The sequence below is a fragment of the Streptomyces sp. NPDC102278 genome (assembly GCF_044766345.1).
Lineage (GTDB): Bacteria > Actinomycetota > Actinomycetes > Streptomycetales > Streptomycetaceae > Streptomyces.
In genome coordinates, this window is the sequence record NZ_JBIWLV010000002.1 from 854,729 (window position 1) to 909,470 (window position 54,742).

55 protein-coding genes (2 of these 55 cut by a window edge) are annotated in these 54,742 nt (G+C 73.1%); 25 read left to right on the top strand and 30 right to left on the bottom strand.

Features of this window, described 5'->3' with window-relative positions; genetic code table 11:
- Positions 1-442, bottom strand: partial view of an ATP-binding cassette domain-containing protein gene (locus tag ACIRO3_RS08670; protein WP_404133956.1) — the beginning only. Its footprint begins 500 nt before the window's first position; 442 of the gene's 942 nt are visible here — the first part of the coding sequence; it begins with the start codon at positions 440-442; its stop codon lies off the left edge, out of view.
- A gap of 108 nt (positions 443-550) precedes the next feature.
- On the opposite strand from ACIRO3_RS08670, the gene ACIRO3_RS08675 reads away from it, so the two are divergent.
- The 3 genes from ACIRO3_RS08675 (at position 551) to ACIRO3_RS08685 (ending at position 3,705) form a co-directional block, all read left to right on the top strand.
- Positions 551-1,726, top strand: coding sequence for a sensor histidine kinase (locus tag ACIRO3_RS08675; protein WP_404133958.1), 1,176 nt, complete (start codon positions 551-553; stop codon positions 1,724-1,726).
- Between the two features lie 4 nt (positions 1,727-1,730).
- Complete coding sequence (locus ACIRO3_RS08680) at positions 1,731-2,381, top strand: response regulator transcription factor (protein WP_361778455.1); 651 nt, start codon at positions 1,731-1,733, stop codon at positions 2,379-2,381.
- Between the two features lie 166 nt (positions 2,382-2,547).
- Positions 2,548-3,705, top strand: a complete 1,158-nt coding sequence (locus ACIRO3_RS08685; protein ID WP_361778452.1) for an ROK family transcriptional regulator — start codon at positions 2,548-2,550, stop codon at positions 3,703-3,705.
- Positions 3,706-4,508: 803 nt separating this feature from the next.
- Here the strand turns inward: ACIRO3_RS08685 and ACIRO3_RS08690 are convergent.
- Positions 4,509-5,267, bottom strand: a complete 759-nt coding sequence (locus ACIRO3_RS08690; RefSeq protein ID WP_361778449.1) for a GntR family transcriptional regulator — start codon at positions 5,265-5,267, stop codon at positions 4,509-4,511.
- Between the two features lie 353 nt (positions 5,268-5,620).
- Between ACIRO3_RS08690 and ACIRO3_RS08695 the strand changes: the two genes are divergently transcribed.
- The 4 genes from ACIRO3_RS08695 to ACIRO3_RS08710 all read left to right on the top strand — a co-directional run bounded on the left by ACIRO3_RS08695 (position 5,621) and on the right by ACIRO3_RS08710 (position 11,673).
- Positions 5,621-6,535, top strand: a complete 915-nt coding sequence (locus ACIRO3_RS08695) for an alpha/beta fold hydrolase (protein ID WP_404133963.1) — start codon at positions 5,621-5,623, stop codon at positions 6,533-6,535.
- Between the two features lie 106 nt (positions 6,536-6,641).
- Complete coding sequence (locus ACIRO3_RS08700) at positions 6,642-8,240, top strand: alkaline phosphatase D family protein (protein WP_404133965.1); 1,599 nt, start codon at positions 6,642-6,644, stop codon at positions 8,238-8,240.
- A gap of 120 nt (positions 8,241-8,360) precedes the next feature.
- Positions 8,361-9,821 (top strand): GNAT family N-acetyltransferase, encoded by a 1,461-nt coding sequence (locus ACIRO3_RS08705; protein ID WP_404133968.1) that lies wholly within the window; start codon positions 8,361-8,363, stop codon positions 9,819-9,821.
- 145 nt (positions 9,822-9,966) lie between these two features.
- Complete coding sequence (locus tag ACIRO3_RS08710; RefSeq protein ID WP_404133971.1) at positions 9,967-11,673, top strand: DUF885 domain-containing protein; 1,707 nt, start codon at positions 9,967-9,969, stop codon at positions 11,671-11,673.
- Positions 11,674-11,761: 88 nt separating this feature from the next.
- On the opposite strand, the gene ACIRO3_RS08715 is transcribed toward ACIRO3_RS08710, so the two are convergent.
- Positions 11,762-12,277, bottom strand: a complete 516-nt coding sequence (locus ACIRO3_RS08715; protein WP_404133974.1) for a rhodanese-like domain-containing protein — start codon at positions 12,275-12,277, stop codon at positions 11,762-11,764.
- Between the two features lie 94 nt (positions 12,278-12,371).
- Here ACIRO3_RS08715 and ACIRO3_RS08720 point away from each other — a divergent pair, with 94 nt between their 5' ends.
- Positions 12,372-12,818, top strand: coding sequence for an Lrp/AsnC family transcriptional regulator (locus ACIRO3_RS08720; protein ID WP_053683242.1), 447 nt, complete (start codon positions 12,372-12,374; stop codon positions 12,816-12,818).
- A 43-nt stretch (positions 12,819-12,861) separates the two neighbouring features.
- Here ACIRO3_RS08720 and ACIRO3_RS08725 read toward each other — a convergent pair whose 3' ends face one another.
- From ACIRO3_RS08725 to ACIRO3_RS08735, 3 genes are all read right to left on the bottom strand, one after another.
- Complete coding sequence (locus tag ACIRO3_RS08725) at positions 12,862-15,873, bottom strand: AAA family ATPase (RefSeq protein WP_404133978.1); 3,012 nt, start codon at positions 15,871-15,873, stop codon at positions 12,862-12,864.
- Positions 15,870-17,039, bottom strand: a complete 1,170-nt coding sequence (locus ACIRO3_RS08730) for an exonuclease SbcCD subunit D (protein WP_404133980.1) — start codon at positions 17,037-17,039, stop codon at positions 15,870-15,872. The genes ACIRO3_RS08725 and ACIRO3_RS08730 overlap by 4 nt, the downstream gene beginning before the upstream one ends.
- Before the next feature lie 94 nt (positions 17,040-17,133).
- Positions 17,134-17,760, bottom strand: coding sequence for a YigZ family protein (locus tag ACIRO3_RS08735; protein WP_404133983.1), 627 nt, complete (start codon positions 17,758-17,760; stop codon positions 17,134-17,136).
- A gap of 143 nt (positions 17,761-17,903) precedes the next feature.
- On the opposite strand from ACIRO3_RS08735, the gene ACIRO3_RS08740 reads away from it, so the two are divergent.
- Positions 17,904-18,308 carry a CoA-binding protein gene (locus ACIRO3_RS08740; RefSeq protein ID WP_361786919.1) on the top strand — a complete coding sequence of 135 codons (405 nt, stop codon included), beginning with the start codon at positions 17,904-17,906 and terminating at the stop codon, positions 18,306-18,308.
- Positions 18,309-18,366: 58 nt separating this feature from the next.
- On the opposite strand, the gene ACIRO3_RS08745 is transcribed toward ACIRO3_RS08740, so the two are convergent.
- Positions 18,367-18,945 carry a helix-turn-helix domain-containing protein gene (locus tag ACIRO3_RS08745; protein ID WP_361786922.1) on the bottom strand — a complete coding sequence of 193 codons (579 nt, stop codon included), beginning with the start codon at positions 18,943-18,945 and terminating at the stop codon, positions 18,367-18,369.
- Positions 18,946-19,055: 110 nt separating this feature from the next.
- Here ACIRO3_RS08745 and ACIRO3_RS08750 point away from each other — a divergent pair, with 110 nt between their 5' ends.
- Positions 19,056-19,922 (top strand): EamA family transporter, encoded by an 867-nt coding sequence (locus tag ACIRO3_RS08750; protein WP_404133986.1) that lies wholly within the window; start codon positions 19,056-19,058, stop codon positions 19,920-19,922.
- 6 nt (positions 19,923-19,928) lie between these two features.
- On the opposite strand, the gene ACIRO3_RS08755 is transcribed toward ACIRO3_RS08750, so the two are convergent.
- A complete protein-coding gene (locus ACIRO3_RS08755) occupies positions 19,929-20,693 on the bottom strand; it encodes an acyltransferase (protein ID WP_361786927.1) in 765 nt (254 codons plus the stop codon).
- A gap of 130 nt (positions 20,694-20,823) precedes the next feature.
- Here ACIRO3_RS08755 and ACIRO3_RS08760 point away from each other — a divergent pair, with 130 nt between their 5' ends.
- The gene (locus ACIRO3_RS08760; protein WP_361786930.1) at positions 20,824-21,369 is read left to right on the top strand and encodes a gamma carbonic anhydrase family protein; all 546 of its coding nucleotides are present in this window, start codon (positions 20,824-20,826) and stop codon (positions 21,367-21,369) included.
- A gap of 55 nt (positions 21,370-21,424) precedes the next feature.
- Here the strand turns inward: ACIRO3_RS08760 and ACIRO3_RS08765 are convergent, their stop codons facing one another.
- The 4 genes from ACIRO3_RS08765 to ACIRO3_RS08780 form a co-directional block, all read right to left on the bottom strand.
- The gene (locus tag ACIRO3_RS08765) at positions 21,425-22,192 is read right to left on the bottom strand and encodes a DedA family protein (RefSeq protein ID WP_404134158.1); all 768 of its coding nucleotides are present in this window, start codon (positions 22,190-22,192) and stop codon (positions 21,425-21,427) included.
- 58 nt (positions 22,193-22,250) lie between these two features.
- A complete protein-coding gene (locus tag ACIRO3_RS08770) occupies positions 22,251-24,752 on the bottom strand; it encodes a glycoside hydrolase family 3 C-terminal domain-containing protein (RefSeq protein WP_404133989.1) in 2,502 nt (833 codons plus the stop codon).
- A 117-nt stretch (positions 24,753-24,869) separates the two neighbouring features.
- Positions 24,870-25,070 (bottom strand): type II toxin-antitoxin system VapB family antitoxin, encoded by a 201-nt coding sequence (locus tag ACIRO3_RS08775; RefSeq protein WP_361786935.1) that lies wholly within the window; start codon positions 25,068-25,070, stop codon positions 24,870-24,872.
- A 169-nt stretch (positions 25,071-25,239) separates the two neighbouring features.
- Entirely contained in the window at positions 25,240-25,692 is a 453-nt protein-coding gene (locus ACIRO3_RS08780; protein ID WP_361786937.1) for a DUF4442 domain-containing protein, read from the bottom strand.
- A 96-nt stretch (positions 25,693-25,788) separates the two neighbouring features.
- On the opposite strand from ACIRO3_RS08780, the gene ACIRO3_RS08785 reads away from it, so the two are divergent.
- Together ACIRO3_RS08785 and ACIRO3_RS08790 are read left to right on the top strand one after the other, a co-directional pair.
- On the top strand, positions 25,789-26,814 hold the full coding sequence (locus ACIRO3_RS08785) for a hypothetical protein (RefSeq protein WP_404133992.1): 1,026 nt from the start codon (positions 25,789-25,791) through the stop codon (positions 26,812-26,814).
- 70 nt (positions 26,815-26,884) lie between these two features.
- Positions 26,885-28,192, top strand: coding sequence for an MFS transporter (locus ACIRO3_RS08790; RefSeq protein ID WP_404133994.1), 1,308 nt, complete (start codon positions 26,885-26,887; stop codon positions 28,190-28,192).
- 104 nt (positions 28,193-28,296) lie between these two features.
- Here ACIRO3_RS08790 and ACIRO3_RS08795 read toward each other — a convergent pair whose 3' ends face one another.
- The 3 genes from ACIRO3_RS08795 to tuf all read right to left on the bottom strand — a co-directional run bounded on the left by ACIRO3_RS08795 (position 28,297) and on the right by tuf (position 31,303).
- Positions 28,297-29,088 (bottom strand): spermidine synthase, encoded by a 792-nt coding sequence (locus ACIRO3_RS08795; protein ID WP_404134161.1) that lies wholly within the window; start codon positions 29,086-29,088, stop codon positions 28,297-28,299.
- 83 nt (positions 29,089-29,171) lie between these two features.
- The gene (locus tag ACIRO3_RS08800) at positions 29,172-30,020 is read right to left on the bottom strand and encodes a patatin-like phospholipase family protein (protein ID WP_404133997.1); all 849 of its coding nucleotides are present in this window, start codon (positions 30,018-30,020) and stop codon (positions 29,172-29,174) included.
- A 104-nt stretch (positions 30,021-30,124) separates the two neighbouring features.
- Positions 30,125-31,303 (bottom strand): elongation factor Tu, encoded by a 1,179-nt coding sequence (tuf, locus tag ACIRO3_RS08805; protein ID WP_404134000.1) that lies wholly within the window; start codon positions 31,301-31,303, stop codon positions 30,125-30,127.
- A gap of 615 nt (positions 31,304-31,918) precedes the next feature.
- Here tuf and ACIRO3_RS08810 point away from each other — a divergent pair.
- The 5 genes from ACIRO3_RS08810 to lnt all read left to right on the top strand — a co-directional run bounded on the left by ACIRO3_RS08810 (position 31,919) and on the right by lnt (position 36,025).
- On the top strand, positions 31,919-32,647 hold the full coding sequence (locus ACIRO3_RS08810; protein WP_404134002.1) for a TVP38/TMEM64 family protein: 729 nt from the start codon (positions 31,919-31,921) through the stop codon (positions 32,645-32,647).
- 48 nt (positions 32,648-32,695) lie between these two features.
- Positions 32,696-33,574 carry an undecaprenyl-diphosphate phosphatase gene (locus ACIRO3_RS08815; protein ID WP_361787267.1) on the top strand — a complete coding sequence of 293 codons (879 nt, stop codon included), beginning with the start codon at positions 32,696-32,698 and terminating at the stop codon, positions 33,572-33,574.
- A 138-nt stretch (positions 33,575-33,712) separates the two neighbouring features.
- The gene (locus tag ACIRO3_RS08820) at positions 33,713-33,889 is read left to right on the top strand and encodes a hypothetical protein (protein ID WP_361786540.1); all 177 of its coding nucleotides are present in this window, start codon (positions 33,713-33,715) and stop codon (positions 33,887-33,889) included.
- A gap of 69 nt (positions 33,890-33,958) precedes the next feature.
- Entirely contained in the window at positions 33,959-34,426 is a 468-nt protein-coding gene (locus tag ACIRO3_RS08825) for a nuclear transport factor 2 family protein (RefSeq protein WP_404134005.1), read from the top strand.
- 54 nt (positions 34,427-34,480) lie between these two features.
- The gene (gene lnt, locus ACIRO3_RS08830; protein WP_404134008.1) at positions 34,481-36,025 is read left to right on the top strand and encodes an apolipoprotein N-acyltransferase; all 1,545 of its coding nucleotides are present in this window, start codon (positions 34,481-34,483) and stop codon (positions 36,023-36,025) included.
- Here lnt and ACIRO3_RS08835 read toward each other — a convergent pair.
- On the bottom strand, positions 35,970-36,875 hold the full coding sequence (locus tag ACIRO3_RS08835; protein ID WP_361786531.1) for a Gfo/Idh/MocA family oxidoreductase: 906 nt from the start codon (positions 36,873-36,875) through the stop codon (positions 35,970-35,972). The genes lnt and ACIRO3_RS08835 overlap by 56 nt on opposite strands.
- A gap of 84 nt (positions 36,876-36,959) precedes the next feature.
- Here ACIRO3_RS08835 and ACIRO3_RS08840 point away from each other — a divergent pair, with 84 nt between their 5' ends.
- Positions 36,960-37,481: a DinB family protein gene (locus ACIRO3_RS08840; protein WP_404134010.1), complete on the top strand. Its 522-nt coding sequence runs from the start codon at positions 36,960-36,962 to the stop codon at positions 37,479-37,481.
- A gap of 132 nt (positions 37,482-37,613) precedes the next feature.
- The gene (locus ACIRO3_RS08845) at positions 37,614-38,174 is read left to right on the top strand and encodes a hypothetical protein (RefSeq protein WP_404134012.1); all 561 of its coding nucleotides are present in this window, start codon (positions 37,614-37,616) and stop codon (positions 38,172-38,174) included.
- A gap of 38 nt (positions 38,175-38,212) precedes the next feature.
- Here ACIRO3_RS08845 and ACIRO3_RS08850 read toward each other — a convergent pair whose 3' ends face one another.
- From ACIRO3_RS08850 to ACIRO3_RS08885, 8 genes are all read right to left on the bottom strand, one after another.
- Complete coding sequence (locus ACIRO3_RS08850; protein WP_404134015.1) at positions 38,213-38,761, bottom strand: hypothetical protein; 549 nt, start codon at positions 38,759-38,761, stop codon at positions 38,213-38,215.
- A gap of 97 nt (positions 38,762-38,858) precedes the next feature.
- Entirely contained in the window at positions 38,859-39,527 is a 669-nt protein-coding gene (locus tag ACIRO3_RS08855) for a uracil-DNA glycosylase (RefSeq protein ID WP_361786548.1), read from the bottom strand.
- A gap of 120 nt (positions 39,528-39,647) precedes the next feature.
- A complete protein-coding gene (locus tag ACIRO3_RS08860) occupies positions 39,648-41,231 on the bottom strand; it encodes an ABC transporter substrate-binding protein (protein ID WP_404134018.1) in 1,584 nt (527 codons plus the stop codon).
- 152 nt (positions 41,232-41,383) lie between these two features.
- Positions 41,384-42,145, bottom strand: coding sequence for an SDR family oxidoreductase (locus ACIRO3_RS08865; RefSeq protein ID WP_404134021.1), 762 nt, complete (start codon positions 42,143-42,145; stop codon positions 41,384-41,386).
- Positions 42,146-42,179: 34 nt separating this feature from the next.
- Positions 42,180-42,941 (bottom strand): 3-oxoacyl-ACP reductase FabG, encoded by a 762-nt coding sequence (fabG, locus tag ACIRO3_RS08870; protein ID WP_361786514.1) that lies wholly within the window; start codon positions 42,939-42,941, stop codon positions 42,180-42,182.
- A gap of 175 nt (positions 42,942-43,116) precedes the next feature.
- Complete coding sequence (locus tag ACIRO3_RS08875) at positions 43,117-43,500, bottom strand: DUF3037 domain-containing protein (protein ID WP_361786512.1); 384 nt, start codon at positions 43,498-43,500, stop codon at positions 43,117-43,119.
- Positions 43,497-44,369, bottom strand: coding sequence for a HipA family kinase (locus ACIRO3_RS08880; protein ID WP_404134024.1), 873 nt, complete (start codon positions 44,367-44,369; stop codon positions 43,497-43,499). Before ACIRO3_RS08880 ends, ACIRO3_RS08875 begins: the two co-directional genes overlap by 4 nt.
- A gap of 9 nt (positions 44,370-44,378) precedes the next feature.
- A complete protein-coding gene (locus ACIRO3_RS08885) occupies positions 44,379-45,002 on the bottom strand; it encodes a cysteine hydrolase (RefSeq protein WP_404134027.1) in 624 nt (207 codons plus the stop codon).
- 91 nt (positions 45,003-45,093) lie between these two features.
- On the opposite strand from ACIRO3_RS08885, the gene ACIRO3_RS08890 reads away from it, so the two are divergent.
- Complete coding sequence (locus tag ACIRO3_RS08890; RefSeq protein ID WP_361786545.1) at positions 45,094-45,552, top strand: pyridoxamine 5'-phosphate oxidase family protein; 459 nt, start codon at positions 45,094-45,096, stop codon at positions 45,550-45,552.
- Between the two features lie 28 nt (positions 45,553-45,580).
- Here the strand turns inward: ACIRO3_RS08890 and ACIRO3_RS08895 are convergent, their stop codons facing one another.
- Positions 45,581-46,480: a LysR substrate-binding domain-containing protein gene (locus tag ACIRO3_RS08895; protein ID WP_361786504.1), complete on the bottom strand. Its 900-nt coding sequence runs from the start codon at positions 46,478-46,480 to the stop codon at positions 45,581-45,583.
- A gap of 73 nt (positions 46,481-46,553) precedes the next feature.
- On the opposite strand from ACIRO3_RS08895, the gene ACIRO3_RS08900 reads away from it, so the two are divergent.
- Positions 46,554-47,636 (top strand): DMT family transporter, encoded by a 1,083-nt coding sequence (locus ACIRO3_RS08900; protein WP_404134030.1) that lies wholly within the window; start codon positions 46,554-46,556, stop codon positions 47,634-47,636.
- Between the two features lie 93 nt (positions 47,637-47,729).
- On the opposite strand, the gene ACIRO3_RS08905 is transcribed toward ACIRO3_RS08900, so the two are convergent.
- Complete coding sequence (locus ACIRO3_RS08905; protein WP_404134032.1) at positions 47,730-49,061, bottom strand: aminotransferase class I/II-fold pyridoxal phosphate-dependent enzyme; 1,332 nt, start codon at positions 49,059-49,061, stop codon at positions 47,730-47,732.
- A 37-nt stretch (positions 49,062-49,098) separates the two neighbouring features.
- Between ACIRO3_RS08905 and ACIRO3_RS08910 the strand changes: the two genes are divergently transcribed.
- Positions 49,099-49,815, top strand: coding sequence for a pyridoxamine 5'-phosphate oxidase family protein (locus ACIRO3_RS08910; RefSeq protein WP_404134035.1), 717 nt, complete (start codon positions 49,099-49,101; stop codon positions 49,813-49,815).
- Here ACIRO3_RS08910 and ACIRO3_RS08915 read toward each other — a convergent pair.
- Together ACIRO3_RS08915 and ACIRO3_RS08920 are read right to left on the bottom strand one after the other, a co-directional pair.
- Positions 49,797-50,753, bottom strand: coding sequence for an EamA family transporter (locus tag ACIRO3_RS08915; RefSeq protein WP_361786492.1), 957 nt, complete (start codon positions 50,751-50,753; stop codon positions 49,797-49,799). The two genes, ACIRO3_RS08910 and ACIRO3_RS08915, sit on opposite strands and share 19 nt — an antisense overlap.
- Before the next feature lie 163 nt (positions 50,754-50,916).
- Complete coding sequence (locus ACIRO3_RS08920; protein WP_366147807.1) at positions 50,917-51,873, bottom strand: EamA family transporter; 957 nt, start codon at positions 51,871-51,873, stop codon at positions 50,917-50,919.
- Between the two features lie 171 nt (positions 51,874-52,044).
- Here ACIRO3_RS08920 and ACIRO3_RS08925 point away from each other — a divergent pair, with 171 nt between their 5' ends.
- The gene (locus ACIRO3_RS08925; RefSeq protein ID WP_361786486.1) at positions 52,045-52,473 is read left to right on the top strand and encodes an SRPBCC family protein; all 429 of its coding nucleotides are present in this window, start codon (positions 52,045-52,047) and stop codon (positions 52,471-52,473) included.
- A 90-nt stretch (positions 52,474-52,563) separates the two neighbouring features.
- Here the strand turns inward: ACIRO3_RS08925 and ACIRO3_RS08930 are convergent, their stop codons facing one another.
- Positions 52,564-53,184, bottom strand: a complete 621-nt coding sequence (locus tag ACIRO3_RS08930; RefSeq protein ID WP_361786483.1) for a PadR family transcriptional regulator — start codon at positions 53,182-53,184, stop codon at positions 52,564-52,566.
- A 186-nt stretch (positions 53,185-53,370) separates the two neighbouring features.
- Between ACIRO3_RS08930 and ACIRO3_RS08935 the strand changes: the two genes are divergently transcribed.
- Entirely contained in the window at positions 53,371-54,189 is an 819-nt protein-coding gene (locus ACIRO3_RS08935) for a PhzF family phenazine biosynthesis protein (RefSeq protein ID WP_404134039.1), read from the top strand.
- Positions 54,190-54,224: 35 nt separating this feature from the next.
- Here ACIRO3_RS08935 and ACIRO3_RS08940 read toward each other — a convergent pair whose 3' ends face one another.
- On the bottom strand, positions 54,225-54,742 hold the 3' portion of the coding sequence (locus ACIRO3_RS08940; RefSeq protein WP_404134042.1) for a CPBP family intramembrane glutamic endopeptidase. 280 nt of this gene lie beyond the right edge of the window; the window shows 518 of its 798 coding nt (coding positions 281-798); the start codon falls outside the window, past its right edge — the gene reads right to left on this strand; the stop codon is at positions 54,225-54,227.

The window sequence follows — 54,742 nt, forward strand, 5'->3', positions numbered from 1 at the left end:
ACGCGGCGGCAACGCCCAGTCGCTGGCGCATGCCCAGGGAGAAGGTCTTGACCCGGCGCCGGGACACCGAGGCGATCCCGGCCTGTTCCAGCACCGCGTCCACCCGCGCCGCCGGGATGCCGTTGCTGACGGCGAGCGCGAGGAGGTGGTCACGGGCGGTGCGGCCTCCGTGGGCCGCCTGCGGATCGAGCAGGGCACCCACCCGGCGCAGCGGGTCTCGCAGGTCGGCGAACCGGCTCCCACCGATGGTGGCGGTGCCCGCCGTGGGTCGGTCGAGCCCTAGCAACAGGCGCATGGTCGTGGACTTCCCGGCCCCGTTGGGCCCGAGGAAGCCGGTGACCCGTCCGGGCAGGACGTCGAAGGTGAGGTGGTCCACGACACGTGTGGTGCCGTAGTCCTTGGTCAGTTCGCGGATCTCGATGCGGTTCGGTTCACGGTTCATGCCTCAAGATTCGCCGCCGGCCCCGCACGGTTTCCTCCCCCGAGCGAGGGTGGCGTCTCCCCCACGTGGGGGAGACGCTCGCGGCCTTCGCACTGTCACGATGAAGCCATGTACCGACTGCTCCGCGCACCGCTGCGACCGGTGACCTACTCCCGTTGGCTGCACTTGTGCGTACCGCTGCTTCTGCTCGCCATCTGGATGTTCGTCAACCCTCGTTGGCCGTGGATGCCGTTGTTGATCGTCATACCGTTCGGGTTCGTCCCGTGGGTGCGGCTGGCCGAGGGACTGCAGGCCCAGTTCCTGCTGACCCCGCATGACCGCGGCCGCACCGACAGCGTCATCGGGACCGCACCGTCGGCACGCTGGGGGGACCGGTGGCGGACCCTGTTGTGGCTGGAGACGCGCCTGGTGGTCGCGGGCGTCGCCATGTTCGCGACCGTCGTGCTGCCGGTGATGACGGTGGAGTTGGTCGCGACCGCACTCGGACAGCCGTTGACCGCGGATCCGGCCCTGCCGTTCACCCCGACGCGCTGGGCGGCGGCGCTGCTCGCCCCGGTGCCGTTGGTCGTACTCGTCGTCATCGTGGTGCTGCTCGGCGAGATGATCACCGCGATCGCCCGCCGGCTGCTGGGGCCTTCGGCGGCCGAACGGCTCTCCGCTCTGGAGGCCCGGACCGAGCAGTTGTTGGAGCGGACCCGCATCGCGAGGGAACTGCACGACTCCATCGGCCACGCCCTGACCGTGGCGGTCGTGCAGGCGGGGGCGGCGCGGGCCGCCGGCGACCCGGCATTCACCGACCGGGCTCTCAGCGCCATCGAGGAGACGGGAAGGGCCGCCCTGGAGGATCTGGAACGGGTGCTCCTGGTGTTGCGCGAGTCGGCGCAGCCGCCCTCCCAGCGGCCGACGTTGGCGGAGGCGGACCGGTTGCTGGAGTCGGCGCGGGCTTCGGGTGCGGCGGTGGACGCACGGCTGACCGGAGCACTGGAGAAGCTGCCCGGTCCGGTCACCCGGGAGGGGTACCGGATTCTGCAGGAAGCGCTGACCAATGTGCTGCGTCACTGCGGCCCCGTACCCGTCCGGGTGCGGGTCGAGATGGCCACCGGCCGGCTGGACCTGGAAGTGACGAACCCACTGCCGCAACGGCCCACCTTCACATCGGGCGGCGGAAGCGGGCTGCGCGGGATGCGGGAGCGGGCGGCGCTCCTCGGCGGGGAAGCCGAAACCGGTCCGTACGAGGGTGGTTGGAGAGTGTTCGCCCGACTTCCGCTGGACCGAATACGCTGATCGAATGCCGGTTACCGTACTGCTCGTCGATGACGAACCTCTGGTGCGCGCGGGTCTGCGCGCCGTCCTGGAAGCACAGTCCGACATCACGGTGGTGGGCGAGGCCGCCGACGGAGCCTCAGTGGTTCCGCTCGTCCGGCAGCTGCGACCGGACGTGGTGGCGATGGACGTGCGGATGCCGTTGTTGGACGGGATCGAGGCGACGCGGGCGGTTCTGCGGTCCGTGGACTCGCCGCCGAAGATCCTCGTGGTCACGACGTTCGAGAACGACGAGTACGTCTACCAGGCCCTGCGGGCCGGCGCTGACGGCTTCCTGCTGAAGCGGGCCCGGCCCTCGGAGATCGTGCACGCGGTCCGTCTCGTCGCGGAGGGAGAGACGCTGCTCTTCCCGGCCGCCGTGCGAGCCCTGGCCGCGGAATACGGAAATCACAAGGCGCGGGCGGTGTTGGAACGGGCCGCGCTGACCGAGCGAGAGGAGGCGGTGCTCCGGCTGATGGCCCGGGGCTTGACCAACGTGGAGATCGCGGCAGAGCTGATCGTCGGCACGGAGACCGTGAAGTCCCACGTCAGTGCGATCTTGGCGAAGCTGGGCGCACGCGATCGCACCCAGGCGGTCATCACGGCCTACGAGTCGGGATTCGTCGCCCCGGCCTGAGTGCCTGAGGGCCTTGCCCCGACCTGAGTGCCTGCCGTGCCTGAGGGCCTGAAGGGAGGGGCTGAAGGGAGGGGCTGATTCCGGCCGATGGGGGGCCGCTTCTCGCCGTTGTGGCGGGTGCGCAGTACGATCCGGCTGACAGGGCCGCTAGCTGGGAGGACACACGTTGGGGCAGCTGACCGGCGGGGACCCCTCTCTGCTCCGACGGATCAATTCGGCGGTGGTGTTGCGGGCGCTGCGCGCGGCCGAATCGCCGACCCTCACCGACCTCACACGGGTCACCGGGCTCTCCCGACCGACCGTGGAAGGAGTGGTGGAGGGGCTGATCGGCACGGGGCTCGTGGTGGAGGCCGAAGCAGAGGAAGGCGCACGGCGTCAGGGCCGGCCGGCCAGACGCTTCCGGTTCCGGACCGAGGCGGGACACCTGCTCGGCATCGAGATCGGCTCGCACCGGGTCGCCGTCCTGCTGTCCGGCCTCGACGGGCGGGTGATCGGCGCGGGCACCAAGGACGTCGCCGAGTCCGCGTCGGCTGACGAGCGCCTGGAACGTGTCCGCTCGGCGGTGGCCGATCTGCTGCGGCGCTCCTGTGTGCCGCGCGACTCTTTGCGAGCCGTCGGCGTGGGCAGCCCCGGAATCGTCGAGGCGGACGGGACGGTCCGCCTGGGGACCGCGCTGCCGGGATGGACCGGGCTGCCGCTCGGCGAGAGGTTGAGGCGCTCCTTCCGCTGCCCGGTGCAGGTGGAGAACGACGCCAACGCCGCGGCGGTCGCGGAGCACTGGAAGGGCGCGGCGCGGGACACCGACGACATGGTGTTCGTGATGGCGGGCCTCAGCCCGGGCGCCGGTTCGCTGATCGGCGGCCGACTGCACCGCGGCTACGGCGGGGCCGCCGGCGAGATCGGCGCGCTGCACCTGCTGGGGCGCGAGGTCACGCCGGAGAAGCTGCTGTCGACCACCGGTGAACCGCTGCACCCGTTGGACGAGCCGGCGGTGGCCGAGGTGTTCGCGATGGCCAGGCGGGGAGACGCCCGGGCGGTCGCCGCAGTGGAACGGTTCCTCCAGCGGCTGGTGCACGACGTGGCCGCGCTGGTCCTGGCGATGGATCCGGAACTGGTGGTGGTGGGTGGTTGGGCTGCCGGCCTGGACGGGGTCCTGGAGCCCTTGCGCCAGGAGCTGGAGCGGTACTGCCTGCGCCCGCCGCGGGTGGTGCTGTCGCTGCTCGGTGAAGCGGCGGTGGCCACGGGGGCGCTGCGGCTGGCATTGGACCACGTCGAGGAGGAGCTGTTCGCGGTGGAGAAGACGGTGACGGCCCGGCGCCGCTGACACCGGCGCCGCGAACCGCCGCCGGGTGGTCCGTACGGGGCATCCTCCGCCCGGGCCGGCCCCAACCGAGTGGCAGGGCGGTCGCATGGCCCCGTTGGCGACGGCACGGACTGTGACCACCGGGCCATGCCCGGCGTGCCGCCGGTTGTCCCGAGGCACCGGCAACGCCTCGGCAGCGGCGCCGCTCCCCGTAACGCCCGCGGCCGGTAGTGCCACCGCAGCCGGCAGGGCTGTCGCCGGCGAGTCGGCCCGAATGATTTCGCCGGGCATCCTGAAGCACCGGTAACGCCACCGCCGCGCCACCGCGAGTAGCGCCAGTAACAGCGCCGCTGCCCGCAGCACCACCCCGGCCCGGAGCCCCACCACAACCGGGAACAGCGCAGCCAGCCAGAGCCCTCGCCAGGACATCCGCCCAAAGGTGTCGCCGGGGCATCCGCAAACACCGGTCACGCCACCGCCGCGCCGCCGCCGCGAGTAGCGCCGGCAGCAGCGCCGCTGCCCGCAGCACCCCCCGGCCGGGAGCCCACCACAACCGGGAACAGCACAGCCGGCAAGGCTCTCGCCAGGACGTCCGACCAAAGGTGTCGCCGGGCATACCGAGGTACCGGTCACCCCACCGCAGCCCGTAGCGCCACCGCAGCCGGCAACGCCGGCGCCAGGGCGCCAGCCCGAAAGGTATCGCCGGGGGCGGCCGGATGTGCCGACGGCCCGGCGCGCTGGGCGTCGTGCGTCGAGTGTCGGGCGTCGGGCCGTCGTCGTGCGCTACCGGGGCGGTCCCGCCGTCCCGGGTGGATCCCTGCGGGTCAGGACGCGGCGCGGGTTTCGGTGATCTCGACTCCCGAGTCGCCGAAGGTCAGGCGGCAGGTGTCGGCGCGGTAGGTGGCCACCGCGACGGCGGCCGTCCCCGCGGCGGTGAAGTAGCGCGTGGTCACGAGCAGCACCGGGGCACCGGGGAGCCGGTCGAGTTCCTTGGCGTCGTCGGCGCGGGCGGAGCCGAGTTCCACGGAGCGGTCCTGGCCGTCGAGGACGAGCCGCTGGAGTTCGCGCATCACGGCGCGGGCGCGGGCGGGCCCGGCCGGGGCGTCGATGGCGGAGAGGCCGGGCACGGACTGGGCCGGTACGTACAGCAGCTCGGCGGCGAGGGCCTGGCCCTGGGTGACCCTGGTCCGGCGCACGGTGTGTACGGGCTGGTCGGCGGCGAAGTCGGGGCCGAGGAGTTTGAGGACGGCGGCCGGCGGTACGGCCTCGACCGCGTCCGTGGCCTCCCAGCCGTCGCCGCTCTCGCCGGGCCAGCTGTGGCCGGTGTCGCCGACTGCGACACCGACGCGCGGCGGGGCGACGGTGGTGCCGACGCCGCGCCGGCGCTGGAGGCGGCCTTCGAGTTCGAGCTGTTCGAGGGCCTGCCGCAGGGTGGCGCGGGCGACTCCGAAGCGTGCGGCCAGGTCGCGCTCGTTCGGCAGGATCTCGCCGACGGCGAAGTCCCGGTCGAGCGCTTCGCTGAGGACGGTCTTGAGGTGCCAGTACTTCGGCTCCGGCACCGATTCGAGCTGCGTGGTCCCCACCCTGACTCCTCCTGCAATCGATGCAATCGCCGTGTTCCAGCGGCAGTTCCGCACCGCAGTTCCGCGCCCTTGTTTATTAAAGGTTCCTGCACTATCCCTGCGACGATAGGACGGCGCATCACCTTGGTCAAGACCAATCCTCGCCTCTTTGTCGGGCAGATCGGGCATATGTAGCAACCCGTTCACGGGATGTTCGCGCTCCCGGATCGCGACCGCGCCGGCCACCACCGCGACCCCGCGTCTTCGGGGGAATCCAACGCCCGATCCCCGGCGGGGACTTGCCATCGGAAGCTACTGAGCGGTAGTCATTACTGACAGCCTGTCTCACACGCGTCCACCCGACGAGGAGCAGCATGACCGCCACGGTCTCGTTCACGATCGATTCGCCGCTCGGCCCCCGTCCCGCCACCGTCACCTACGAGCGCAAGGGCGCCGGCGAACCGCTCCTGCTGCTCCACGGCATCGGCCACCACCTCCAGGCCTGGCATCCGGTGATCGACATCCTGGCCGCCGCGCACGATGTCATCGCCGTCGACCTGCCGGGCTTCGGTGCCTCCGATCCGCTGCCCGCAGGCGTCCCCTACGACCTGGCCACCGTCGCCCCGGCCCTCGGCGCGCTCTGCGCGGCGCTGGGCGTAGAGCGTCCCCACGTCGCGGGAAACTCCCTCGGCGGGCTGCTCGCGCTCGAAATGGCGCGCACGCACCTCGTCCGGTCGGTGACCGCCCTGTCCCCCGCCGGTTTCTGGTCGCAGTCCGAGCGCCGGTACGCCTTCGCGGCCCTGCGCTCGATGCGCGTCGGCGCGAAGGCGCTGCCGCGGCCCACGCTGGAGCGGCTCTCGCGCAGCGGAGCCGGGCGGGCCGCGCTGACCGGGACCATCTACGCCCGCCCGGCCCGGCGTTCTCCCGAGGCCGTGGTGGCCGAGACCCTCGCCCTGCGCGACGCCACCGGCTTCGAGAAGACCCTGGCGGCCGGTGGGTCCGTTCTCTTCACCGACGACGTGCCGGGCCTGCCGGTCACCATCGCCTGGGGCGGCAACGACCGGCTCCTCCTGCGCCGGCAGGGCGTGCGCGCCAAGCGCCTCATCCCGGCCGCCCGGCTGGTGCGGCTTCCGGGTTGTGGGCACGTCCCGATGAACGACGACCCCGCCCTCGTCTCCCGGGTCATCCTGGACACGGCACGCGCGGCATCGAGCGGCGCGCCGGGCGTCGTGCCGGGCGCCACGGCGTGGGGCGGGGCGCGGCGAAGCGGGGCGCAGCAGGTCGGGTGAGCGGCCCGCGGCTGTTCATCCGCGGTTCGCGTGGACGACGCGGCCGGGCCGGTGTGCGGCGACACACTGGTTCGGCCCGCCCCCGCCGGCCCCTGGAGACGCACCGATGGCCCCCCTGCCGCACACCCGACGTTCGCTGCTCGGCGGTTCGCTCGCCGTTCCGGCCGGGCTCGTCCTGTCCGGCGCCTTCGCGGCGCCGGCGTTCGCCGCCCCGCGCCGGGCTCCCGCGCTCGCCCTCTCCGGCCGGCCGAACGCCCTGTGGGGCACCCAGTCCGGCGAGATCACCGCCCATTCGGCCACCGTGTGGACGCGCTCCGACCGGGCCGCGCGGATGTACGTGGAGACCTCCCCGAGCGAGGCGTTCCGGTACGGCGTGCGCCGCCACGGCGGCGCGTTCCTCGGCCCCGCCACCGACTTCACCGGCACCGTCACCCTGCGCGATCTGCCGCCCGGCCGGCAGATCCACTACCGGATCGTGCTCGCGGACCCCGCCGATCCCCGCCGGACCGGCGAGCCGGTGCGCGGCACGTTCCGCACCACGCCCGTCTCCCGCCGCCACGACGTGCGCTTCCTGTGGTCCGGTGACCTCGCGGGGCAGGGCTGGGGCATCAATCCCGAGGTCGGCGGCTATCGCGTCTTCGAGGAGATGCGGCTGCGGGACCCCGACTTCTTCCTCTTCAGCGGCGACACGATCTACGCCGACGGCCCCCTCCAGGCCGCCGTGCCCCGGCCCGACGGGACGGTCTGGCGCAACGTCACCAGCGAGGAGAAGTCCAAGGTCGCGGAGACCCTCGCGGAGTTCCGCGGGAACTTCCGCTACAACCTGCTGGATCGCAATCTCCGCGACTTCAACGCCCAGGTCCCGGTGCTGGCCCAGTGGGACGACCACGAGGTGCGCAACAACTGGTATCCGGGGCAGCGGATCGAGGATCCCCGGTACACCGTCAAGGACGTCGACACCCTCGCCGGTCGGGCCCGCCAGGCCTTCGGCGAGTACTTCCCGGTCACCGATCTGCGCGGTGGCGGCGCCGAGGGTCGGATGTACCGGGTGATGCGACACGGACCGTTGCTGGACGTGTTCGTCCTCGACATGCGGACCTACCGGAACCCCAATTCCCCGGACACCCAGACCGTCGACCCGATCGGCATCCTCGGTGCGGAACAGTTGGGGTGGCTCAAGCGCGAGCTCTCGCGTTCGCGCGCCACCTGGAAGGTGATCGCCGCGGACATGCCGTTGGGCATCGTCGTCCCCGACGGGGCCACCGATTTCGAGGCCGTCGCCCAGGGCGATCCGGGCGCCCCGCTCGGCCGAGAGCTCCAGATCGCCGAGCTCCTGCGTCACATCAAGCACCAGCGCATCACCGGCACCGTCTGGCTCACGGCCGACGTCCACTACACGGCCGCCAACCACTACGCGCCCGAGCGGGCGGCCTTCACGGACTTCGCGCCCTTCTGGGAGTTCGTCTCCGGCCCGGTCGGCGCGGGCGCCTTCCCGGCGGGCCGCCTCGACGCGACCTTCGGGGCGCGGACCGAGTACGTCCAATCGGCTTCGGTGGCCAACATGTCCCCGGCCGAGAACCCTCCGTACTACGGCGAGGTCGACATCGACGGGGACGGTGGGGAGCTCACCGTGCGTCTGCGGCAGCAGGGAGGTCGGGTGCTCTTCACCAAGACCCTCCGGCCGGGCCGCCTGGGGCAGTCGTGACCCCGCCGGAAACACCGATCGAAACACCCCGAAACACGGCAGACCGACCGGATCGACACTTAACCAGTCGGTCACAGATCGTTCGTGATCACGCAACACCCCTGCGCCACAGTGGTGTGCATGACTGACCGTAATGTTGCCTCCGCCCAGCGTCCCCACCGCCACCACTGGCGCCGTGACCTCGTCGAACTCGCCGCCCTCTTCTGCGCCGTAGCGGTCGCCGACGGCATCGCCAATCTCGTGGTGCACGGCCCCAGGGGCCCGATCCTGCTGGTCGCCTCGGCCATCGCGCTCCTGGTCACGGCCGCCTTCCACACCTGGTGGGCGCGCCGCCACAGTCATGCGCCCCCGCCGGGAAGCACCGCGCCCTCCGATCCGGTCGCGGCATCGCTCCCGCACGCCGCGCCCGCCCCGCAGGACCCGGCCGACTCACCCACCGACGCGAAGACGACGCCCGCCCTGTGGCGGATGCGCACGACGGTGCGTGACGAGCCCGGCAGCCTGGCCGCGATCTGCACCGCGCTCGCCCGGAGCGGCGTGGACATCCTGACGCTGCAGACCCACCCCCTGCCCGAGGGCGGCACGGTCGACGAGTTCCTGTTGCGCGCCCCGCAGCGGCTGCCCTCCGCGGACCTGACCCGCGCCATCGCCGGGGCCGGCGGGCACAGCACCTGGATCGAGCGCGCCGACGCCCACGACCTGGTCGACACCCCCACCCGGGTGCTCGGCCTCGCCACCCGCACCGCGCTGGACGCCGCCGAACTGCCGCTCGCCCTGCGCCAACTGCTCGGCCGCTGCACGATCCACTCGATCCCCGCCACCACGCTCTCCGGCCGCCCCAACGCCGGCGCGAACGCCCCCGTCGAGGGGGTCCTGGAGGCCACGGTGATGCGGCTGCGCGACCCGTCGGGCGGCGCGATCACCGTGGAGCGCCCCTACCTGCCCTTCACCCCGACCGAGTTCGCCCGCGCCCGGGCCCTGGTGGAACTCGACGCCCGGCTCGGGCCGCGCGTCCCGCGCAGCCAGGACGTACTGACCCTGCCCGAGGGCAACGAGATCACCGTGCGGCGGGCCGACGGCTCCGACGTGGCCGCCGCCCGCGCCATGCACGACCGTTGCTCCGAGCGCACGCTGAGCCTGCGCTACCACGGGCCGGTCGGCGACGCCGATCGCTACCTCGGCCACCTGCTGAGCCCCCGGTTCGGTCGCACGCTGGCCGCGACCACCGCCTCCGGCAAGCTCGTCGCCCTCGGCCACCTGCTGTGGGACGGCGACGAGACCGAGGTGGCGCTGCTCATCGAGGACGACTGGCAGCGCCGCGGCATCGGCTCCGAACTGTTGCGCCGCCTGCTGTCGATGGCCGTCGAGGCGGGCTGCGACAGCGTGTACGCCGTCACCCAGGCCTCCAACACCGGCATGGTCGCGGCCATGCGCGGCCTCGGGCTGCCCCTCGACTACCAGATCGAGGAGGGCACCCTGGTGATCACGGCCCGGCTGGACGCCTCCCGCGTCGACTCCCGGCCGACCCACGAGGTTCCGCGCGAGCAGCACGCGTACGAGGCCCGGCGGCCGCGGGGCTGACGACAGGGGATCGCGAGGGCCGTTCGCCGTGTGCGGGCGGCCCTCGGTCGTGTACGGGCCTCCCGGGAGCCCGCGGGCCGGGAGGCCCGCAGGCCGAGAGCGAACTCCGATGACGGGAGGACGTCTCACATACGAGGATGGCCGTATGTCAGAGACCCTCCACAGTGACCGCGCCCACCTGCTTCCCCGCCAGGTCGCCGACGCGTACGTCGACGACCTCATCGCCATCGACCCGATCACCGGGACCTACCTCGGCGTCGCCGAGAGTTCCCGCCGGCTCCCGGACTTCTCCCCCGCCGGTCGCGCGGCCGTCGCCGAGCTGGCTCGCACCACCCTCGATCGGTTGGACGCCGCCGAGCGGCTGCCCGGCGCCGACACCGACGCCGAGCGCCGCTGCGCCCGCCTGCTGCGCGAGCGCCTCACCGCCGAACTCGGGGTGTACGAGGCCGACGAGGACCTCCGCGCGGTCAGCAACCTCCACTCCCCCGCGCATTCCGTCCGCGAGATCTTCACCCTGACCCCCGCCGACACGGAGCAGGACTGGGCGGCGATCACCGAGCGGCTGCGGGCGGTCCCGGCCGCCTTCGCCGGCTACCGCGAGAGCCTGCGACTGGGCCTGGACCGGGGCCTGTACGGCGGTCCGCGCCCCACCGCCACCTTCATCGGCCAGCTCACCACCTGGGCCGGTGAGGGCGGCGACGGCGAGCGCGACTTCTTCGGGAAGTTCGCGGCGGACGGCCCGGAGTCCCTGCGCGCCGAGCTGGACGAGGCGGCCGCCGCCGCCACGGCCGCCGTCGTCGCGCTGCGCGACTGGATGAGCGAGGTGTACGCCCCCGCCGTCGCGGACGCCCCGGACACCGTGGGCCGCGAGCGCTACGCGCGCTGGTCGCGGTACTTCAACGGCACGGATCTGGACCTGGACGAGGCCTACGCCTACGGGTGGGCCGAGTACCACCGGCTGCTCGCCGAGATGAAGGCCGAGGCGGACAAGATCCTGCCCGGCTCGAACCCGTGGGACGCGCTGCGGCACCTGGACGAGCACGGCACGCACATCGAGGGCGTCGACGAGGTCCGTGCGTGGCTGCAGGGCCTCATGGACGAGGCCATCGAGAACCTCGACGGCACCCACTTCGAACTCGCCGAGCGGGTCAAGAAGGTGGAGTCGATGATCGCCCCGCCGGGTGGCGCGGCGGCTCCGTACTACACCAACCCGTCGGAGGACTTCTCCCGGCCGGGGCGCACCTGGTTGCCGACGATGGGCCAGACCCGCTTCCCGGTGTACGACCTGGTCTCCACCTGGTACCACGAGGGCGTTCCGGGTCACCACCTCCAGTTGGCGCAGTGGACGCACGTCGCGGACCAGCTCTCCCGCTACCAGGCGAGCGTCGGCCTGGTGAGCGCCAACGCCGAGGGCTGGGCCCTGTACGCCGAGCGGCTGATGGACGAGCTCGGCTACCTGAAGGACGCCGAGCAGCGGCTGGGTTACCTGGACTGCCAGATGATGCGCGCCGCGCGGGTCATCGTGGACATCGGCATGCACCTGGAGTTGGAGATCCCTGCGGACTCGCCGTTCCACCCGGGCGAACGGTGGACGGTGGAGCTGGCGCAGGAGTTCTTCGGCCTGCACAGCGGTCGGCCGGGGGACTTCGTGGAGAGCGAGCTGACCCGCTACCTGTCGATGCCGGGTCAGGCGATCGGCTACAAGCTGGGCGAGCGCGCGTGGCTGCTCGGCCGGGACAACGCCCGCGCCGCGCACGGCGAGTCCTTCGACCTGAAGGCGTGGCACATGGCGGCGCTGTCGCAGGGTTCGCTGGGGCTGGACGACCTGGTGGACGAGCTCTCGAAGCTCTGATCCCGGCCGGGGCCCACGGATGACGGCGGGCCGCTCACCCGCGCGAGGGTGAGCGGCCCGCCGTCGTGCGTGCGCGTGCGGGGCGGTGTCAGCAGCCGCAGTCGGCGGAGTCCGTGGGAGCGGTCAGCGGGTCGGCCCCGGGGCGCCGCCGGTTGCCCTCCCAGGTCTCGACCTCGAAGCCCTCGCGGATCCAGTACTCGATGCCGCCGAGCATCTCCTTGACCTGGAAGCCGAGTTCGGCGAGCGCCAGGGCGGAGCGGGTGGCCCCGTTGCAGCCGGGGCCCCAGCAGTAGGTGACCACCGGGACGTCCTTGTCCAGGAGCTTCTCGGCCTGCTCGGGGATGAGCGCGGTGGGCAGGTGGATCGCGCCGGGCACGTGGGCCTGGTCCCAGGACGGGGTGGAGCGGGAGTCGATCAGTTGGAAGCCGAGTTCGGCGCCCTCCTCGCGGTGGGCCCTGATCGCGCCGGCGACGTCGGAGACGTCCGCGTGGAAGGCGAGGCTCGCGGCGAAGTAGGCGGCCGCCGCGGCCGGGCTCGCCGGGGGGACCCGGAGCACGGGGTGGGGGGTGGCGGGGGTGGCCTCGGTGGTCCGTGTCGTCGTCATGGTCAGGAATCTATGGCCGCTCGATCCGCGTCGGAAGGCGGTTTCCCCGGCCTTCCCCTTGTACGGCCGGGGATTGTGCTGCTAGACCTGCGGGATGACCGACTATTCCCCCGACGCCACCGACTGGCGCATCCTGGCGGCCCTGCAAGAGAACGGACGGGCCGGTTTCGCCGAGCTCGCGCGGGCCGTGTCCATGTCCGCGAGCGCCGTCACCGAGCGGGTGCGCCGGCTGGAGGAGGCGGGCGTGATCACCGGGTACACGGCGGTGGTGGACCCGGAGAAGTTGGGCAAACCCGTGCTGGCCCTGGTCCGGCTGCGTTATCCGCACGGCAACTACAAGCCGTTCAACGATCTGTTGGAGGCGACGCCGGACATCCTGGAGGCCCACCACGTCACGGGCGACGACTGTTTCGTGCTCAAGGTGGCCGCGCGTTCCATGCGACACCTGGAGGAGATCACCGGCCGGATATCGGGGCTCGGGTCCGTCACCACGAGCATCGTGTACTCCTCCCCGCTGTCGCGTCGGCCGTTGAGTCCCTGAGGACCGCGCCCGCCGGCCCCGGTGACGGCGCCGCCGCCCCGGATCAGAGCCCGACCCCCGCCGTGCGGTGGCGCACGACCGAGCCGCCGCGCTGCTTGACGATCTCCAGCTGGGCCTGGACCCGGGACCGCAGATCGGCGACGTGGCTCACGATGCCGACGCTGCGGTCCCGCTCGCGCAGCGAGTCGAGCACGTCGAGCACCTCGTCCAGGGCCTGGTCGTCGAGGCTGCCGAACCCCTCGTCGATGAACAGGGTGTCGAGGCGCATGCCACCGGCCTCGTCGGTGACCACGTCGGCCAGCCCGAGGGCGAGCGCGAGCGAGGCGAAGAAGGTTTCGCCGCCGGACAGGGTGGCGGTGTCCCGCTCGACGCCGGTCCAGGCGTCCACCACGTGCAGCCCCAGGCCGGACCGCCCCCGGCCGCTCGCCTTCGCGTCGGAGTGGACGAGCGTGTAGCGACCGCCGGACATGCGCAGCAGCCGGACCGTCGCGGCCGCGGCGACCTGCTCCAGTCGGGCGGCCAGGACGTACGACTCCAACCGCATCTTGCGCTCGTTGTCGGCGGAGGTGCCCGCGGTGAGCCCGGCGAGCCGGGCCACCCGGTCGTAGGCCTCGCGCAGCGGGCCCAGGGCACGCAGTTCCTGCTCGGCCTGCCGGGAAAGCCGGTCCAGTTCGGCGCAGCGCACCCGGGCGGCGTCGACGGCGGAGCCGGCCGCGCGCAGCTTCGCGGCCGCCGCGTCCGCGTGCGCCTCGGCGGTGTGCGGGTCGGCGGGGGGCAGGGTCGCCGCCTCGGCGGTCTCGCTCTCGCCGCGGCGGTCGGCGAGCATGGCCTCCTCGGCCTGCCAGGAGTCCAGCCGGTGCTGGAGCGCGGTGCGTTCGTACTCCGGGAGTACGGCGTCGGCCGCCGCGTCGGTGGTGTCGAAGCCTGCCTTGAAGGCGGCGTCGGCGAGCTGGTCGTCGGCCTCCTTGAGGCGGGCGGCGGTGACCTCGGCGCGGCGCAGGGACGCGGCGGCGCCGGAGACCATCCGGACCCGGTCCTCCAGGATCCGGGCGCGGGCCGCGACGCTGGGCGCGTCGCCGCGTACGAGGACCAGTTCGGCTTCCAGGGAGGCCTGTTCCCGTTCGAGGGCCTCGCGGCGGGAGGCCCGCGCGGCGGCCCGGCGCTCGGCGTCGAGCCGGTCGGCGCTGCGCGCGGCGTGCTCCTGCTCGGCGCGGGCGAGGCGTTCGCGCGCGGCGTGCAGTGCGGCGGCGTCGGCGTGGGCGGCGGCGTGCCGGGAGCTCAGGTCGGCGCTCCGCGCGAGCAGTTCGGCGGTGGTGGCGTCCCCGGCCGCGGCGGCGGCCTCGGACTCGGCTTCCCGGACGGCGGCCAGTCGCCGCTCGACGGCGGCCCGGCGTTCCTCGGCCTGCTCGAAGCGGGCGTGGGCGGCGTCCTCGGCGGCCCGGTCCACGTGCCCGGGCGCGGGGCGCGCCGGCTCGGGGTGCTCCGCCGATCCGCACACCGTGCAGGGCTCCCCCGCCACCAGCGCCGCGGCGAGTTCGGCGGCGATCCCGCGCAGCCGGGACTCCTTCAGCTCCAGCCAGCGTTCCCGGGCGGCGGTGGACTCCTCGCGCACGGCGAGCAGGTCACCCGAGGCGGCTTCGGCGTCGGCGGCCAGGGCGTCCCGTCGCCGGGCGGCGCTCAGGTGCATCCGGGCCGGTTCCAGCTTGCCCGCGAGTTGTTCGGCGAGCGTGGCGGCCTGCTGGGCGGCGTCGGCGCGGGCGACCAGCGCGGTGCGGGTGGCTTCCCAGCGGGCGAGCCACTCGGCGGATTCCTGGTGCTGCTCGTCGGCGTCCCGGGACTCCCGGTCGAGGGTGGCGCGTTCGCGGCCGATCTCGGCGCTGCGCTGCTCGGCGCGTTGGGCGGCGCCGACCGCGCCGAGTTCCTCGCGGAGCCGCCGCTCCACGGCGGCGAGTTGTTCCGTACCCGCCTCGGCGAGGGCCGGGGGGAGTTCGGCGCGGGCGAGGGATTCGGCGCGGGCGGCGGTGAGGTGGGCGCCGGCCGCGGCTCCGCGCAGTTCCAGGGCGGGGGCGACCAGGGCGCCCCGACGGGCCCGGTCGAGCAGGGCCCGGACCCGCTCCCGTTCGGGCGCGGCCTCGGCGAGCAGGGCGGCCCGGCGGGTGGTCTCCGCGTGCCGGCGCTGGAGCCGGTCGAGTTCCCGGGCGTCCTCGGCGGCCCGCCGGGCGGCGGCGTACCGGCTCTCGACGGCGGCCAGTGCGTACTCCGTCACGGCGAGCCGTTCCCGGGCGGCGCAGCGTGCGACCGCCGCCCAGGCCCGGATCGCCTCGGCGAGGCCGGGGTCGCCGGGCTGGTGGCGGGGCAGCGGCCAGGCGCGCAGGTCGGCGCCGTCCCCGGCGGCCTGGGCGAGGCGTTGGGCGGTGTGGAGGACCCTTTCGTCACCGGCGCGCACCTTGGCCTCGGCGGCCCGGCGGCGTTCCGCGAGGAGCGTCTCGACGGCGGCGAAGCGGCGGGTGTCGAAGAGCCGCCCGAGCAGCCGGCCGCGGGCCTCGGCGCCCGCCCGCAGGAACTGGGCGAACTCCCCTTGCGGCAGCAGCACCACCTGGCAGAACTGGTCGCGGCTCATGCCGAGGAGTTGTTCGACCTCCTCGCCGATCTCCTGGTGGGAGCGGCTCAGCGCGGTCCAGTTCTCGCCGTCGTACTCGCGCAGCCAACTCTGCGCCTTGTCCTTGGTCGTGCCGGTGCCGCGCTTCTTCGGCCGGTCCTGTTCGGGCCGCCGGGTAATCTCCAGGCGGCGCCCGCCGGCGGTGAGTTCGAGGGTGACCTCGGTGGGGGTCTGGGGTGCCGCGTGGTCGCTGCGCAGGCTGGTTCCGGGGTTCTGGCGGACACCGGGCACGGAGGCGTAGAGGGCGTAGCAGACCGCGTCGAGCACGGAGGTCTTGCCCGCTCCGGTGGGGCCGTGCAGGAGGAAGACCCCGGCGCCGGAGAGGACGTCGAAGTCGATCTCCTGGGGTTCGGCGAAGGGGCCGAAGGCGGTGACCTTGAGCCGGTGCAGCCTCATCGGGCGCTCTCCTCGTGCCGGGCCTGGGCCCGTACGTCGTCGAAGGCGCCCTGGAGCACGGCCCGTTCGGCCTCGTCGGCGGAGCCTCCGCCGCGCACGTGGGCGACGAAGTCCTCGGCGATCTCCTGGTCGCTGCGGCCCTTGAGCCGTTGGGCGTAGGAGATCCCGCCGTCACCCTCGCGGCCCTCGGGATCGAAGGCGAGGCTGAGGGTGTGCGGGAAGCGGGCGGCGAGGCGGGCCATGGGGTCCTCGGGCCGGACGGGGTCGGTGAGGGTGGCCTCGATCCAGGAGTCCTCGTGCCGGATGAGGGCGGAGTCCGCGAGCAGGTCGTCCAGTCGCCCGCGGATCCGGGCGAGGGGGCGCGGGACGGGGGTGTCGATCCGTTCCGCGCTCACCAGGTCCCCGTCCTCGCCGAGGTCGATCAGCCACGTCGTCTTGCGGTGGTCGGCCTCGGAGAAGGAGTAGGCCAGCGGGGAACCCGAGTAGCGGACCCGTTCGTTGATCGTCTGGCAGCCGTGGAGGTGTCCGAGCGCGGCGTAGTCCACCCCGGCGAAGACGTCGGCGGGCACGGCCTCGACCCCTCCGACGGTGATGTCGCGCTCGCTGTCGCTGGCCGTCCCCCCGGTGACGAAGGCGTGGGAGAGGACGATCGAGCGGGTGCCGGGCGGCCGAGCGGCCAGGTCGGCCCGGATCCGGCGCATCGCCGCGCCCAGCACGGCCTCGTGACTGGCCCGATCCGCGCCCAGGGTGTCCTTCACCAGGGCCGGTTCGAGGTAGGGCAGCCCGTACAGGGCCACGTCGCCGTGCGCGTCCGACAGCACCACGGGGTCGGCGCAGCCCGCCGGGTCGGTCCGCAGGAAGATCCCGGCCCGGTCGATCAGTCCGGCGCCGACGCCCAGGCGACGGGCGGAGTCGTGGTTCCCGGAGATCATCACGGTCGGTACGCCGAGTTCGGCCAGCCGGTGCAGGGCCCGGTCGTACAGTTCGACGGCGGACAGGGGCGGCACCGCCCGGTCGTACACGTCGCCGGCCACGAGGACGGCGTCCACCTCGTGCTCCTCGACGGTCGCGACGAGGTGGTCGATGAAGGCGGCCTGGGCGCCGAGCATGTTCACGCGGTGGAAGGAGCGCCCGAGGTGCCAGTCGGAGGTGTGCAGGAACTTCACTCGCCGGCCCCGCCGCGCATGCCGTCTCCCCCTGGTCGCCTCTGGCCCTGTGCCCCTCTACGCTAACCCGTCACCGGGCCGTCGAAGGACGGGTTCAGGGCGCGTACGTCTCCCCGCCCAGGGTGAGGCTGGCGCTGCCCGCGGTGCTGTCGGCGAGCCAGGCCTCGAAAGCGGGCAGCTCGGCCTCGGGGACGGCGACCTCGATGTCCACCGCGGCTCCGTAGCGCAGGTCGACCACGGTGCGGCCGGTGGAGCGCAGGTCGTTCTGGGTCTTGCCGGCGCGTTGGTGGTCGACGGTGACGGTGGCCAGTCGGTAGCGCCGGCGGGTCACGGTACCGAGGGCGTCGAGCGCCTCGCCGACGACTCCGCCGTAGGCGCGGATGAGTCCGCCCGCGCCGAGTTTCACGCCGCCGTAGTAGCGGGTGACGACGGCGACCGCGTAACGGACGTCGCGTCGGGTGAGCATCTGGAGCATGGGGACGCCCGCGGTGCCGCCGGGCTCTCCGTCGTCGCTCGCCTTCTGGACGGAGGCGTCGGCGCCGATCACGTAGGCGTGGCAGTTGTGCGAGGCGGTGGGGTGCTCCTTGCGGATGCGCGCGATGAACTCCCGCGCCTCCTGCTCGGTCGCGGCGGGCGCGAGCGAGCACAGGAACCGCGAGCGGTTGATCTCGGTCTCGTGCACGCCCTCGCGGGCCACCGTCACGTACTGGTCTGCCGTCACCGTTCCACCCTAATCCGTGGCCAAAGGTCCTTTCGGCCCTCCGCAGGTCCGGGAATCGCACACGCGTCCCGACGGTTGATCGACGTGCGGGTCGGCAGCGGGCCGGGCCGCGCGCAGCACCGGAGCAGCAGGAGGCGGCACACGTGTACGGCGACCCGGCGACCATCCGCAAGATCCTCACCGAACTCGGTGACACCTGGGCCGTGGTGGGCCTGTCCAACAACGAGGACCGGGCCGCATACGGGGTGGCCCGTGTGCTCCAGCGGTTCGGCAAGCGCGTGATCCCCGTGCACCCCAAGGCGGAGACGGTGCACGGCGAGCAGGGCTACGCCTCGCTCGGCGAGATCCCGTTCGAGGTGGACGTGGTGGACGTCTTCGTCAACAGCGCCCTCGCCGGCGCGGTGGCGGACGAGGCCGTGGCCGTCGGGGCGCGGGCCGTCTGGTTCCAGCTGGGCGTGGTGGACGAGGAGGCCTTCGCCCGCACCCGGGAGGCCGGCGTGGACATGGTCATGGACCGCTGCCCGGCGATCGAGATCCCGGCACTCTGACCGCCCCGACGGGCCGCACCGATTCGCTTCACGCCGTCCGTGACTCGAAGGCACGCCCTCACGGCCCGGTCACCGGCGGGATCGAGACGGCCATGGTCATCTCCATGGGTTCGGTCCCGTCGTTGCGGTAGGTGTGCGGGACGTTCCCCTCGAAGGAGACGGCTCCGCCCGCGGGCACCGCGTACGCCTCCCCGTCGACGAGGAGGGTGAGGGTGCCCGCCGTGACGTGGAGCATCTCCAGGGTGCCCGAGGGGTGGGGGTCGGATTCGGTGCCCTCGCCGGGTTCCAGCAGGTAGGTCCACACCTCCAGGGGGCCGCGTCGGTCGTCGCCGAGCAGCATGGTGGCGCCGCTGCCGCCTTCGGTGGACCACATCCGTACGCCCTGTCCCGGAAGCACCACCTGCACCTGTGGGCTTCGGTCGCGGTCGAGCAGGGTCGTGATGCTGACGCCGAGGGCGTCGGCCAGTTTGACCGTGGTGCCGACGCTGGGGTTCGTCCGGGCCTGCTCGATCTGGATGATCATCCCGCGACTGACCCCGGCCCGGGCCGCCAGCGCCTCCAGGGTGAAGCCCCGCTCACCGCGCCATCGCCTGAGGTTCCGCGCGAGTGCTCGGGTGAGCTCCTCTAGATCCGACAACGTATCGCCCCCACACTCGTGGTCCAATATTGTGGCTGACACAGTCCATTGGAGTGGACTAGTGTGCGCTGTACTTCATCGTCCAATGCACTGTACTGCGAGGGCCTGCCATGACCACCCTGTTCGCCTTGGCCACAGCCGTGCTGTGGGGCCTCGCCGATTTCGGCGGCGGGCTGCTGACCCGCCGCCTGCCGGCGCTCACGGTGGTCGTGGTCTCGCAACTCATCGCCGTCGTCGTCCTGGGCGCCGTGGTCCTCGCCACCGGCGCCTGGCACGAGGCCGGATCCCAGCTGTGGTTCGCGGTCGGCGCCGGACTGGTCGGCCCCCTGGCGATGCTCGCCTTCTACGAGGCGTTGGCGCTCGGGCCGATGGGCGTGGTGTCCCCGCTGGGCTCGCTCGGCGTGATCGTGCCGGTCGGGGCCGGGTTGGCGCTGGGCGAGCGGCCGGGGCTCGGCCAGTTCGCCGGGATAGCCGTGGCCGTCGGGGGCATCGTCCTCGCCGGCGGTCCCGAGCTGCGGGGGGCGCCCGTACAGCGCCGGGCCGTCGTGCTCACCCTGGTGGCGGCCTTCGGGTTCGGCGCGGTGATGGCCCTGATCTCGCACGCCTCCACCACCCTGACCGGCCTGTTCCTGGCCCTCTTCGTGCAGCGGGTGACGAACGTGGCGGCCGGCGGAGCTGCCCTGTGGGTCCGGACCCGGCGCGGCGCCCCCGCCCTTCCGGCGGACGGCGGGCGCGCGATCCTGTGGGGACTGCTGCCGGCGCTGGCCTTCGTCGGCCTGGCCGACGTCGCGGCGAACGGCACGTACTCCGTGGCCGCGCAGAGCGGCCCGGTCACCGTGGCCGCCGTGCTCTCCTCCCTCTACCCGGTGATCACCGCGTTGGCCGCCTTCGTCATGCTCAAGGAGCGGCTGCGGACCGTACAGGCGGCGGGCGCCGGACTGGCTCTGGCGGGCACCGTCCTGCTGGCCGCCGGGTAGCGCGGGCTACACCGGGTCGCCGGCGGTCTCGGACGTGCGCTGCTCCGCCTCCGCCAGCTCGGCCAGTGCCCGCAACTGCCCGGGCGTGACCCCGTCGGCGATCGGCACCGGCGTCGGCGTGCGCAGCGGCGGCTGCCAGCCCGTCTCGGCCTCCCAGCGCCGCACGATCCGCGCGGGCGCCCCCGCCACCACCGCGTGGTCGGGCACCTCGCCCCGTACGACGGCCCCCGCGGCCACCACCACGTTGCGGCCCAGCCGCGCGCCGGGGAGGATCACCGCGCCCGTGCCGAGCCAGCAGCCCGGGCCGATCTCCACCGGGGCGCTGCGGGGCCACTGCTTGCCCACGGGTTCGTGCGGGTCGTCGTAGCTGTGGTTGGTGGAGGTGATGTAGACCCCGGGCCCGCAGAAGGTGTCGTCCCCGATGGTGATCCGGGTGTCGGCGATGACGTGGCTGCCCCGGCCGAGGACCACGCCGTTGCCGAGGACGAGCATCGGGTCCGGGCCCAGGTCGAGGTCGGGCATCATCCCGGCGGTCAGGGTGACCTGTTCGGCGATGATGCAGTGGTCCCCGAGCCTGATCCAGGGTTCACCGAAGATCGTGCCCTGCGGGAAGGCGAGACGGGTGGCGGGGCCGATGGCGCCGAAGCGCAGCCGGCCGGGGGTCTCCGCGGTGACGGCGCCGGCCCGCTGCATCCAGCGCCAGCCCGCGTGGACGGCGCGGTTGACCACCCGACGCCGCAGGGATGAGAACGTGTTCTGGTTCTTCGGCACCCGGTCACCGTAGCCTGCCGACCGCCGGTAGCGCGCCGTGATCTTCACCCCATCCCCGGCCGCCCGGAGGGGGTGGCCTACCGTGCTGTCAGCGCGGCAGACGCAGACCATGGAACAGAGGGAAGAGAACATGACGCAGCAGGCGGCCCAGGCACTCGTCGCGGGTGTGGGCGGACGGCAGCCGGTCATCGACCCCACCGCCTTCACGGCGCCCACCTCGGCGGTGATCGGCGACGTGAGCCTCGCCGCCGGCGCGAGCGTCTGGTACTCGGCGGTGTTGCGCGCGGACTGCGGCCCGATCGCGCTCGGCGCCGACAGCAACGTGCAGGACAACTGCACGATCCACGTGGACCCCGGCTTCCCGGTCTCCATCGGCGCTCGCGTCTCCATCGGCCACAACGCGGTGGTGCACGGCTGCACCGTCGAGGACGACTGCCTCATCGGCATGGGAGCCACCGTCTTGAACGGCGCGGTGATCGGCGCCGGTTCGCTGGTGGCCGCGCAGGCACTGGTCCCACAGGGCATGGTGGTCCCGCCGGGGTCCCTGGTCGCGGGCGTGCCGGCGAAGGTGCGGCGCGCGCTCACCGACGAGGAGCGCGAGGGGATCAAGGTCAACGCGCTGATGTACACGGAACTCGCCAAGCAGCACCGCGCCTCGGTGACCCCCGACGCGTGACGCCCGGGCCCGCGTCCGCGTCCGCTGCCCATGGGCGGACGCGGGCCGGCGCGCGTCAGTCCGAGGCCCTCGCCGAGGTCGGAGCCGAAGGGGCCGAGGAAGCGGAGGTGGCAGAGGCGGCAGAGGAAGCCGAAGCCGCCGGCGCTTCGGCCGACTCGGCCGACCGGGCCGCGGGCGTCCGCCCGCCGGGAAGGTCCGACTCCGTCTCCCGCATCTGCGCCGCCGCCTTCTTCATCCGGCCCCGCAGCACCAGCGTCACCGTCAGCCCGATCAGCAGGGCCGCCGCCAGGGCCAGCCAGGAGAACCGCTTCAACCACGGCTCGGCGACGATCCCGACGGAGTAGATGACGGCGGTGGTGCCGCCGGCCCAGAGGATCCCGCCCAGGACGTTCGCGACGAGGAAGCGCCAGTACGGCATGTGCAGCACGCCCGCCAGCGGCCCGGCGAAGATGCGCAGCAGCGCCACGAACCGGCCGAAGAAGACGGCCCACATGCCCCACTTGTCGAAGGAGCGTTCCGCCAGGGCCACGTGCTCCGGCCCGAAGTGCTTCGGGAAGCGCCGGCCCAGCTTCTCCAGCAGTGGCTTTCCGCCGCGCCGGCCGATGGCGTACCCGATCGAGTCGCCGACGATGGCCCCCGCGATCGCGCAGAGCCCCAGCACCACGGGGTCGATGTCGCCGTGCTGCGAGGCCAACAGGGCCGAGCTGACGAGGATGATCTCCCCGGGCAGCGGGATGCCCAGGCTCTCCAGTCCGATGACCAGCCCCACCAGGAGATAGACGCTGACCGCCGGAATCGTCTCCAGCCATTCCTGGATGTGCACCGGTACGTCCTCCAGAGTCATCTCCGGCGCGCCCCCTGTGACACGCCGAACGGGCAGCCTATCGGCTCGCCACGACGGCCCTCGCCCTCAGTGGCAGTTCGCGCGAGGAACGGCCCGCGAAGACCTCGCGGGGGCCTGAACCCACCACCCAGGTGTGCTGTTCCGGATCCCACGACGACAGCGTCCGGGCGTCGATGTCGACGGTGACCCGCTGCGCCTGCCCCGGGGCCAGGGTCAGGCGACGGTATCCGGCCAACACGCGCACCGGCTGGTCCAGTCGGAGCGAGGCCGCCGGTCCCAGGTACACCTGCGCCACCTCCACGCCCTTGCGGCGTCCGGTGTTGCGGACCGTGAACTCCACGCGCAGTCCGCCGCGCTCCGCCCGCACGGCGAGCTTCTCGTACGCCCACGTGGTGTACGAGAGCCCGTGCCCGAAGGCGAAGAGCGGCTCCACCTTCTGCGCGTCGTACCAGCGGTGGCCGATGTGCACGCCCTCGGTGTACTCCTGCCGGCCGCCGACGCCCGGGTAGCGCAGCGGGTCCCCGGCGACCGGGGTCGCCCGTTCGTCGACCGGGAACGTCTGCGTCAGTCGGCCGCCCGGGTCCACGTCCCCGAAGAGCAGGTCGGCGGTCGCGCCCGCCCCCTCCTGCCCCGGGTAGTACATCTGGAGGACCGCCCCGGTGCGCGCGAGCCACGGCATGGTGGTGCTGGAGCCGGTGTTGAGGACCACGGTGGTCCGCGGGTTGACGGCGGTGACGGCCTCGATCAGCGCGGCCTGTCCGCCCGGCAGCGCGAGCGAGGTGCGGTCGCGGCCCTCGGTGGCGTCCTCGTACGCGAACAGCACCACGCTGCGGGCCTCCTCGGCGACCTTGACCGCCTCGGCGACGTCGGCGGCCCGCCCCGCCCGGGTGATGTGCCGCAGCCGCAGGCGCAGGCCCTTGTCCCCGCCGTCCGCCGTGACCGCGAGGCGGTGCGCGCCGGCCTTGAGGGCGAGGGTGCGGCGCCGGACGGTCAGCCCGTCGGGGGCGGCGCCGAGGAGCCCGCCCGCGAAGTACTCGGCGACGCCCTGGCGTACGGGGAACAGGTCCTCCCCGTCGAGACGTACGACCGGCCGCTTCCCGGAGTAGTGGACGATCAACGTCCATTCGTCGTCCGCGGCCAGGGTGAACGTCCCCTCGTGGCTCCAGCGACGGCCCGCGTCCACGCTGTGGTCGTCCAGGTCGACGGGCGGCGTCAGCAGGGTCGGCGGAAGGGACCGGCCGTACAGGTCCTCACCGAGCGCGTGGCGGACGCTCGCCCCGTTCCCGGCGCGCCGTTTGATGGCGGTGAGCGGGGCGTCGGCCACGTCGGGCACCACGTGGGCGCTGCCGCCGCCGCTCACGAAGGGCATCGCACCGGTGGGCCCGATCACGGCGATCGAGCGGGCCGCCGCACCGGCCAGCGGCAGGGTGCCGTGTTCGTTGCGCAGCAGCACCGCCCCCGCGGTGGCCACCTTGCGGGCGAACCGGGCTCCGGCGGAGGCGTCGCGGACGGGGCGGGCGGCGGGATGTACGGCGAGCAGTCCGAAGCGGTCCATGGTGGTCAGGATCCGGCGCACGGCGAGGTCCACGGTGTCCTGGGAGACGGATCCGCCGCGCACCGCCTCGCGCAGCGGGGCGCCGTAGTGGGTGCCGCCGGGCATCTCCATGTCGAGGCCGGCGTTGACGGAGCCCACGGTGCCGTGGGTGGCCCCCCAGTCGGAGGCCACCCAGCCGTCGAATCCCCAACGGCCGCGCAGCAGTTCGTCCAGGAGCGGTTTGTTCTCACAGGCGTGGGTCCCGTCGACCTTGTTGTACGCGCCCATCACCGCGCCGACGCCGGCCGCCACCGCGGCCTCGAAGCCCCTCAGTTCGGTCTCGTGGAGGGTCTGTTCGGCGACGACGACGTCGATGGTGTCGCGGCCGCGTTCCTGGTTGTTGAGGGCGAAGTGCTTGACGGTGGCGATCATGCCCTCGTCCTGGATCCCCCGGACGACTTCGGCGACCAGGTCGGCCGTGAGCTTCGGGTCCTCGGCGAAGGTCTCGAAGTTGCGGCCGGCGAAGGGGGTGCGGATCAGGTTGGCCATGGGGGCGAGCAGGACGTCCTGTCCCAGCGCGCGGCCCTCGCGGCCGAGGACCCGGCCGTACTCCCGGGCGAGCGTCGGGTCGAAGGCGCAGGCCAGCAGGACGGGCGCGGGCAGGGCGGTGGCGCGTGCGGCGACGCGGACCCCGGCGGGTCCGTCGGCGAGCCGCAGGGCGGGGACGCCCAGCCGGGGGACGCCGGGCACGTGGCCGGCCTGGCCGAGGGGCGCGGGGTCCGGGGCGCCGTGCAGCAGGGCGGTCTTCTCGTCGAGGGTGAGCCGGCCCAGCAGGGCGTCGATCCGGGCCGTGCCGGCCGGCTGTCCGGCCGGTCCCGCGGCGGGAGAGGCCGTACGGGGACCGGGGCGGGGCGGTACGGCGGCCACGCAACCGGCCGTGGCGAGCGCGGCGCCCATCGCCCCGAGCAGGCGCACCGCCGAACGTCTGGACACGGCCTCGCTCATGGGCGCTCCCTGCGGCGTCGGCATCGGCGGGAGCGGCCCGCGCCGGACCGCTCCCGCGCCCACTGTGCGCCGGGGCGCCGTCGGGGCCGCCCGGACGCGCCACCTCGACGCCGAGGTTCAGCCCTGCGGCGGCTGCGGCACGCCCTCGGGTTCCCGGTTCGGCTCGTCCTGGACGCGGACCCGGGCCTCGGTGCGGTGTCCGCGCGCGATGTAGTCCCGTACGACCGCCTCCACCGCGTCCTGCGGGGAGCCGACTCCGGCGAGGACCATCACCTCGACCACGAGTTCGGCGTCGAGGCTGATGTTGACCTTGGCCATGGGGTTCCCCTCCGTCGTCGTCGGACGGACTCTAGCGGGCCGGGGCCCTCTTCCGGCCGCTCCCCGCGCGAACGCGTGGGGGGCCGCACCCCCTTCGGGTACGGCCCCCCACTCCCCCCGCGTGCGTGCCACGCGACGCTCCCTGCCGGCGCGGCTCCCCGCCCGCGCGCTACGCGTTGGGGCGCAGCGTCCAGACCACGGTCATCTCACCCGTCACGGCCTCGTCCTCGCGCTGGATGGCGATGGTGACGGGGAACTCGGGGCGGCCGCCCGCGTCCAGCTCGGCGATGACTTCCGCGGCCGGGCGACCGAGGGTCGCGGTGGCGGTGACGACGCCCTTGGCGAGCTTCTTGTAGCCGATCTCGGCCTTGACGGCGAGCGGCACGGCGCGCGAGAGCTGGTCGCCGAAGGCGGCCAGGACGATCGCGCCGCTCGCGGACTCGGCCAGCGTGAACATGGCGCCGGCGTGCGGGCCGCCCACGTGGTTGTGGTAGTCGGGCTGGTCCGGCAGGCGGACGACCGCGCGCTCCGGGGTGGTCTCCAGGAACTGGAGGTTCAGGGTGCGGGCCATCGGTACCGTCGCGGCGAGCATTTCGCCCACGTTCATCTGTTCTGCGCTCATGGAACGCGATGTTACCCACGAGTAGACACGGTTGACCAGACCTCTTCCAGGGGCGGCCGTGACCACCGACACCCGCTCCCACTATCGTTACCGGCCATGTGGCCAGGACAGCAACAGCCGCCCGGGGGAGAGACCGACCCCCAGGACGCGCGACAGAACCCGTACCAGCAGCAGCCGGGAACGCCGAACCCGTACCAGCAGCAGCCGCCGCAGCAGGGGTTCGGCGAGCAGCCCGGCTACGGCTATCCCCAACAGGGCTACCAGACGCCCCCTCCCGTCCAGCCGTGGGGACAGCAGCCCCCGCAGGCCCCTCAGGGCGGCGGAACCCCCTTCTCGACGAAGACCGTGGCGATCGTCGCGGCCGCGGCGGTCGTCGTGACGGCCGCCGTCACCGGCACCTTCGTCCTGACCCGGGACAAGAAGAGCGACCAGGCCGACGACAAGCCGGCCGTCGCCTCCTCGTCCCCCGCCGCGAGCTCGGCCGCACCGGCCTCCCCCACCGGGAACCCGCGCGCCGGTGGTGACCTGAAGCCGGTGATCCCCGGTTGGAAGGTGGTCGTCAACCCGAAGCACGGCACCGCCTTCGACGTCCCGCCGGACTGGGAGGTGCTGAGCTCCGGCATGTCGATCGGCTTCGAGGACGAGGCCAAGGGCGACGGCTCGCCGATCGTGATGATGTCCGCGCCGGCGTACCTCAAGCAGGACTGGTGCAAGGTCGACTCCGACAAGAACGGCAGCGAGGAGACCACGTCGCTCGGCGGCACCGGCACCAAGGGCGGCCAGGGAGCGAAGGACACCGCCGAGGCGGCGCGCAACGAGGCCGGCAACTGGGTCTTCGCCGGATACGGGCAGAAGGGACCGAAGGGCACCACCAAGGTCACGGAGCCCAAGGAGTACACCACCTCCTCCGGCCTCAAGGGGCACATGGCGACCGCATCGGTGACCGGCCTGCCGAAGGAGAACAAGTGCTCCTCGGACGGCAAGAGCATCGCCTTCAGCTTCAAGAACGCCAAGAACGACTTCGCGACCTGGGTCCTCTACAGCGCGGCCGGGGTTCCGGGCGAGGTCAGCCAGGAGACGTACGAGAAGATCCTCAGCTCCGTCCGCCTCAACGCGAGCTGATCTGCGCGGCCCCCTGGCCGGGGCCGGAATTTCGTTTGGAATCCCGGTCCCGGCCAGGGATAGTCCGTGGGTGAGCACTCCCCCCGCCGAACCCGCCCCGCCGTCCGTACGGCGCGGCCGCCCCGAGTGGGCCGGCCGCAACTACAGCCTCCTGACGGCCGCGGCGGTCGTCACGAACCTCGGCAGCCACGGAGCGCTCATCGCGGCCTCCTTCGCGGTCATCCAGGCGGGCGGGTCCACGGGAGACGTCGGCCTCGTCGCGGCCGCGCGCACCGTGCCGCTCGTCCTGTTCCTGCTCATCGGCGGAGCGATCGCCGACCGGCTGCCCCGCCACCGGGTGATGGTCGGGGCAAACGCCCTGAACTGCGTGTCCCAGGCCGCGTTCGCCGTGATCGTCCTCACCGGACACCCGCCGTTGTGGCAGATGATGCTGCTGACCGCGCTCTGCGGCACGGGTACCGCCTTCTTCAATCCGGCCGCCGAGGGCATGCTGCTCTCCACCGTGTCCGGACAACACTCCAACCGCGCCTTCGCGCTCTTCCGGATGGCCGTGAACGGCGCCGGCATCGGCGGCGCGGCCCTCGGCGGCGCCCTGATCGCCGCCATGGGCGCGGGCTGGGTGCTCGCCGTCGACGCGGTCGCCTTCGCCGTCGCCGGCGCCCTGCGCGCGTTCCTCGACGTCGGCCACATCCCCGAGCGGGCTCCGGGCGGAGGGTTGTTGTCCGACCTGCGCGAGGGGTGGGTGGAGTTCAAGACCCGCCCGTGGCTGTGGAGCATCGTGCTCCAGTTCTCGGTGGTCGTCGCCGTCGTCGGCGCCGCCGAAGCGGTGTACGGCCCGCTGGTCGCCCGGGACCGGCTGGGCGGGGCGGCCCCGTGGGGCATCGCCCTGGCCTTCTTCGGCGTGGGCACGATCGCCGGCGCGTTCCTCATGATGGCGTGGAAGCCCCGCCGGTTGCTGCTGGTCGGCACCCTGTGCGTGTTCCCGCTGGCGATGCCGTCCGCCGGACTGGCGGTTCCGCTCCCGGTGTGGGCCCTGTGCCTCGTGATGCTCGTGAGCGGCCTGGCGATCGAGGTGTTCGGCGTCAACTGGATGACGACCATGCACCAGGAGATCCCCGAGGAGAAGTTCTCCCGGGTGTCCGCCTACGACTGGTTCGGCTCGGTGTCGATGCTGCCGCTCGCCACCGCCCTGGCCGGCCCCGTCGAATCGGCCGTCGGCCGCACCTCGGCCCTGTGGGGGTGCGCGGCCCTCGTGGTGGTGGTCACCGCTTTGGTGCTGCTCGTCCCGGACGTCCGCCGGATGACCCGCAAGCCCGCGAAGGACGCACCCGACGTCCACCCGGCGCCGCCCGCCCCGGCCGCCCTGCCCCTGGGCTGACCCGCCCACCCCCGGGGGCGCGGGCTCCGGACCTTCCCTCGACCCCTGGTGCCGTGACCGGCAAGGCGCACCGTGCCACGGCGCCCGGTACGGCACTAGACGACCTAGTCGACGCTGAACGCGCCCGCCGGGGGCTCCGGGGAGGCGACCGCCTCCGCGTCCCCCACCGGTAGCGCCCCCCGCGTGAACCGGGCCAACGCGTCCCCGTCCTCCACCCGGGCCGCGAACGCGTCGGCCGCGCAGCGCCGGGCCAGCGCCGCCACCGGGATCTCCCGGTCCGACGCCACGAGCACCGCGTTCCCGAAGCGCCGTCCCCGCAGCACGCCCGGCTCCGCGATCAGCGCCAGTTCCCCGAAGACCGCCCCGAAGTTCGCCAACTGCGCCCGCAGGAACCCGAAGGGCGCCCCGTCGGCCAGGTTCGCCGCGTACAGCCCGCCGGGCCTGAGCACCCGGGCCGCCTCCCGCGCGTACTCCACCGAGGTCAGCTGCGCCGGCACCCGCGAGCCCCCGAACACGTCCGCGACCAGGACGTCCACGCTCGCCGCGGGGGCGCCGCCCAACCAGGCCCGGGCGTCGGCCGTGTGCACCGTGATCCCGGCGCCGTCCGCCGCCGGCAGGTGCTCCGCGACCATGTCCACCAGCTCCGCGTCGAACTCCACCACCTCCTGCCGGGACCCCGGACGGGTCGCGGCGGCGTAGCGCGGCAGGGTCAGCGCGCCCCCTCCCAGGTGCAGCAGGTCCAGCGGCGCCCCCGGTTCGGCCGCGCAGTCGAGTACGTGGGCGAGCCGGCGCACGTACTCGAACTCCAGGTGCTCGGGCTCGTCCAGGTCCACGTAGGACTGCGGTGCCCCGTTCACGGTCAGCAGCCAGGCCCGCTCCCGGTCCACGTCCGGCATCAGCTTGGCGGTGCCTTGGCCCACGTCCCGGATCACCGGGATCTGTTCGTCGTCCACCCCACCATTGTCGGGCCGCCGCGCCGTCAGCCCGCCCAGACGGCCGTCGCCTCGGCCACGTGCTCGGCCGCCTGCGCCAGTCCCGCCCGCGCCGCCGGGTCCCGCCGGGCGGGATCCAGGACATTGCGCCCGAAAGCCTTGCGCGCCGCCTGGGACGGGGTGATGAGCAGCACCCTCGCCCCGGCCGCCCGGAGCCGGGCGGCCTGCGCGGCGGGCGAGGGGATCATGCCGCTGCCCAGGCTCATGGGCGCGAGGATCACCACCCGGGCGTAGCCCTCCGCCAGGTCGGCGTTGGTGGCCGAGCGGACACCGCCGTCCATGAACCGCCGCCCGCCCACGGTCACCGGCGGCCACACCCCGGGCACCGCGCAACTCGCCGAGACGGCGTCCAGCAGCCCGGCCCCGCCCGTGCGGTCGAAGGCGGTGAGTTCCCCGCTCAGGGTGTCGACGGCGGTGACGACGAACCGCCGCTCGGGCCACTCCCCCGAGACGAGCCGGGCCTTGAGGACCTCGCGGCGTTCCGTCTCCGCGGTGGTCCCGGCGGCGGCCAGGGCGTAGGCGCCGATGCGCCTGCGGTAGCCGGCGGCGTCCCGCGAGCGGGCCATCGCGACGGCGTACCGCGCGACGAGCCCGGCTCCGAGCCTGGCCACCGCCTCGCCCGAGGCGTCGCCCAGCTGACGCTCGTACAGCTCCCGGGGGGTCAGCAGTCCGGAGGTGAGCTGCGCGCCCACCACCGAGCCGGCGGAGGTGCCGACGACGAGGTCGGCGGTGCCCAGGTCGATGCCCGCCCGGGCGAGCCCGTACAGGATCCCGCTCTCCCAGCCGATCCCGGTGAGCCCCCCGCCGCCCAGCACCAGTGCCGTTTCGCCGCTCATCGCCGCCCGCCCCTCGGTCGTGTCCCGTGATGACGGCAGTCTGGCCGAAGCCGACCGCCGCCACCACGGCGGGCCCCGATACGGGGGCGCCCGACAGTCCGCCGCTACCCGACGGTGGTCACCGTCCCGGCGCCGACCGTGCGCCCGCCCTCACGGATCGCGAAGCCGAGGCCGGGCTCCAGCGGCAGGTCCCGGCCCAGCTCGACGGTCATGGTGACCGTCTCCCCGGGCCGGACCACGGGCACCTCGCCCAGGTCCACGTCCCCGACCACGTCGGCGGTGCGGATGTAGAACTGCGGTCGGTACCCGGACGCGATCGCCGTCGTCCGGCCGCCCTCGCGGGCGGACAGCACGTACACCCGCGCGGTGAAGCGGCGGCTCGGCCGCACGCTCCCGGGCGCCGCGACCACGTGCCCGCGCCGGACCCCGTCGCGCGGCACGCCGCGCAGCAGGAGCGCGACGTTGTCCCCGGCCTCGGCGGACTCCATCGGCCGGCCGAAGGTCTCCAGCCCGGTGACGACGGTCTCGAGCGTCTCGCCGTCCCCGCCGAGCACGCTCACCCGCTCCCCGAGCCGTACGGAGCCCCGCTCGACGGCTCCGGTCACGACGGTCCCGCGCCCGGTGATGGTCAGCACGTTCTCCACCGGCAGCAGGAACGGCGCGTCCGTGTAGCGCACCGGCATCGGTACGTACGTGTCCACCGCGTCCAGCAGCGCCTCGATCGCCCCGGTCCACCGCGGGTCCCCCTCCAGCGCCGCGAGCCCGGAGACCCGGACGACCGGGGCGGTGTCGCCGCCGTAGCCGTGCGCGGTGAGCAGTTCGCGGACCTCCAGCTCGACCAGGTCGGTGAGTTCGGGGTCCCCGGCGTCGGCCTTGTTGAGGGCCACCACGATGTGGTTCACGCCCACTTGGCGGGCCAGCAGTACGTGCTCGGCAGTTTGTGGCATGACCCCGTCGAGCGCGGACACGACGAGGATGGCCCCGTCGAGCTGGGCCGCGCCCGTGACCATGTTCTTCACGTAGTCGGCGTGACCCGGCATGTCGACGTGGGCGTAGTGCCGGGTGTCGGTCTCGTACTCCACGTGCGTGAGGTTGATGGTGATGCCGCGCCGGGCCTCCTCGGGGGCCCGGTCGATGCGGTCGAAGGGGACGAAGGAGGCGCCGCCGCGCCCGGCGAGGACTTTGGTGATGGCGGCGGTGAGCGTCGTCTTCCCGTGGTCGACGTGTCCCATGGTGCCGATGTTGAGGTGCGGCTTGGTGCGCACGAAGGCCGTCTTGGCCATGATGTCTTCCCGTGTGTTCCGAAGCTGGAGACGGGACCCCCGGAGCGAACCGACCCTCCCCCTGTGGGGTCCGCCGGACGATCCGGGAAGGGTCAGCTTCGTGCGCCGTCGAATGCGACGGGGGCGTGATCCTCCACGAGGAGGGCAGCCTTCGGCGCGTCCGCGACTGCGGACGGCGCTGCGAGGAAGGCGTGCCTGGACATGTCCCCGATCCTGCCGCGCGATCGGGGCGGCGTCGAACCAATTTCCGCGCGGCCGGGGGCCCTTGCGGACCGGCCGTTCCTCCACCCGCCCCACTGCTCACCGTCCGCCGCGGACCCGTTACGGGGCGCGAACGTGGCGGGGTTCGTTCCGGCAGGATTCGCAGTGTCCTTGGTCACTGCCCGGGGCGGTGCGCGGCGTCGGGGCGCGCGGATCCTCGCGGACGGGCGCGGCGTCCCTCGCGCGGGCGCGGCGCCGGACCGGCCTGCTCGGCGTCCACGACGGAGCCCGCCGGGCGAAGCGAACCGCCCTGCGGAGAGACGGCCGCGAGGAACGTTCGGAGGCCGCCGGCCGTTCGACCGCATGAGGTCCGGATTACGGCACGACGCCGCATGTGTCGGTTAGTCTCCCGGGATGTCCCTCCTCCTCGCGCCGTGGACCCGGTTGTTCGTGCTCGTCCTGCTGCTGGTGACGGCGGGCGTGTGCGTGCTGCTGTACGAGCCCCAGCGCCTGCTCTCGCAGGGGTGGCCCCCGGCGCTCCCGGTGGGCGTGGCGGTGGCGCTGTTCGCGGGGGTGTACGGGCTGTGCACGGCGGCGTTCGTGCCCCGTCCGCTGCTGAACCTCGCCGCGGGGGCGGTCTTCGGAACCGCGTTCGGCCTGGTGGCGGCGGTCGCCGGCACGGTGCTCGGCGCCGGCGTCGCCTTCGCTCTGGGGCGGGTGATGGGGCAGGGGGCTTTGCGTCCGCTGTTGCGCGGCCGCTGGTTGCGGGCGGCCGACGGCCAGTTGAGCCGGCACGGCTTCCGTTCCATGTTGGCGATCCGGATCTTCCCCGGGGTGCCCTTCGCGGCGGCCAACTACTGCGCGGCGGTTTCCCGTTGCGGCTGGCTGCCGTTCCTTGCGGCGACGGCGCTCGGCACGGTGCCGAACACCGCCGCGTACGTGATCGCGGGGGCCAGCGCCTCGTCCCCGGGTTCGCCCGCGTTCCTCGCGTCGTTCGGCTTCATCGCGGTCTCCGCGGTCGTCGCGGCGGCCGTCGCCTGGCGCAAGCGACACCGCCTCGTACCCCCCGTCGCGCACGGCCCGGCGTACGAGCCGGCGCCCCACCACCCCCCTGTGGTCAGCGGCGCCCCCCACGGGCCCTAGCATCGGACCCGAACTGCCCGACGATCACAAGGACGAGCGCACCCCGACATGAGCTGGTTCGAATCCCTAATCCTCGGTCTCGTCCAGGGGCTTACGGAGTTCCTCCCGATCTCCTCCAGTGCCCACCTCAGGCTGACCGCGGCTTTCGCCGGCTGGCACGACCCGGGGGCGGCCTTCACCGCCATCACCCAGATCGGCACCGAGGCCGCCGTCCTGATCTACTTCCGCAAGGACATCGCGCGGATCATCTCCACCTGGTTCCGTTCCCTCTACACCAAGGCCCTGCGCTCCGAACAGGACGCGAAGATGGGCTGGCTGGTGATCGTCGGATCGATCCCGATCGGTGTCCTCGGCCTCGTGTTCAAGGACGCGATCGTGGGTCCCGCCCGCGACCTGCGGCTGACCGCCACCACCCTGATCGTGATGGGCATCGTGCTCGGCTACGCCGACTGGTTGGCCTCGCGCGACGAGCAGGGCGGCAAGCACCGGGTGGTCAAGGAGCGCAAGACCCTCCAGGAGCTGGGCGTCAAGGACGGCCTGATCTTCGGCATCTGCCAGGCGATGGCGCTGATCCCCGGCGTCTCGCGGTCCGGGGCGACGATCTCCGGCGGTCTGCTCCTCGGCTTCACCCGCGAGGCGGCGGCCCGCTACTCCTTCCTCCTCGCCATCCCGGCCGTGCTGGCCTCCGGGGCCTTCGAGATCAAGGACGTCGTCGAGACCCCGGGGCACATCTCCTGGGGGCCGACGATCTTCGCGACCGTCATCGCCTTCTTCGTGGGCTACGTCGTGATCGCCTGGTTCATGAAGTTCATCTCCACCAAGAGCTTCATGCCGTTCGTGATCTACCGGATCGCCCTGGGCATCCTGCTGTTCGCGCTGATCGGCGCGGACGTGCTGAGCCCGCACGCCGGCGAGTCCGGCTCTTAGCGCTCTGACCGTGCCGGCGGCTCTCACGGAGCACGCTCACCGCTTCGCGTGAACCGGAGGCCGCTCGGGAACGTTCCCGAGCGGCCTCCGCGTCGTTGTGCCTGAAGAGACCTGAAGGCAAGAAGCAGGGGGTGTCCCATGGGTCGTGTGGTGTTGGAGCGTTTTCCGGCCGGAAGTCCGAGGGGAAGCTGGCCCGCCGAGGAGTACGCGGCGCAGCGGATGCGCGAGGGCGTGCCCGCCGAGGTGGTGATGGACCTGGACAGTGACGCGTTCCTGGTCGTCGTCCGACCGCGGGAGGCGCATTCCGGTCATTGATCGTGTTCGCCGGGGCCCGGTCCGCGCACGCCCCTTGGCCTCACGGGCGTGCGCCCCCAGACTGTCCCGATGACGCAGCGTGTGGACCTCGCGACGGTAATGGACCGGCTGGCCATCGACGAGGTGGTGTCGGGGTACGCGGTGGCCGTCGATGACGGGGACTGGGGCGCCTACCGCGCCCTCTTCACGCCGACCGGGCGGGCCGACTACAGCTCGGCCGGCGGGATCGAGGGGCCCGCCGGCGAGGTGGCCGACTGGCTCGCGCAGACCATGCGGCTCTTCCCGGTGCGCCAGCACCTGATCGTGAACCGGCTGATCCGGCTGGAGGACCTGGGCGGTTCCCCCGGTGACGCGGCCGAGGTGCGGGCGGACTTCCTCAACCCGATGCGGCTGGCCGGGGAGGAGTTCGACGGGACGGTCACCTCCCCCAATTTCGTCGCCGCCGGGCGGTACGCGTTCGCTCTGGCCCGGACCCCGGAGGGCTGGCGGCTCAGCTCGGTCACCGTGCACGAGAAGTGGCGGCACATGTCCGCGTAGCCCTGGCCGGGCTGATCCGGTCCGGCCGTTCCACACTGGAAGCGGAGGCGCGTCATGATCCCGAGGTCGAAGCGGTGGTGGCGGGCGGCGGCGGCCGTCGCCGCCGGAGCGCTGCCCGCCCTCACCTTCCCCTCGCCCGGGCTGTGGTGGTTCGCCTACCTCGCCCTCGTGCCCTGGATGCTGCTGCTGAGGTCCGCCCCCACCGGGCGGCGCGCGGCGCTGGAGGGGTGGCTCGGCGGCGCCGGGTTCATCTTCGCGGTCCACCACTGGCTGCTGCCGAGCATGCACGTGTTCCTGGTCGCGGTGGCGGCGCTGCTGGGGCTGCTGTGGATCCCCTGGGCGCTCCTGGTGCGGGAGTTGCTCGGCGGGGTCCCGGCCGCGGGTCGTGCGACGGCCGCGCTGGTCCTCGTACCGGCGGGGTGGCTGCTGTCGGAGTTGGTCCGCTCCTGGCAGGGGTTGGGCGGGCCATGGGGGCTGCTCGGGGCCGGCCAGTGGCAGGTGGCGCCGGCGCTGCGCCTGGCCTCCGTGGGCGGGGTGTGGCTGGTGAGCCTGCTGGTGGTGGCGGTGAACTGCGCGCTGGTCCTCTTGCTCGCGGCGCCGGCGGCTCGGGTCCCGGCGGTGGCCGGGGTGGCCGGTTGTGCGGTGCTCACGGGGCTCGTGTGGCTGTGGGTACCGCGCCCGGAGGTGACCGGCGGCCTGCGGGTGGCCGTGGTCCAGCCGGGGGTGGTCGCGGACGGGCCGGACAGCGCCGAGCGCCGGTTCGACGTCGGGGAGCGCCTGACGCGGACCCTGGTGGGGCAACGCCCCGACCTGGTGGTGTGGGGCGAGAGCAGCGTCGGCGCGGACCTGGAGGCCCGCCCCGACCTGGAGCGCCGGTTGACGGCCCTGTCCGCCGAGGTGGGGGCTCCCCTGCTGGTCAACGTGGACGCGCGGCGGGGCGACGGCGCCGGCATCCGCAAGAGTTCCGTACTGATCGACCCCCAGGGCCCGACCGGCGACCGGTACGACAAGATGCGGCTGGTTCCCTTCGGCGAGTACGTGCCCGCCCGTGCGCTGTTCGGCTGGGCCACCTCGGTCGGCAAGGCGGCGGGCGAGGACCGGGTACGGGGCGACACCCCCGTGCTCATGCCGCTGCCCGGCCGTCCCGGGGTCCTGCTCGGTCCGCTGGTGTGCTTCGAGTCCGCGTTCCCCGACATGAGCCGGCGCCTGGCCCGTGACGGGGCCGGCCTGCTCGTCGCCCAGTCCGCGACCTCCAGCTTCCAGGACAGCTGGGCCCCGGCCCAGCACGCCTCGCTGGCCGCCCTGCGCGCCGCGGAGACCGGCCGCCCGATGGTGCACGCCACCCTCACCGGCGTCAGCGTGGTGCGGGGCCCGTCGGGTGAGCGGGTCGGCCCGGCCCTCGCCACGTCGGCGAGCACCGCCCACGTGTACGAGGCACCCCTGGCCGCCGGCTCGACCCTCTACGTCCGCTTCGGGGACTGGCCGGTGGGTGCGGCCCTCGCCGCCCTGGCGGCGTTCTGCGCGGCCCGGTGGAGGCCTTCGCTCAGGAGGCCTGCTCCAGGGCCGAGCGCACCACCCGTTCGCACAGCTCGTGGGTGAGCAGGGCGTCCCGGGCGCTCAGTGTGGCGCCGGCCTCGACGGCTTCCAGGAAGGCGTCCACGACCTGTTCGATGCCCCGCTGGCGGGCGACCGGTACCCAGTCCCCGCGCCTGCGCACGGTCGGCTGGCCCTTGTGGTCGATGATCTCGGCGAGGTTGACGACCTGCCGCTTGGTGTCCTGTCCGGACACCTCCAGGGTCTCCTCGGTCGACCCGGACAGCCGGTTCATGATGCCGAGGGCGGTGAATCCGTCGCCGGACATCTGGAGCACCACCTGGTGCATGAGGCCCTCGCGCACCACGGCCCGGACGTCGATGTGGTCGGCCTCCCCGGGCAGCAGGAAGCGCAGGGTGTCGACGACGTGGATGAAGTCGTCCAGGACCAGCGTCCTCGGGTCCTCGGGCAGCCCGACCCTGTTCTTCTGCATGACGATCAACTCGCGCGGGTGGTCGACGCACTGCGCGTACCCGGGCGCGTGGCGCCGGTTGAACCCGACGGCGAGGGCGACCCCGCGCTCCTCGGCGAGTTCCACCAGCCGCCGCGAGTCCTCCAACTCGTAGGCCAGCGGCTTGTCCACGTACGTGGGCACGCCCGCCTCCAGCAGTCGCGCCACGATCTCCGGGTGGGCCTCGGTCGGCGCGTGCACGAAGGCCGCGTCGAGTCCCGCGGAGAGCAGCGCGTCGAGCGTGGTGTGCCGGCGCTCGGCCGGGACGTGGTGGACCGCGCCGATCCGCTCCAGCGTGGAGGGGGTGCGGGTCTGCAGGTGCAGCTCCACTCCCGGACGGGCGGTGAGGACGGGCAGGTACGCCTTACGGGCGATGTCGCCGAGTCCGATGACGCCAACCTTCACCGGGAGCCTCCAGGTTCGTTCCTTGTGGGACGCTCGCAGCTTAATCCCTGGTGACAGGGGCTGTGGTCGCTGAGGATGGGGCTCATGACCAACTCCGGATCCCACCGCCCCGAGCCCTCCACCACCGCCGACGAGCGGGACATGCTGGACGGCTGGCTCGACTACCACCGCTCGACACTGGCCTGGAAGTGCGAGGGGCTCGGGGACGAGCAGTTGCGTCGCAACGCGCTCGCGCCGTCCGAACTCAGCCTGTTGGGCCTCGTGCGGCACATGGCGGAGGTGGAACGGTACTGGTTCCGCGAGATCATGGTCGGCGAGGAACTCCCCGACCTGTACTCGACGCCCGACGACGTGGACGGCGACTTCCGGTTCACCGCCGAGGACACCTGGAGCGAGTCCGAGCGGGTGTGGCAGACCGAGATCGAGCTGGCCCGGCAGGCCGTGCAGGGCCGTTCCCTGGACCTGGTCTCGCGACCGGAGAGCCACCGCCGCGGCGAGGTGTTCAGCCTGCGCTGGGTGTACACCCACATGATCGAGGAGTACGCCCGCCACAACGGTCACGCGGACCTGCTGCGCGAGCACATAGACGGCGTCACGGGCGAGTAGCGGGCCCGATGCCGGCCGGGTCGCGCACCGGCCGTCAACCGGCGGCGCAGCGGCGGCCGGCCGTCACCCGTGCGGGGGCAATATCGTCCCAGGGTTTTCGCAACGGGGTCCTCGCACAGCAGAGTTGCGCGCGTGCATCCAACCCGAACCACGACAAGACTGCTGCTCGGAGTGGCCTGTGCCGTCTCGGCTGTCTCCGGCTGCGTGAACGTGACCCCCGCTCCGGCGCAGCCCGCGGCGGTGCCCACCGCGGGGTTGCCGCCGCTGCACGAGCCGCGCGGCGGACCGGGGGCCCTTCCGGTGGTCGTCCAGGCGCCCGCTCTGGAGGCGCTGCGGGCGGTCCCGCCGGAGCCCGCGCGTCCGGCGGCCCCGGCGGATTCGGCGGCTGCGGCGGACGCCCGCCGGGGCGAGCCGCCGGCCACGCCGCGTTCGCCCTCGGAGCCGGGGCGGGCGGCGCCGCCGGTCCCGGACATCCCGGAGCCGCGCCGGCGGGGCGAGCGCCCCCCGGGGCAACCCGAAGGCCGCCCCGGGGACCGTCCGCACCGCCCCCGGCCCGACGCGAAGGTGCCGCGTGAGCTGGTGCGGGAGTTGCCGGTGCGCCCCGCGGACGTGTGCGCCATGGGCCGTCGCCACGGACGCTGGCATCCCGACAGCCCGGAAGCCCGGATCTGCGCGGGCGTCCAGGGCGGCTGAGGGTTCCTCCGCACGCCCTCCCCGCCCCGCCCCGGGGGCTACGGCGACTGCTCCGGGAAGGGTCGGGGCCTGTGGCCCGGCTCCGTCGCGAGCCGCAGCTCCAGCCGGGCGATGGCGGCCCGGACCCGGTCGCCGTACCCGTCGTCGGCGAGTGCGCCGGTGGCCGCCCGGGCCCGGGCGAGGTGGGCCCGGGCCGCCTCGGGCCGACGCAGTTTCACGTAGTCGGCGGCCAGGTTGAGGTGCAGCGACGGATAGAACACCCGGACCGCCGGATGCGGGTCGCGGGCCCCGCGCGGGGTCCGCGCGCCCGGTGGGCCCGCGGGCGGGCCCTCGGCGGTGGTCGGCCCGTCGGCGGCGGTCAGTGCCCGCAGGTCCCAGGCCAGTTCGTCGGCGGGGTCGTCCTGCGCGTCAGCCATGTAGTGCGCGAGGGTGCACCGGTGGAGCGCGGGAGCCGCCTCGCCGATCTCGGACCAGATCTCCCCCAGCCGATTGCGGGCCTCCTCGCGGTCCCCGGCGTGCAGCAGGATGACGGCCTGGCCGATCCTGGTCATGACGGCGTCCTCCGACGCCTCCTGCTGCTCCGTCAACGCGGCCTCCGGCTGGCTCTGCCAGACCTGCTCTCCGGTCTGATCGTCACGACGCTAACCGCAGGCGCCGCCTCTGGCGCCCAGGCGGGGTGTGGCGTCAGCCGAGGTCCGGGATACGCCAGTCGATCGGCTCATGCCCCTGGGCGGCGACGGCTTCGTTGATCTGCGTGAAGGGGCGGGATCCGAAGAACTTCTTCGCCGACAGCGGCGAGGGGTGGGCGCCCTTGACGATCACGTGCCGGTCCTCGTCGATCAGCGGGATCTTCTTCTGGGCGTACGCGCCCCAGAGCACGAAGACCACCGGGTCGGGGCGCGCGGACACGGCCCGGATCACCGCGTCGGTGAACTTCTCCCAGCCCTTGCCCTTGTGCGAGTTGGGCTCGGCCTCGCGGACGGTGAGCACCGCGTTGAGCAGCAGGACGCCCTGCTCGGCCCACGGCATCAGGTACCCGTTGTCCGGGACGGGGAGGCCGAGCTCCTCCTTCATCTCCTTGTAGATGTTGCGCAGCGAGGGTGGGGTCTTGACCCCGGGTCGCACGGAGAAGCACAGGCCGTGGCCCTGGCCGGCGCCGTGGTAGGGGTCCTGGCCGAGGACCAGGACCTTCACCTTGTCGAACGGTGTGGCCTCCAGGGCCGCGAAGACCTGGTCGCGGGGCGGGTAGACCGGCCCGTTCGCCCGCTCCTTCTCGACGAACTCGGTGAGCTCTTTGAAGTAGGGCTGGTCCAGCTCCCCGCCGACAGCGGGGAGCCAGGACTCGGGCAGCATCTGGGTCACGTCTACAACCTCCGGTACAGGATCGTGCAACTGCGTCGTGCAACTGCCCAGAACCTACCCGGAGCCACTGACAACGCGTCGTCCGCCTGCCCGCCCGCGGCCGGCCGCCCGCTACCAGCTGGTCTTGCGGTACAGCTCCCACATCTGCATGGCGGTCTGCGGGTCCAGGGCCCGCTCGGCACCGGCGATGTCCTCGCGTGCGCCGACGTACAGCTTGCCCTGCCACAGCGGCAGCAGCCGGACGTCCTGGGCGAAGATCTGCTGGGCCTCCTCGAACTCCTTGACGCCGGCGGCCCGGTCGCTCTCGCGGCGGGACTTGGGCAGCAGCTCGTTCAGGATGGGCGCGGGCTCGTAGGGGGTGCCGACCGCGTTCTGCTTGCCGACGAACGGGGCGATGAAGTTGTCCGGGTCCGGGAAGTCGGGGAACCAACCTCGGCCGAAGACCGGGTAGTCGCCCTTCTTGTAGCCGGCCTGGAAGGCCTTCCAGGGCTGACCGCGCAGGTTGATCTTGAAGAGATCGCTCTCCTCCAGCTGCCGCTTGATCTCGGTGAACTCCTCGGCCGTGGAGGGGCCGTACCGGTCGGTCGTGTACCAGAAGGTCAGCTCGACCTTCTGGGTGATCCCGGCCTCGCGGAGGATCTTCTTCGCCTTCTCGACGTCCGAGTGGCCGTACAGGTCGTAGAACGGCGTCCGGTGGGCGACGGTGCCCTTGGGGACCATCGAGTACAGCGGCTCGGCCGTGCCCTGGTAGACCTTGGCCACGAGCGCGCCGCGGTCGATGACCTGGGCGATGGCCTGGCGCACCGGCAACTTGGCGACCTGCGGGTCCTTGGGGTTGAAGACGAGGTAGCGGATCTCGGCTCCGACGTTCTCGACGACCTGGATGCCGGCCTCGTGGGACGCGGGCGTCTGCAGGTCCTTGACCTCCGCGGCCGACAGGCCTCGGTAGGTGGCGTCGACCTCCTTGGACTTGAGGGCCGCGACCATCTTCTTGGAGTCCGCGAAGTAGCGGATGGTCACCGCGTCGTTGCGCCGGTTGGCGAAGCCCGAGTAGCTCGCGTTGCGGCTGAGGACGGCTTCGCTGCCCTCGGTGTAGGAGTCGAGGACGTAGGGGCCGGAGCCGATCGTCTTGCCCTCCTCGCGGACCTTGTCCGCCGGGTACTCCTTCGGCGGGACGAGCGAGGCGGCGGGCGAGCCGAGGACGTACGGGAAGGTCGCGTCCGGGGTGTTCAGGTGGAAGACCACCGTGGCCGCGTCCGGGGTCTCGATCTTGTCCAGGCTGCCGAAGAGGTCCTTCGGGCCGACCTGGGAGTTGATCGTCCGGATCCGGTCGAGGGAGTGCTTGACGGCCTTGGAGTCGAGCGGTTCCCCGTTGGAGAACTTCAGGCCCTTCTTCAGGGTGCAGCGGTAGGACTCGTTGCGGGAGTCGGTGAACTCGCAGGCCTGGGCGGCGTCCGGCTGGGGCTTGGTGGAGCCCGTGGGGAACGCCAGGAGCGTCTGGTAGATGTTCCGGTACAGCTCCCAGGAGCCGTCCCATGCCGCGGCGGGGTCGAGGGTGCTCGGCTGGCTCATCGTACCGACGACGATCCGCTTCTTGTCGTCGCCGCTGTCGTCGGAAAGCAGACCGCATCCGGCGAGCAGGGATATGGACGCAAGGGCCGCAGTGATCTGCAGGCATCTGGTCCGGTTGAACACGTGCACGCTCCTCGATCAGCCAGGGGTGCGGCAGACCCTACCGCAGTGCATCACAAATCCAATGGGCAGGTTTCGTGAGGCACTTGACCGATTACGTGCGTATTCGGTACGCATTTGCCTCCTCTTGGGAGGCAAATGCGTCCGGTTATCGGTCAGTGCACCCCGGCATTGAGGAACATTCCCCCGTCGACGACCAGGGTTTGTCCCGTGATCCATTCCGCTTGTGCAGATGTAAGAAAGGCCGCGGCTCCCCCGATGTCCTCCGGGACCCCGAGTCGACCGAGCGGATAGGCCGCCGCGGCCTCCTGCTCCCGACCCTCGTAGAGCGCCTGCGCGAACCTCGTCTTCACCACCGCGGGGGCGATGGCGTTGACCCGCACGCCCGGCGCCATCTCGTGCGCGAGCTGGAGGGTGAGGTTGACCATCGCGGCCTTGCTCATTCCGTACGCGCCGATGAAGGGCGAGGCGGAGACGCCGGCGATGGAGGCGATGTTCACGATCGCCCCGCCGTTGTCCTTCTGCCAGGCGTGCCAGGTGCGCTGCGCGAAACCGAGCGCCGAGATCACGTTCGTCTCGAAGACCTTGCGCGCGACACCGAGGTCCAGGTCGGCGATCGGCCCGAAGACCGGGTTGGTGCCGGCGTTGTTGATCAGGAAGTCGACCCGGCCGAAGGCCTCCATCGTCCGCTCCACGGCGACGGCCTGGTGGGCCTCGTCGTGCGCCTTCCCGGCGACGCCGAGCACCCGGTCCGCCCCGAGCCGCTCGACGGCCTCCTTGAGGGTGTCCTCGTTGCGCCCGGTGATGCACACCCGGTCGCCCCGGGCGACCAGGGCCTCCGCGATGCCGTAGCCGATGCCCCGGCTCGCCCCGGTGATCAGTGCGACCCTGCCGCTGTCGTTGCCGCTGTACGTCATGCCGTACGCCCTGCCTCTCGTTCGTCGCCGCGCGTCAGTTGAGCGGGCCGCCGGCCACGTACAGGACCTGCCCGGAGACGAAGCCCGCCGCGTCGCCAGTGAAGAAGGCGATGGCGTTGGCGATGTCGTCCGGGTTGCCGACGCGCTGCACCGGGATCTGGGTGGCGGCGGCGGCCTGGAAGTCCTCGAAGCCCATGCCGACCCGGGCGGCCGTCTGGGCCGTCATCTCGGTGGCGATGAAACCGGGGGCGACGGCGTTGGCGGTCACGCCGAACTTCCCGAGCTCGATCGCGAGGGTCTTGGTGAAGCCCTGCAGACCGGCCTTGGCGGCGGAGTAGTTGGCCTGACCGCGGTTGCCGAGGGCGGAGCTGCTGGAGAGGTTCACGACGCGGCCGAACTTGGCCTCCACCATGTGCTTCTGGCAGGCCCGCGCCATCAGGAACGCGCCCCGCAGGTGCACGTTCATGACCGTGTCCCAGTCGGTGTCGCTCATCTTGAAGAGCAGGTTGTCGCGGAGCACGCCCGCGTTGTTGACCAGGATGGTCGGGGCGCCCAGCGTGCTCGCCACGCGCTCGACGGCCGCCTCCACCTGCGCGCTGTCGGAGACGTCGCAGCCGATGGCGACGGCCTTCCCGCCGGCCGCCGTGATCGCCTCGACCGTGTCCTTGCAGGCCGCCTCGTCCAGGTCGAGTACGGCGACCGCCCGGCCCTCGGCTGCCAGGCGTACGGCGGTGGCCGCGCCGATGCCCCGGGCCGCCCCGGTGACGATCGCGACGCGCTGCTCGGTGGTGGACATGCTGGATCTCCTCGCGCTTGGAATCCTCGGTGCGCCGATGCGGCCCCTCGTGGGTGAGCAACCGCTTAGTAGCTTCGGCTGGACAGACGCTAGGAGCCCTGGCACCCGGTGTCAACGGCGCCGGCCCGCAGGGCTCCCCGGGTCGTGCGCCGATCCTCGGAGGGGTCCGCCGCGCTCAGCGCACCAGCAGGTCCAGCAGCCGTTCCACCTCGGCCTGCGGGTCGGCCGTCAGCCCCGTGTGCACCGGGCCCGGCTGTACCACGGTGCTGCGCGGCGCGATCAGCCAGCGGAACCGGCGGCCGGGCTCGTCGCCCGCCGCCTGACCGGCCGACTCGCCGCCCGCACACAGGCCCTCGACGCCGAGCAGGGCGGCCCGTACACCGGTCACGTCCGCCCCGGGGTCGAGGGCGAGCAGCTTGCCCTCGTCGAGGTGGGTGCGCGCGGCGACGTAGGAGTGCGCCCGGCAGTAGACGATCACGCCGGCGTTGAAACACTCGCCGCGCTCCATCCGGGGCACCACACGTACCAGCGCGTACTCGAACACGTCCCGCTTGATCACTCGCTGTCGCTCTTCTTCTCGTCGGGCTCGGTCTTGTCGTCGGGCTCGGTCTTGGCGCGCGGCGGCGCGAGGCGTTCGGCCAACCAGCCGGGCGGACCCGACCTCGGCCGCACCTCGGCCTCCATCGTGATCCTCTCGTGGATGCCCGCCGCCCGCGGCAGCAGCGCGTCCACATAGGCGCGTCGCACGGCGTCCGTCGAGTCGAAACCGGGCTCGTCGACCAGCCACTCGTCCGGGACGTCCGCGGTGACCTCGGTGAGCAGTTCCCTCGTCACCAGGGGCGCGAGCTGTGCGGCGGCGGCCGCGATGTCCGGTCCGACGGGTGCCAGGACGTGGTCGCAGGCGTTGTAGGGCTTGGCGGCGGCGGCCCGGGCGGTCGGCCAGTTGTGGTGCCAGATCATGGTGGCGCCGTGGTCGATGAGCCACAGGTCTCCGTGCCAGACCAGGAGGTTCGGGTTGCGCCAGGACCGGTCGACGTTGTTGATCAGGGCGTCGAACCAGACCACGCGTCCGGCCTCGACGGGATCCACCTGGTAGGCGAGCGGGTCGAAGCCGATCGAACCGGGCAGGTAGTCCATCCCGAGGTTCAACCCACCGCTGGCCTTGAGCAGCTCCTGGACCTCCTGGTCGGGCTCGCCGAGCCCGATGACGGGGTCGAGCTGCATCTGCACCAGCCGCGGGACCCGCAGGCCCAGCCGTTGGGCCAGGCGGCCGCAGACGACCTCGGCGACCAGGGTCTTGCGCCCCTGGCCGGCTCCGGTGAACTTCATGACGTAGGTACCGAGGTCGTCGGCCTCGACTATTCCCGGGAGCGAGCCGCCCTCACGCAGGGGCGTGACGTAACGGGTCGCGATCACTTCGGACAGCATCCGACCAGGTTACGGGGGGCAGTGGGGCCGGGCCCACCCGTCGAGCAACTCCCGCGTGCTGGTGATGGTGGCGACCAGCGCCAGCGCGTTGCGGATCACCTCGGCGGTGTAGGCGGCGGGCACGCCGGTGATCGCGTCGGCCGGGACCACCACCCGGTAGCCGAGGTTCACGGCGTCGAAGACGGTGTTGGGGATCGCGATGTTCGAGGAGACCCCGGTGACGACGAGGGTGCGGACGCCGAGGTTGCGCAGCAGGGCGTCCAGGTCGGTGCCGGCCATCGGGGAGAGCCCGTGCAGCCGGCGCACGACCAGGTCCCGCTCGGCCACCACGATGGGGGCGGCGACCTCGACCGCGCGGCTCCCGCTGAGCTGGCGCACGGGAAGCCTGCCGGCGGCGCGGAACAGCCGTGCGTTGGCGTTGGCGCCGAGCCCGTCCGCCCGTCGCTCCGCGACGGCGTGCAGGACCTGTACGCCCGCCTCCCGGGCGGCCTCGACCAGCGCGGCCACCCGGTCCAGCATCCCCGAGTCGCGGGCCTCCTTGGCCAGCTCGGGCAGGGCGCTCTCCTCGCCCACGACGCCGTTCTGGCATTCGACGGTGAGCAGCGCGGTGGTGGCGGGATCGAGTTCCGGCATGGCTCCCCCTGGCGTGACGACCGAAGAGCCCGCATGATTCCTGACACGCAGTCAGATGTGAAGGGGCGCGGGACGGATGGACGAGACACGCGTGGACCGGACGCAGCGGCGGGGCCGCCGCATCATGATGACCGACGAGGAGGTGGACGCCTTCCTGCGCGAGCAGCGCACCTGCCGGGTGGCCACGGTCTCCCCGGACGGACGCCCCCACGTCGGGGCCCTGTGGTTCGCGTGGGACGGGAGTTCCCTGTGGCTGTACTCGATCACGCGCAGCCGCCGTTGGTCCGACCTGCGCCGGGATCCCCGGATCTCGGTGGTCGTGGACGCGGGTGAGGCGTACGACGAACTGCGCGGGGTCGAGCTGTCCGGCAGCGCGGTCTTCGTGGGCGAGGCCCCCCGCACGGGAGAGCCGTGTCCGGAGCTGGCGGAGGCGGAACGCGTCTTCCCGGTGAAGAACTTCGGGATCGAGGAGATGCCGCACGACGGGCGCCACGCCTGGATCCGGCTCACGCCGGAGTCGATCGTCTCGTGGGACTTCCGCAAGCTGTAGCCGCCCCGGGGGCGAGGTGGCGGCGACCCTACAGCGTCGAGGCGGTCGCCTTGAGGGCGTCGACGGCGGCCCGGACGGAGGGCCGCCGGTCGGCGTCCGCCCGCCAGACGACGTACACGTGCCGGCGGACGGCATCGCTGACCGGCAGCAGTCGCACCCCGGACGGTACGGGACCGCGGCCCAGCCGGGGGGTCACGCACACGCCCAGACCCGCCTCGACGAAGGCCAGTTGGGTGTGGTGTTCCTCGGCGATGTGCGCGATGCGGGGCTCGATGCCGATGCCGCGCAGGGTGAACACCAGCCACTCGTGACAGAACTGGCCCTCGTTCCAGGAGATCCACTCCTCGTCGGCGAAGTCGGCCAGTGAGACCAGGGTCCGCTCCGCGTGCCGGTGACCGGCCGGCACGGCGATGTCGACGGAGTCCTCCAGCAGATGGCAGCGGGTGAGCTCGGCCGGCACCGGCATCCGCTTGTTGTGCCAGTCGATGGCCAGCGCCAGGTCGAGGTCGCCGCGCACCACCGCGGCCATGCTCTCCCCGGGCTCCTGTTCCCGCACCCGGGGCCGGAGTTCGGGGTGTCGGGCGCGCAGCGCCGTCAGCGCCCCGGGCAGCAGCCCGCGCATGGCGGTCGGAAAGGCGCCGATCTGCAACTCCCCCACCGGGCAGCCCCGTTGGGCCTCGACGTCGGCCTGGGCGAGTTCCACCTGGGAGAGGATCCGGGCCGCGTGGTCCGCGAGCAGGCGCCCGGCGTCGGTCAGCCGGACCCCCCGCCCGTTCTTGGCCAGCAATGGCTGACCCACCTCCCGTTCCAGCTTGGCCATCTGCTGGGAGACCGCGGAGGTGGTGACGTGCAGCCCGTCGGCCGCGCCGCCGACGGAACCGTGGCGGGCGAAGGCGTCGAGGGTGCGCAGGCGCTCCAGGTTCAACATGTAAGCGATGCTACGACGAGAACGCCACAGATTCTCGCTTGTTCTAATGCGTCGGACGCCACAGAGTAAACCCATGAGCGCACCCACCACCCCGAGACCGGCCGCCGAGGCCCTCCCCGACCCCACGCCGGGCGATCCCACACCGGCCGATCCCACACCGGCCGCCGCCACGTCGACCGATTCCACACCTGCCGCCGCCGGCGCGGGCGTCGCCGCACCGCCCGCCCCTCGCCGGGGCGGTCTCGACTGGCGGGTCCGGTTCGCGGTCCTCTCGGTGATCTGGGGCTTCAGCTTCCTGCTGATCAAGGTGGGCACGGAGGCCTACGCCCCGTTCCAGGTCGCTCTCGGCCGGGTCGCCTTCGGCGCCCTCGCGCTGCTCACGGTCCTGTTGGTGCGTCGCGAGCGGCTCCCCCGGGGTCGGCGGACCTGGGCCCACCTGACGGTGGCGGCGCTCCTGCTGAACACGGCGCCGTTCTCGCTCTTCGCGTACGCCGAGCTGAGCATCCCCTCCAGCCTGGCCGGCATCTGCAACGCGACCTCCCCGCTGTGGGGCATGGCGCTCTCCCTGGTCGCGCTGTCCGAGGACCGCCCCACCCGCCGCCGGTTCGCCGGCCTGGGCCTCGGCTTCCTCGGCGTGCTCACCGTCCTCGGCGCCTGGCAGGGCTTCTCGGGGGTCGGCGCCACGGGCACCGCGCTCGCCCTGCTGGCCTCGCTCTGCTATCCGATCGGCTGGATCTACGTCCGCCGCACCCTGGCCGGCACCCCCGGCTCGCCGGTGGCCCTGACCGGCGCGCAGCTCGGGATCTCGACGCTTCAGCTGCTGCTGGTCAGCGCCGTGTTCACCTCGGCCCCCGGTTCGTTCCCGCTCTGGCCGACCCTGTCGGTGATCGCCCTGGGCGCCCTCGGCACGGGACTGGCCCTGCAGATGCAGTACGGGCTGGTGACGGAGGTCGGCCCGACCACCGCCCAGATGGTCACCTACTTCATCCCGGTCATCGCCACCACGGCGGGCGTCCTGGTCCTGGGCGAGCAGCTCCACTGGAACACCCCGGTCGGCGCGGCCATCGTCCTGGCCGGCGCGGCGCTCACCCAGACCCGCACCCCGAAGCGGAAGCCCCCGACCGAGCCCGCCCGATCCGGCCCCGCCGGCGTCTGAGGCGCGGGGGCCCGGGGGCGGAGCCCCCGGCAACGGCGCCGCGCCCGCCCACCGGCGCGCCGGCCCCCGCCGCGGAGCGCCCCCGCACCGACCTCAGTCGAAGCGTCCCCCCACCGCGGGCCGCACGGCGTCGGCCACCGCGTCCGCGAGTCCCGCCACCTCGCCCGTCCCGAGCCCGGACACGGTGATCCGTACGCCGGGCCCGCTCTCCACCCGGAACCGCGCCCCCGGCGCCACCGCCCAGCCCGCCCCCAGCAGCCGCGCCACCGCGCCCGTCTCGTCGGCGACCGGTACCCACACGTTCATCCCACTGCGCCCGTACGCCCGCACCCCCCGCCGCTCCAGCGCCGCGACGAGCCCGTCCCGCCGTTGCCCGTACGACCGCGCGACCGCGACCGCGTCCACCGCGCCGGTGGTCCACAGTTCGACCACCGCGTACTGGAGCAGCCGGCTCACCCAGCCCGGCCCCAGTCGCTGCCGCCCCCGCACCCGGTCCATCGTGACCGCGTCGCCCGTCAGCACCGCGAGCCGCAGGTCGGGCCCGTAGGCCTTCGCCGTGGACCGGACCAGCGCCCAGTGCCGGGTGACCCCTCCCAGGCACCGCAGCGGCAGGTCCACGATCCCGTGGCCGTGGTCGTCGTCGAGGACGAGCACCTCCGGGTACCGCGCCAGCAGTTCCCGCAGTTCATCCGCCCGGGGCGCGCTCACCGCCGCCCCCGTCGGGTTCTGCGCCCTGGCGGTGACCACCAGCGCCCGTGCCCCGTCGGCCAGGGCGCGGGCCACCGCTTCCGGTCGGGGCCCCTCGTCGTCCACGGCGACCGGCAGCACCCGCAGCCCCAGCGCGGGCGCCAGGTCCAGCACGCTCCCCCAGCCGGGGTCCTCCACGGCCACGGCGTCGCCGGGGCGCAGGTGGGCGGCCAGTACGCGTTCGATCCCGTCGAGCGCGCCCGAGGTGACGCCGACGGGCCCGGCCGGCACCCCGTCGGCGTCGAAGCCGGCCCGGGCGAGGGCCGCCAACTCCGGGGCGACGGGGTCGGTTCCGTACAGGGTGGGCGTCCGCGCGTGCTTCCGGGCGGCGGCGGCCAGGGCCCCCTCCAGCGAGGGCAGCAGCGAGACGTCCGGGTTGCCCGAGGCGAGGTTGCGCACACCGGGCGGGACGTCCATCCGCAGCGCGTCCCGGGGTGCGCTCGCCGGCCGCGACCTGACGCGGCTGCCGCGTCGGCCGTCCGTCTCGATGACGCCGCGCTCGCGCAGGGTCCGGTAGGCGGCGGCCACGGTGTTCGGGTTCACCCCCAGCACGGCGGCCAACTCCCGCATCGGCGGCAGCAGCGCTCCCGGGGGGAGCGCGCCCGATCCGATTCCCGTTTCGACACTGGCCGCGATATCCGCTGCGCGGCGCCCCGTGATCCGATAGTCTCCTAGCACAAACCACATTATGCACTAGTGCAACGGAGTTCGCACCATGACCGCCACGCCCGCCACCGAGCCGACCACGCCGACCACCGCGCAGCCGGCCGCGCGGACGACCTCCGCGTACGAGCCCACCGACCGTACCGTCCCGACCCGCTCCAGGGACCGGGCCCGCTACGACCGCGAAACCGTGCACGCGATACTCGACCAGGCCTACGTCTGCCACCTCGGCTTCGTGCGCGACGGCGCGCCGGTGGTCCTGCCCACGCTGTTCGGCCGGATCGGCGACGCCCTGTACCTCCACGGCTCGACCGGGTCCCGCCCGCTGCTCGCGGCGGGCAAGGCCGATCCCGGTCTGCCGGTCTGCGTGACCGTGACGCACGTCGACGGCCTGGTACTGGCCCGGTCGGCCTTCCACCACTCCCTGAACTACCGCTCGGTGGTCATCCACGGCACCGCGTACCAGGTCACCGACGAGCGGGAGTGCCGGACGGCGCTCGACGCCCTGGTCGACCAGGTCGTGCCCGGCCGGTCCGCCGACTGCCGTCCTCCGACGGCCAAGGAACTCGCGGCCACCGCCGTGATCCGGCTGGACCTGACCGAGGTGTCCGCGAAGCTGCGCACCGGCGAGCCGAACGACGACGCCGAAGACCTGGGCCTGCCCTTCTGGTCGGGCGTGGTCCCGGTCGCGCCGGCGTACGGGACGCCGGTCCCGGCCGCCGACCTGACCCCCGGCGTCGCCGTGCCGGGCTACCTCGCCACGCTCTGAGCCACCGGGGCGGGCCCGGCCACCGGCCCGCCCGCCGGCCTCCGTGCCTCGGCGACGATCAGCGCGGCGACGGCCGTCAACAGCAGTGCGGTACCCAGGATCACGGCGCCGGTCAGTCGTTCGCCGAGCAGCAGCACGGCGATCACGGCCGCGCTCACCGGCTCGATCAGCATGATCACCGACACGGTGGCGGCCCGTACGGCGGCGGCCCCGTGGAAGTACAGCGCGTACGCCAGGGCCGTCGGGACGGTGGCCACGTACACGAGCAGCCACAGCACCCGCCCGAGATCGGCGGTGTGCGGGAGCAGACCCTCCATCGCCGCGAGCGGCAGCAGGCACACCGTGCCCACCGCCACCGACCACGCGGTGGTGACCAGCGGGTCCCCGCCCGCCCCCCGCTGCCCGAGCCGGCGGGCCCGCAGGGTCATGGCGGCGTAACCGGCGGCCGACAGCAGCGCCCAGCCGACGCCGATCGGCCGCACCTCGCCGCCCCCGCTGCCCAGTACCAGCACCGCCAGTCCGGCCAACGCCCCGCCCACGGCGGCGATCCCGCCGCGGCCGAGCCGCTCGCCCATCCAGTAGCGGGCGCCGACCGAGATCAGGACGGGCCCCGCCCCCAGGGTGACCACGGTCCCGACGGCCAGGCCGGTCTCCCGCACGGCCGCGAAGTACGCGGCCTGGAAGAGGGTGAACATCAATCCGGTGGCGATCAGCGAGCCGGCCGAGGGCCGCGGCGCCCCGGCCTTGGGGCGACGGACCGCGAGTACGGCCAGCAGGACCACCAGCCCGCCCGCGCACCGCCAGAACGACAGGGCGAGCGGTCCGAGATCACTGGCGAGGAACAGCAGCGAGGCGGCCGCCCCGGCGGTTCCCCAGGCGGCTCCGGCGACGACGAGGTACAGCAGACTGCGCCCGGCTGCGGGCGAATGGTTCGACACGTGTGACTCCGCGCGTGCGTGAAGGATGAGGGAAGGGGGTCATCGCTTCGCGGGCAGCGCGCACCCGCCCGGGAACTCCCCGGGCCGGGGTACTCGTTCGTTCGAGGGCCGCCCGCGCTAGGCGGCGGGAGGCGGAAGCACGGTCGAAGGCATGATCGGCAGCCTAGGCGCTCGTCGTCTCGCGGTCCAACACGGCCGGGTCGGCGGCCCCCGGCGGGGTGGGCCGCGCGGACTGTGCGATGAAGGCGCCGCCCAGGACCAGCGCCCCGCCCGCGATCTGCCAGGCGGAGAGGTGCTCGCCCAACAACACCCAGGCCAGTACGGTCGCGATGACCGCCTCCAGACAGGCCACCACGCCCGCCACCTGCGGCGAGAGCCGGCGCACCGAGACGACCCCGGTCAGGTAGGCGAACACGGTCGCGATCAGCACGACCCAGCCGAGCAGCGCGACCGCGGGCACCGTCGTGCCGGCGATCGCCGCGTCGGAGCCCAGCACCGCCCAGTCCATCCGCCAGGGCCGGGCGATCGCGGTCATGACCAGCGCGCCGACGATCATGCCGAACGCGATCACGCCCAACGGGTCGGGGACGTCGTCCCCGTCGCTCCCCTGGTCCGCGAACACGAAGTAGAACGCCTGGCAGCAGGCGGCGGCGAGGCCCAGCAGCACCCCGAGCGGGTCCAGGCTCAGTCCGGCCCAGATCTCCACGACGCACGCCAGCCCGACGACGGCCACCGCCGCTCCGGCGGCGGCCGCCCGGGTCACCGGCTTGCGCTGCACGAAGCGGATCCAGCCCAGCAGCAGGGCCGGTCCCAGGTACTCCAGCAGCAGCGCGACACCGACCGGGATCCGGGACAGGGAGGCGAAGTAGAAGGCCTGCACGCCGGCGACGGCGATCAGTCCGAAGCCGGCCAGCAGGAACGGCTTGCGGCGCACCAGATCGCGATGACGCCAGGCCAACGGGGACAGCACGAGCGCCGCACCCGCCACCCTCAACCACACCATGTGCAGCGGGTCCAGACCCGCCTCGATCAGCGGCTTCGCCGCGACGCCCGAACCACCGAACGCACACGCCGAGACGAGGGCGAGGCCCAGTCCGGCGTTCTTCCCTGACGCTTGCATCGCCACATCATGGCAGGAGGCGTCAGGACCGTCATCGACATGACACCTGTTGAGACGCACCCGACACCCACCTGCGCCGGACCCACTGGATCTGACAGGTCGTCAGTATTGAATGTTCCGCCCACCGGAGCTACCTTCCGCCGCACGTACCCGACGAGAAGGGGTGGTCGCATGGCCGAAGTCACCGCGGAATCACGCATCGAGGCGCCCGCCGCGAAGCTCTGGGCGCAGCTGACCGACTGGGACGCGTACGGCCGGTGGAGCATGACCCACACCGACTTCCCGAAGGGCGGACCGCAGACCCTGGCGGTCGGATCGACCTTCGCGGAGAACATGAAGATGATGGGCTTCCCGGCGGAGGTCCTCTGGACCGTCTCGGAGCTGGAGGACGAGCGCCTCTTCGCCATCACCGGCAAGGGCCCGATGGGCGTGGCCGTCCTCACCCGGTACACCCTGGTCCCGGACGGCGCGGCCACCACCGTGCGGATCGACGGCGAGTTCACCGGGGCCGCCGTGTCGCTGATGGCCGGCAAGCTCAAGGACTCGGCCACGGCCGCGCTGAACGAGTCGCTCCGCAAGCTGGCGGGCCTGGTCGCCTGACCCGCACTCCGCGGCGTACGCGGGTACGCACGAGGGCGCGCCCCGGGAGAGGGCTCTCGCGGGGCGCGCCTTCGTGGGGTGTCGGCCGGCTCAGTGCTCGTCGGCCAGGATCAGGTAGAGCTTCCTGCGTGCGTCGTTGATGACCCCGAGGGCCTTCTCGCGCTGCTCGGGCGTGCCGGTCTTGAAGACCTGGCCGAAGGCTTCCATCAGGCCGACTCCGGCCGTCCGGACCTCGTGCATCGCCTCGAAGTCGAAGCCCCGCCCGGCGTCCTCCCAGGGGGCGTCCGGACCCGACTCGGCCTCGGTGCGGCCCGCGTCGGTGAGCGTGAACAGCTTCTTGCCGCCCTCGCTCTCGTTCGTGATGAGGCCCTCGTCCTCCAGCATCTGGAGGGTCGGGTAGACCGAGCCGGGACTGGGCTTCCAGGCCCCTCCGCTGCGCTCGCCGATCTCCTGGATCATCTCGTAGCCGTGCATCGGCCGGTCGGCGAGCAGCGCCAGGATCGAGGCCCGTACGTCACCCCGCCGGGCCCGTCCGCGAGGTCCGCCGCGTCCGCCGCGCCCTCCGAAGGGTCCGCCGCCGAAGGGCGGCCCGAACGGGCCGAAGGCGGCGCGGCGCCCGCCGAACTCCTCCCGACGGTCCGGCCCGCAGTGGCCGTGACCCCGTCCGTGCTCGTGGCCGTGGTCGTGTCCGTGCTGTCCGTGTGAACGCATGACTGCGCTCCTTTCGTCATCAAGTGGTCTCGCCGTCGGACCCGATGGCCCGACCGCTTCGATATCTCAACTATCACTGATCGTTCGCGATGCGTCAACGATATATCGGAAACTCTTCGACGATAGAGCCAGGTACCCCGGATTGGCCTTTGGCGGCGTTCCCCGGCCCGCCCTACGGTCGAGGTCATGCGCATCCGAATCGTCGACGCCTTCACCGACCGCCCCTTCCACGGGAATCCCGCCGGGGTCCTGCTGCTGGACGGCGCGTTCCCCCCGGACTCCTGGCTCCAGCAGGTCGCGGCCGAGGTCAACCTCTCCGAGACCGCCTTCGCGCGGCCGCTGCCGGCGGGCGGGGAGGCCGACTGGGAGCTGCGCTGGTTCACCCCGGCCGCCGAGGTGGACATGTGCGGGCACGCCACCCTCGCGACGGCCCACGTCCTGGCGACGACCAGCCGGGCGAGCGGGCTGATCCGATTCGCCGCCCGCTGCGGGATCCTCACGGCGCGGGCCGCCGAGGACGGCACGATCACCATGGACTTCCCGACCTCCTCGCTGACGGAGGTCGAACCCGTGGCCGAGGTGGAGCGCGCGCTGGGCGCCGGGATCAGGTCGGTGCACGACACGTCCGCCCACATCGGCGACCTGGTGGTGGAGCTCGCGGACGAGCGGACGGTACGGGAGCTCACCCCCGACCTCGTCGCCCTGCGCGGCTACGCCCGCCGCGGGGTCATCGTCACCGCGGCGGCCGAGGACCCCTCACGCGGCTACGACTTCGTCTCCCGCGGCTTCTTCCCGGCCGTCGGCATCGACGAGGACCCCGTCACGGGCAGCGCCCACACCGCGCTCGCCCCCTTCTGGGCGCGGCGTCTGGGCCGCACCACGCTGACGGGTCTCCAGGGCGGATCGCGTACGGGCCTGGTCCGCGTCACCCTCGCCGGCGAGCGCACCCTCCTGACCGGTCACGCGGTCACGGTCCTGGACGGGGAACTCCTCACCCGCCCCTGAGGCCCCCGGTCCCCGATGGCCGCCCCGAAGACACCTCAGGGAGTCGGCAGCCAGTCCACCTTGCCCGCGAGCAGGGCGTAGCCGCCGAAGGCCACGATGTCGAGCAGCGCGTGCGCGACGACGAGCGGCCCGACGCGCCCCCACCGGCGGTAGGCCAGTACGAACACCACGCCCATCACCATGTTGCCGATGAAGCCGCCGATGCCCTGGTAGAGGTGGTACGAGCCGCGCAGTGCCGAACTGGCCAGCAGCGACGCCGTCGGGGACCAGCCCAGCTGGTCGAGCCGGCGCAGCAGGTAGGCCAGCACGATGACCTCCTCCACCACGGAGTTCTGCAGCGCGGAGAGGATCAGCACGGGGAACTTCCACCACACGTCCGGCAGCGCCTCCGGCACCACCGTCAGGTTGAAGCCGGTGGCGCGGGCCGCGAGGTAGAAGGCGAGCCCGGCGCTGCCGATGCCGGCGGCGACCAGCGCGCCGCGACCCAGGTCGGACAGCGGCCTGGTCCGGTCGAAGCCCAGCGCACGCAGCCCCGGCGCTCCCTCCCGGGTCA

What these genes read in the sequence shown, in the direction of transcription:
- ACIRO3_RS08675 (WP_404133958.1), top strand. Translation starts at nt 551, where the DNA reads ATGTACCGACTGCTCCGCGCACCGCTGCGACCGGTGACCTACTCCCGT.
- ACIRO3_RS08680 (WP_361778455.1), top strand. Translation starts at nt 1,731, where the DNA reads ATGCCGGTTACCGTACTGCTCGTCGATGACGAACCTCTGGTGCGCGCG.
- ACIRO3_RS08695 (WP_404133963.1), top strand. Translation starts at nt 5,621, where the DNA reads ATGACCGCCACGGTCTCGTTCACGATCGATTCGCCGCTCGGCCCCCGT.
- ACIRO3_RS08700 (WP_404133965.1), top strand. Translation starts at nt 6,642, where the DNA reads ATGGCCCCCCTGCCGCACACCCGACGTTCGCTGCTCGGCGGTTCGCTC.
- ACIRO3_RS08705 (WP_404133968.1), top strand. Translation starts at nt 8,361, where the DNA reads ATGACTGACCGTAATGTTGCCTCCGCCCAGCGTCCCCACCGCCACCAC.
- ACIRO3_RS08710 (WP_404133971.1), top strand. Translation starts at nt 9,967, where the DNA reads ATGTCAGAGACCCTCCACAGTGACCGCGCCCACCTGCTTCCCCGCCAG.
- ACIRO3_RS08715 (WP_404133974.1), bottom strand. Translation starts at nt 12,277, where the DNA reads ATGACGACGACACGGACCACCGAGGCCACCCCCGCCACCCCCCACCCC.
- ACIRO3_RS08720 (WP_053683242.1), top strand. Translation starts at nt 12,372, where the DNA reads ATGACCGACTATTCCCCCGACGCCACCGACTGGCGCATCCTGGCGGCC.
- ACIRO3_RS08725 (WP_404133978.1), bottom strand. Translation starts at nt 15,873, where the DNA reads ATGAGGCTGCACCGGCTCAAGGTCACCGCCTTCGGCCCCTTCGCCGAA.
- ACIRO3_RS08750 (WP_404133986.1), top strand. Translation starts at nt 19,056, where the DNA reads ATGACCACCCTGTTCGCCTTGGCCACAGCCGTGCTGTGGGGCCTCGCC.
- ACIRO3_RS08760 (WP_361786930.1), top strand. Translation starts at nt 20,824, where the DNA reads ATGACGCAGCAGGCGGCCCAGGCACTCGTCGCGGGTGTGGGCGGACGG.
- ACIRO3_RS08770 (WP_404133989.1), bottom strand. Translation starts at nt 24,752, where the DNA reads ATGAGCGAGGCCGTGTCCAGACGTTCGGCGGTGCGCCTGCTCGGGGCG.
- ACIRO3_RS08775 (WP_361786935.1), bottom strand. Translation starts at nt 25,070, where the DNA reads ATGGCCAAGGTCAACATCAGCCTCGACGCCGAACTCGTGGTCGAGGTG.
- ACIRO3_RS08780 (WP_361786937.1), bottom strand. Translation starts at nt 25,692, where the DNA reads ATGAGCGCAGAACAGATGAACGTGGGCGAAATGCTCGCCGCGACGGTA.
- ACIRO3_RS08785 (WP_404133992.1), top strand. Translation starts at nt 25,789, where the DNA reads ATGTGGCCAGGACAGCAACAGCCGCCCGGGGGAGAGACCGACCCCCAG.
- ACIRO3_RS08795 (WP_404134161.1), bottom strand. Translation starts at nt 29,088, where the DNA reads ATGCCGGACGTGGACCGGGAGCGGGCCTGGCTGCTGACCGTGAACGGG.
- ACIRO3_RS08800 (WP_404133997.1), bottom strand. Translation starts at nt 30,020, where the DNA reads ATGAGCGGCGAAACGGCACTGGTGCTGGGCGGCGGGGGGCTCACCGGG.
- tuf (WP_404134000.1), bottom strand. Translation starts at nt 31,303, where the DNA reads ATGGCCAAGACGGCCTTCGTGCGCACCAAGCCGCACCTCAACATCGGC.
- ACIRO3_RS08810 (WP_404134002.1), top strand. Translation starts at nt 31,919, where the DNA reads ATGTCCCTCCTCCTCGCGCCGTGGACCCGGTTGTTCGTGCTCGTCCTG.
- ACIRO3_RS08815 (WP_361787267.1), top strand. Translation starts at nt 32,696, where the DNA reads ATGAGCTGGTTCGAATCCCTAATCCTCGGTCTCGTCCAGGGGCTTACG.
- ACIRO3_RS08820 (WP_361786540.1), top strand. Translation starts at nt 33,713, where the DNA reads ATGGGTCGTGTGGTGTTGGAGCGTTTTCCGGCCGGAAGTCCGAGGGGA.
- ACIRO3_RS08825 (WP_404134005.1), top strand. Translation starts at nt 33,959, where the DNA reads ATGACGCAGCGTGTGGACCTCGCGACGGTAATGGACCGGCTGGCCATC.
- lnt (WP_404134008.1), top strand. Translation starts at nt 34,481, where the DNA reads ATGATCCCGAGGTCGAAGCGGTGGTGGCGGGCGGCGGCGGCCGTCGCC.
- ACIRO3_RS08840 (WP_404134010.1), top strand. Translation starts at nt 36,960, where the DNA reads ATGACCAACTCCGGATCCCACCGCCCCGAGCCCTCCACCACCGCCGAC.
- ACIRO3_RS08855 (WP_361786548.1), bottom strand. Translation starts at nt 39,527, where the DNA reads ATGCTGCCCGAGTCCTGGCTCCCCGCTGTCGGCGGGGAGCTGGACCAG.
- ACIRO3_RS08865 (WP_404134021.1), bottom strand. Translation starts at nt 42,145, where the DNA reads ATGACGTACAGCGGCAACGACAGCGGCAGGGTCGCACTGATCACCGGG.
- fabG (WP_361786514.1), bottom strand. Translation starts at nt 42,941, where the DNA reads ATGTCCACCACCGAGCAGCGCGTCGCGATCGTCACCGGGGCGGCCCGG.
- ACIRO3_RS08880 (WP_404134024.1), bottom strand. Translation starts at nt 44,369, where the DNA reads ATGCTGTCCGAAGTGATCGCGACCCGTTACGTCACGCCCCTGCGTGAG.
- ACIRO3_RS08885 (WP_404134027.1), bottom strand. Translation starts at nt 45,002, where the DNA reads ATGCCGGAACTCGATCCCGCCACCACCGCGCTGCTCACCGTCGAATGC.
- ACIRO3_RS08895 (WP_361786504.1), bottom strand. Translation starts at nt 46,480, where the DNA reads ATGTTGAACCTGGAGCGCCTGCGCACCCTCGACGCCTTCGCCCGCCAC.
- ACIRO3_RS08900 (WP_404134030.1), top strand. Translation starts at nt 46,554, where the DNA reads ATGAGCGCACCCACCACCCCGAGACCGGCCGCCGAGGCCCTCCCCGAC.
- ACIRO3_RS08910 (WP_404134035.1), top strand. Translation starts at nt 49,099, where the DNA reads ATGACCGCCACGCCCGCCACCGAGCCGACCACGCCGACCACCGCGCAG.
- ACIRO3_RS08920 (WP_366147807.1), bottom strand. Translation starts at nt 51,873, where the DNA reads ATGCAAGCGTCAGGGAAGAACGCCGGACTGGGCCTCGCCCTCGTCTCG.
- ACIRO3_RS08925 (WP_361786486.1), top strand. Translation starts at nt 52,045, where the DNA reads ATGGCCGAAGTCACCGCGGAATCACGCATCGAGGCGCCCGCCGCGAAG.
- ACIRO3_RS08930 (WP_361786483.1), bottom strand. Translation starts at nt 53,184, where the DNA reads ATGCGTTCACACGGACAGCACGGACACGACCACGGCCACGAGCACGGA.
- ACIRO3_RS08935 (WP_404134039.1), top strand. Translation starts at nt 53,371, where the DNA reads ATGCGCATCCGAATCGTCGACGCCTTCACCGACCGCCCCTTCCACGGG.